Below are 57,671 nucleotides of genomic sequence, written 5' to 3'. Positions count from 1 at the left end.
GATAATCCGGCTTGGTTTCAGCATGTTTCTAGTAGGTTTTGGCTATCTTGGTTGCTGTTTGCTCGCACAGCAAAATGGTTTTTGTTCGTGGGCGATGCCCCTGTCCTATGCTTTGTCAAAGTCATCCAGCCATTCTCCCACACAAACCGGCTACGAACCGGATATTTAAAAACGTCTTCTGTCGCAGGTTGCATCCCGTTGCGACTAGTCGTGCCTGGGGCGCGCCTCGTGTCTCCAGAAAACTCAAAAAAAGCTTAGCACGGTCAACCAATATGTTTTCAGCTTCATAATCTCATGTGTGATGAGCCGACGCTCCGTTCGAAGATCTTCTTATTTGGAGTATCACTCACAATCTCAAAGCCAGCCCATTCGAGATGTTCTTGCAATCCATCAGAAGGGCAAACCATATGCTCTACTTTTGGCCAGAAACCAAACTGTCCCACTATCTGCCTCTTCAATCCCTGTTCGGCGTCTGGGCTCACTTTTTCGTTGGTGAAGCTGCCATCAAAGTCACCTAAACTCAAAATAACATAGGAGTTTGGCGTCAACGGCATCAATTGAGAAACTGGTTCCAGTCCGAGTTGTACGGAACGAAGCGCAGAATTTGTTGGAACTTTCATCGGATGAACGGGGGTGGTGCAGAGATACGTTGGTTCAGAAACTTGGCAAACAGCTATACCAGATGAGTAGAACTCATCAGTCGACCATCGAGCATTGGCTGCAGCTTCATTTACATAAGCCTCCATCAAAGTTCGATCAGAGCGAAGCAACGCATACATCTCCTTCTCTTCTTCGGAAAACTGCATTCCAGAGTTAGGTTGGCTGGCCAACTGCGCCAACTCCTGAATGGTACTGCGGTAATGCGGTGTGCGAACCTCAAAATTGCGAATTAGGCTGTAGAGAACGGATCGGTCCGATGCATCTAGGTCTGCAATGGCTCCATTAACTATCTTGTGCCAAGTTTTGCTCTTCGAAATTGGCGTCTCGATGTTTTTATTTATTGTTGTTTCTATCGAAATAGGTGCCCCATTCTCGGTGTGTACGTAAAAGTCTGTTTCGAAGGCAATCGACTTTATTGAAGTCTGTGCCCATACAGCTCTATTTCCATGTTTGCGAACCGCAGTTACTTTCTTTCGTTCCTCATCAACAGCAAAATTTCGAAGAAAAAACTGCGGCACGTAGTGATGTCTTCTGGGCTCTTCGTTTGGCATAGCTGTCACCTTTTAAATCGCTTTAGTTTCGATGAATGCCCTTGTGCCGCCTAGATCAGAAAATGCCCGAGTCCGACAACTCAGCACGATGATCTGTTGATCCTTCGCTGCGTGCGACAGCATGTCGAACATTGTTGAAATCCGCTCGTCATCTGTATGTACAAGTGCGTCATCAAGGATTAGGGGCACCTGCCTGCCCTGTTTCGCGAACAACTTTGCGAAAGCCAGCCGAGTCAAAATAGCGATCTGCTCATAGGCTCCGCCTGACAAAACGTTGATGTCGTCCTCAACACCATTGCGGATGATTTTGCCAACAAGCATCTTGTCAGGATCGAGTTCAAAATCAGCCCCGGCGTGCAACTGCGCCAGCAGCGGGCGTAGCTCGTTGCGGATCGGTTCGAAGTAGGTTTCTTGGGCATCTTTGCGTGCTTCATCAAGATGCGCGATGAGCATGTTCAAAGCCTTCGCTTGTAGCTCGTATCGCTTGGCGCGCTCCACTGCCTTCTCAAGTTGATCGGATACTTCTGCGAGTTTTTCCTCCACTGCGCCTTCAGACTGCGTCTCGATAGCCCCGTCCACGCGCGCAAGTTCGCGTTCCAGTTTGTTTACTTCATCGCGGTCTGCTTTATCAGCGCTGATCAGTCGTTCATGGGTGGATCTAGCTACGTTGAGATCGGGCGCGTTCAGCTTTAAGTCTGCAAGGGTCTGAGCAGCCTTCTCTTCCTTCGCAGCCTCATCGTCACGGGATGTTTGCAGTGAGACAAGGGCGGCATCTTCACCCTGAGGCTTTGCCAGAAATTTCTTTTCCACCAGAAGATGGTTCAGCACGCCGGTGGCTTCAGCAACATCATTTGCAGCTTGCGTGACCGCCGTCTGAAGCGCTTGGATGTTGGACCTGAGGTCCTCAAGATCATCATCAAGACCTATTATTTGTGCTTCGATCTGCTCAGCGGAAAGGTCCTCAGGTTGCGGGCTAGCTGAGTCTGGGAGCGGATCATCCTGCGAATGACCAAGCTCTTTGCAAAGCGCCTGCCATTCCTCATCCAGAGCCTCGACGCCATCAGGCGCCAACCCTCTGATTTCGGCTAAGGCGACAGTCTTGTCGTTCGCCGCGCCTTGACCCGCATTAAAAGCGTTGCGGGCATCTTGCACCGATGGAACGCCAAACGTCTGAAGAGCTGCTGCGTGTTCTGCTTCCAATGCATCTGGATCTTCGATACCCGCCCCTGCCCCAACCGCTGGGGAGAGATTGATAGCTCCAAACCCTGAGAGTTTCAGTGTGAGGGGTCGGTCAATCAGTGTTTCTTTTTTATGTTCGAGTGCGAATCCATCGCATTCGGCAGTGCCTGATTTCGACGGCTCGACTGAAAATTTGGCAAATTGCGCGCGCCGTTGCTCATGTGCGATGCTGATACGCCGCTCAAGATCAACAAGGTGATCGAGGTCAGTCTGCGTAATTTCGGTACGCTCCAAAATCACGTCCGCATCCCATAGCTTCTTCTGAGGTACTGAAAGCTGGAGGGTGAGATCAGCGAGCACACGCAACCTCTCCCACTTTTGGAGGGATTTTTCGGCCGCTCGGGCTGCGCTCAAAGATTGGACCAGATCGCGGCGCTCCGCTTCTTTTTGTGCAATGACCGCCTTTGCGTCCGCCAGCGCACTATCTGACTTACGTTGCACAGCTCGAAGATCGGACGTCTGCGCCTCTTTCAACGTGATCTCATCAACGAGCTTCTGACGGCGTTCTTGTGTGTCTGTGATGTCTTTGATTTGGCGGATGAGCTGGTTTTTTTCAGCTACGATCAATTGTAGCGCTTTATCGGCGTCCGTTACACTGCGATCGTGCTGCTGTGCCTTTTGATAGGCTTCTTCGGCCGAAGCGAGTTGGTGAACCCGTGCTTCCTGTTTTTGCGGATCATGCAATGCCTGCAAGCGCGATTTGGCCTGCCGTTTGACCGCTAAGGCCTGCGAGAGAACTTTAACATCTGCTTCCAACCGCTCCTTACGACCGAGCAATTCATCGACTTTATCCTCGATTGCTTTCCACGGGCTTCCAGCCTTTGCCTTGAGACCTTTGGTAGCCAAGGCATCCAATTCTTTGCGGCATTGTTCGACAATCTTGTCCATGCGCCGCCCGCCTGTGACCGCATCGATTTGACCTCGCACGCTGGACATCAAGTCGCGGCGCGCCGCGACGTTGCTGGCGTCCTTGTCCTTACCCTCTGGATCAACATGGGTCGCCCCTTGCCTCACCCAAAGCAACCCCGCAGGTCCTTTGTTCACCTTGTTGATGTTCTCTTCAATCCAAGCTTCAGCGTCACCTTGTTGCTTGATGACCTGCCCGCTTGAACAGTCGATGATTTTCGCTGATTTTTGGACTAAAAAAGATTTCTCAACCCGAAATTCCGTCCCATCAATCTCGACAACAGCTGCCACGGATGCGGCACCACCGGAATAGGGCTGTAGGCTCTTAACCTCTTGTGAGGATGACCCGTGCGGTACGAAGAATAATGCATGCAAAGCGTCAAAGAAGGTCGACTTTCCCGCCTCATTCTCTGCTGTGATGGTCGTCAAACCGTCGCCAAAAGGCCCAAGCTGCGCTTTCTGACCACCAAACCGACGAACATTCGTCAACTCAAGCTGGCGCAGCTTCATTGGGACGGCTCCTGTTGGGAAATGTGGAACAAATGTGTCAAAGCAATTTTGGCGATCTGGACATCCTCAGCTGTCCGGCCCTGAAGGTCAGTTGCTTCAAAAAGGCTGTCTGCGGCGGCCCGCAAAGCGCCACCTGTAGCAATCAGATCAAGATCATCGACGGCCTGCTCGATACCCAATCGGTCGAAGATGGCTTCGAAGTAATGAAAGTCATCAGCGATCTGTTTGCACGTATCTCGCAGCTGGCTTTGTTCAAGCAGTCCAAGCCTCCCAGATGCATCAAACCGAACCAATGTCTTGTCCCGATCCGAAGCTGGGAGTGCCTCGGTCAATTGCTCCACCGGATCCGCGCCCGCAAAGAATTCGAGCGCCAGTAGTCGCCACTCGAATTGTCCAATGGGGACAGGTGTCACCTGCGGGACATCACCCGGCGCTGCAATCTCGACGAGCAGCGCACCCGCTTCGGCATGCCCCTTGAAGCTGTCCGCCTCAGGACTGCCTGAATACCAAGTCCGTGATGTGATCGACTTTTGGCCGTGCCAATCGCCAAGGGCCAAATAGTCAAGATTGGATAGCTCTGCTCTATCCGGTCGAATGACCGCAACTGTCCCCTCTTCGCTGCCAAAATCCAGAATCCCGCCGTGTGCCAGGCCAAACCTGAAACGCTCGTCCGTCGATGCGTCCGTCATCCAATCCGTGAGGTCGACGCCTGGGTTCCGCACCGCTGGCGGGGCCGGTAGGATTGCTACCTGATCCCCGAGTTCGATAACGTCGGGTGTCAGCGCGAGCACAACGTTTTCTGGCTTGTCGCGCTCCATCCGCTCCCAAAGATCAACAGCTGCAAGGCTGTCGTGGTTTCCGGGCAGTAGGACCCATTGTAAGTCTGGGAATTCGCCCATGACGTCAAGCGCGCGTCGAACCACCTTAGAGGGCGGCGCTTCGGCGTCGAAGGTATCTCCGGCAATCAAGATGAACTCAGCATTGCTGGTCCGTGCCGCATCTCCAAGACGCCGCAATGCGTCAAGACGGGCCATGCGTAGCGCTGCCTGTGTATCAGCGTCGAACCGGCCGAAGGGCTTTGCAAGGTGAAGATCGGCTGTATGAATAAATCGCACCAGAAAAGCTCCCAAAATCTCTTAGTCACCACCGTAGGTCTTTGGTGATATGCCTGCAAACCAACAATCCCAATGAATAACGCAATGGGAACATGCAATTGCTGAATTTCGACGCCACACCATTCAAAGGCTGGTAGTCAAAAATGAAAGTTTCACTCACACAGCTTTAGTTGCCCGTGCGCAAACGTTTCAACAACCCGAAGCGCTTCAGTTGCAGCTTCTACGATCTCAGCCTCTTGATGAGGATGGTCGCTAAACTTGCCTCCATGGCAAAGGTCATTGAGCAATACACTTTTGATCTCAATCTGATGATCACTTATCAAGTATTTAACGAACGCCTCAAAATCTTGGATATCAGGTCGGCAAAACTTCCACATCCCCTCGATCACCGACCTGATAGAGTTAGGGGTAGTGTGATCCGGTGTTTTCTTACCTTTGCTTACTTCATAAACATCACGCAGTTGGAGAACATGTGGTGTGGCGAAAGCTTTTTGATTGCTTAACTGGTGCTTTGGTGCGCCCGCAACAAGTTGGTAGAGCCCATCCCCCCGAACCACATTATTGGAGCTGATCACGTTGTAAAAATAGTTATTGTGAGTGAGGATTATCATCTTGGGACGAGTCAGCTGAGGTTCCAGACTCATTAAGACTTCACCTTCACTTGAGATTCGAAGATACTTTAAGCACTGGGCTATGCCGTAAATGTAGTCAAACGACAAAGAAGAAACTGGATCATCTACGATAAAGAACAGCTTCTTGTAATCTTGGATGCTTTCGACCCGCAGGTGTATGCGAGCAATGTAGTAACAAAATGCTATAATAGATTTTTCGCCATCGCTTAGTGTTCTATCTGGCCCTCGCGTGATTTCATTATTTCTACGTCGAACAGAAAATGTCTCTTCATCGAACGTGTATGCGTCAGAAAAGAAGTACCTCAGCAAGAGCTGAAATGTTTCAACTACTCGTCCCTTTGCCGAAGCACCGTCACCATGTTTCTTTTGCAACGCTTCTATCTCTGACGATAGTTTGGATATTTCTGCATTCAAACGCCGAATTTCCCGAATTACCAATTCATTCTTTGTCAAAAAGTCGACCAAAAACGCGGCACAGCTACCAGTATGGATTGATAGGCGTTCGGCCTTAGAGTTCGCAACAAGCGCTGCAATTCGTTCGTAAACTTCGTTGTTTGAACCAATAGCCTCGGTGAGGTTTTTCTCAAGTTCTGCGTTGTTAGCGACCGGAAGATCGACATGAGCAGCAAGATTCTTGATCTTCGTCTCGATGAGGTTTTGAAGTTGTTCTAACCCCTCTTTGGCCAGATCTAGCGGGGCAGACAAGTCGATTGGCGATACATCCGACATGGATGGGAAGTACTTCTTTAGTTCGTCGAAGCAGACCTTTGCTTTAAGTGTTGCGAGCCGTTTTTGTTCTAAACTGTTGATCTGTTGCTGAAGTTGACTCAGCAGCCTGTTCAACAGACGGATGTGCACCGCTTCTTCGTCTTTGAAGTACTTAGTGTAAGCATCAATCGCCAGTGTAGCAGTATGGGTTAAGTGTTGGGTGCAGAAAGGGCAGTAAGAATCCTCGGTCCCCAAGAGTTGTAAACCATGTTCAAAAAACAGAGGGTCGCGTCGAATTTGATCCTTGAATTGCGCTGCGATGCTGGACGGGGACGTTATTCTTTTGAGTGCCGTTTCGATTTCTTTATAGTCAGGAAAAAGCCCAGCTACATCTACTTCTTTAGGCAAAAGTGGATCCGTGGGTAACGACTTGTAGAGGTTATATTGGCTTAAGAGCGTTGCGATGTCTTTGATATCTTCAGGTAACGAATGTTCCCCTTCGGTGAAGTAGGAGTCTGATGTTAACTGCTTAAACGCACCAAGTGAGCCAGTAATGTTAAAATCTGATTTTAGCTTTTCCTTACCGAGACGAAACGACGTATTGAGTGTCTCTCGCTTCTTTTGAGCTTCCTCACCCTTGTCGCTCAGCTCTTTGTTTTTCGCATCAATCTCGGTGTTTTCTTTCCCAACGACAATCTCATGCGTGATGTTGCCATCCAGCCCATGTAGACGGTTTCGCACGTGTGCTTCGATAAAGTCCTCAGAAAAGACGTGGTAGATGTATGACGGCGTTGAACGGTTTACTGTTCTGGCCTTTGCATTCAGACCAATGCTCCCGATGCACTGCGCACCCTCGAAGAGACCAAAAGTGCCTTGGTGGTTTGTTGCTTCTTCAGAAACCAAGATAGATGGAATGTCTTCTTCAATTTCGCTTTCGTTGGCAGCTGAATCTAGTAGGCGCAACGCTCGTGCTATGAACGATTTTCCCGTTCCATTACGTGCAAAAATGAGATGCTGAGAACGGTTGGAAAGCTCGGCTTCAAGCTCCATTATTGGGCCTATATGCTTGGCGCTTACGCGTAGCTTTGGCTTTTCGGCTTTTTGAGTGCTCATCTAATTTTCCCGATGAATTGCTTAAAATTAAATTGACCGTGATCGACTCACGTTAAGGTTGTCAATCGTCGTCAGACCGGTTTTATCAATCTCATGAATTTGTCCACCGGTTAAACAGTTCTCATTTGCTTTCGCTTCGGCCGGTGTAATTATCATGGGTTCAGCGACAGCAACCGCAGGACAGCCAAACAAGGCCGACATTTGTTTTTCAGACATAGGTCTGAAAGGTCTCCACTATTTTTACTATGCTCTGCGGTTCGAGCCTCGACGAAACAGCATCCAGTTCCAACAACTCGCGCGTCAGGTACGGATGAAACTTCTCCGTCAGCAGGTTGCCAGCGCCTGCAAATAGATCAACAACTTCGCCTTCCCCAATCCGCTTGAGAACCTCGGTTAATGACGGGGTTTCGTCCCCCTCTCCCACTTGAAGGAAGCCATCATATTGTTCGACAGCAAACCCAAAACTTCTAAGCGCTAGCGCTAGGGTCGTCGTTTTCATTGTCCCAACTCGTGTTGCGATGATTGTGGTTTCTTCGCCCAAATTGACTAGGGACGCGTCAGTAAACCCCATCCGCGAATAGTTGAGTCGCGCCTCTTCAAGCATTTCGAGCGAATGTGCATCCATGTAGAGGTGCTTGGTACTACCTTCTAACAAATCGAACATGCGCGCGATCACCCTGTCATGGATCTCACCTTGGTCCCCGCCGAACACTGGCGGCACACCTGCTTTGGCAGGTTTGACCAAAATTACCTTTTCCCGATCGTGGATTTCCTGAACTACCCAACGACGCCCGGAAAAGATGAGCATCATCCCAGGTGAGAGGATGTTGTCGATCGGCAACGTCCCAAGATCCCGCCCGTTTGAAACCAACCGGTATTCTTCGGGCGTCTTAAATACCGCGAAAAAGCTATAATGCTCGACGAGCCGCTCTCCGTTTTGGCCCAAGAGCAACAAACCCCCGTCCGTTTGCTCAATCAGGCCAGTTTCAGGATGGCCGAGCGCACGCAGCACATCAGTGAACATTGCTGTGGTGACCTGCCGAAACGGACCTTCGCGACAAAGCACGCTGTATAGAATAGTTGCGGGTGCCCCTCCGCGCTGTGCGATTACGGATAGGATCTGATGCACAAGTGTCGACAGATGCAGCGCTTGCGGTTTCGGTGGCTCGCACCAGCCCTCCAGCAACAGATCAATCATCGCAATAGACCGGATCAAGCTTAATCTCAGACGATCCACAAAGCTGCAATCCGATGAGAGCCTCGTTTCTACAGCGTATTGGCGCAGGATGGCTGGCTGGCCCTCCCTGCGTCCCGACCGTCCCAATCGCTGCCGCAGGGCTGCGACGGTGAAGGGTGCGCCAATTTGCGCGACACAGGTCACATCGCCGATGTCGATGCCAAGCTCTAGTGTGGACGTGCAGACAGCTGTGGTCGGTTTGCTGCTGTCTTTCAGGCGACGTTCAACAAAATCGCGGTGGTCGCGTGAAAGGCTGGCATGGTGCGGGTAAAACTCTTGGGGAAGATGCTCTTGCTCGCAAAGATTGCGCAATCGGTCAGCGTAAATTTCAACACGTTGTCGGGCGCCGGCAAACACTAGATTGTCGCTTCCCCTTAGATGCTCGAATAAATGCGCTGCGACAGCATCCGTGGCAGATGGGGTGTTGTCGTCTTCTCCACCGGAAAGATACCCACGCAGCTGGAGCTTCAGTTCCGCTTCTCCGCCCTCTGCTTCGATCAATGTGACGTGTTCCACATTGTCAGGCCGCAGATAAGCGCGGGCGAGATCCATATCGCCAAGCGTCGCAGATAATCCGATCCGGCGGATGGGCCTTTTGATTGCCAACTCGAGACGCGTCAGCAAAGACCGCAATTGCACTCCGCGCTCACTGTCGAGCACAGTGTGCAACTCATCGATCACCACAGCTCGGGTTGCACCGAACAGGCGCGCGATTTCCAAGCCCCGACGTACGAACAATGCCTCAAGCGACTCTGGCGTTATCAAGAGTATCCCTTTGGGCTTTTTCATCGCGCGCGTTTTGACTGATTGTGACACATCGCCGTGCCACGGTACCACTGGAAGCTCCGCCTCCTGGCAGATACCTTCCAATCGCCCCGCCTGGTCGGTGATAAGCGCCTTAAGTGGCCCAATGTAGAGCACGTCGAACCCGCCGCCCTCTGCCGGTTCGTCCAGTACCTGAGAGATCAACGGAAAAAATGCGGCCTCTGTTTTGCCACCGGCTGTCGATGCCGCGACGATGAGGTCGTTATCACTCTCGTAAATAGTCCGAATCGCCCGCGCCTGAATATCGCGCAGCTCACGCCACCCCTGCTGTCTGATCCACTTTTGGACAGGGCGTGCAAGTTGGTCAAAGGCGCTGCTCATGCTCAGGACTTAAAGTTTGAAGCTTATCAGATCATCGTCACCGCTCGGCTGTGCACCAGTCGTTTCCTCCACCTCACTCATGTCTTCGCCTAGGTCTTCTGAGACGTCGATCTGTTCAATCAGATCGCTCCACTCAACGCCTGGGTTTTGCTCCAGCACGGACAGCAAGTTCACAAAAGCCGTGACGGTATTACGCGGCGTCCTGAAATAGGCCTCCCCAATCCGGTCGGAACAATGGTTCATAAAGGCTTCCAGCGCTGTATCCGGCAAAGCCGTTTCATCGTCTTGCATCACGCGTCTGACATTGGCTAACAGAACAAACAGATCTTCCGGTGTCAGACTTGCAAGCCGCACAACCGGCCCCGACAAATCAACAAGTCCATCACGGGCGAAGGTGTTTTCTGCCAGCCGCGATTGCAAGGCCTCATAACTATAAAGCCCACGGCGGGTGTTCATCAAAAATTCTGGCGTGCCCCCCATGAGAAACCCAAGGTTCTCGGCGCTGCCCTGAAGCACGTCGTTCAAAATACGTAGGATCTGCTCATAGTTCGCATTGCGCGCTTGAGACGATGTCAGCTTGAACAGGTTCACCATTTCATCGAGGCCGACAAGCAGCCCTTTGTAACCGGCCTCGCACACAAAAGCAGACATCAGTTTGAGATGATCGTAAACGCTCGCATCATCGACAATCGTGCGCACGCCGAGGGCTTTGCGCGCATCCGTGCGGGTTGCAAATTCTCCCCTGAGCCAACGCAGAGCAGCCGACTTGAGCTCGTCATCCCCGTTCTCATGGCCTTCCCAATACCGGCGAATGACCTCCGCAAATTCAAAACCGCCAGTGAGTTCTTCGAAATGGCTCAGACGCTCGCGGATGATGGTGCCGGTAGGTACATTTTTTCCCTCGGCATCTCGGTGCGCTTGGCTGACAAACCGCTCAACCACGCTGGCCAAAGCGCCACCGTCCGGCTTTGTGCGCGTCGACAGGTTGCGCGCCATCTCGGCATAAAGTCCACGTGCCTGTCCTCCAGTCGCATGAATGCGCCTGTCAGGGGCAAGATCGGCGAACATCACCACCAGCCCTTTTTCCAATGCCACCAAGCGGATCAGGTTCATAAAGAAGGTTTTACCAGATCCATACTCGCCGATAACGAAACGGATAGCCGAGCCACCATCCGCAATGCGTTCCATGTCCTTTACAAGTTCTTCGATCTCGCGAACGCGGCCGACCTGAATGTGACGTAGGCCCAGCTTTGGCACGACCCCTGCCCGCAACGCCTGAACAATTGCATCGCGCTCACGTGGCTTCAATTTAGACATGACGCCCCTCCCCTTTTAATTTTTGTTTTACCGCGTCCGCAATCTCGGGAGACACGTCATATCCATCATACTCGTCAAGTAAGGCTTCGTCATAGGTCTCAAAAGCCCATTCGTTGACGGCTTCCAATGCACCTGACGGCATCAATCCATGCTTTCTGCAAAGCTGCTCGAATGCGTCTTCGGTCCAGTTCTCTTGACCCACCAAATCCGACAGCAGTGCCCCATGTTTTGCATCGAGCCCAGCAAACAGCGTTACATCCTTGGGGTCCTCGTCCTCTACTGTTTCTTCCTCGGCGTCAAATATCTGCCCAAGGACAGAAGACACCCGCGCCGTATCTGATCTAATGGCTGCAATCCGCGACGCATCCAGCACTGGCGCAGTGTCCTTTGGCAGTTCAGGAATGGCCTCCCCAGAATTACCAGGCTGGGCCGCACGAACAGTGCGTGGCGCGTCGGCAATCTCTCCAGCGTGAAGGTCGGAATAAGCGAGTGATGGATCAAGGCCCAATGCCTTGTACACCTTTTCGATGCTAGCGACTTCTTCGGATTGAATAACACCATCGGCGTGTGCCGCACCCACCAAGGCCGCGCGCATCGCCGTTTGGTCTTCTACACCAACATCTTTGAGTTTACGGCGCAGCAGTGTCATGTCAGGCGGCACTGCAAGGAACCATACCATATTTGCCTGAAGCCGGCGCCGCTCTTGTTCACTCAGCCCCGAAACAGATGCGATTTGAGCCTCCAGTGCTTTGCGTTCAGCATCAGCGATACGCCCGTCTGCATGGGCAACAAACGAGGCAAGAGCCAACTCCATCAAAGCTGTCTGGTAGCTTGACGAAACATCTTCCAGCTTTTCGATCTGCTCGCCGAGATCAAACAAAACTACAGGTTCTTCCGGCTTCGGGGAACGCAGTGCAAAGCGTGGGTCAGGCGCCAGCCCAAATCCAAGACGCGCCAAAGCATCTGCCGCTCCCGTTAGCTGTCGCTTGCCAATCTTAGCGCTGCGTTGTCCTTCGAGCTTTTCAATCACATCGGCCAGCGGGATAAGACCGCCGCTCTGCATGATCCCCCGCGCCCAATCTTTGAGCGCTTCCATTTCTGTCGACGGGAACATGCTCCACAGATCTAGTGGCAAGAGGGCGTGCGCTTCGATGCTTCCCCTGCCCTCGGGGTTCCGACCAAGATAGCGGCTCAGCTTATCAAGATCGTCTATGACTTCATCAGCGACTTCCTGTGCGATCTCGACCGGCTTTCGCAATCCTGAGATATCAGGAATGGGTTTGCCGTCGGCCGTCGGGTTGATAGTTCCTTCGAACTCGCTTGAGGCTGCGCGATACGTTGCTTTGAGGTGTTTGCGCGGTTTGCTGACCTTCAGCCCGTTTGGAAAGCGATCTTCAAACCGGATCTTGAAGAGTGCGAGAAATTCATCACGGCAACGCGATGCAGGCGTGCGTAAATGGCTCTCAGGATGGCACATCAACCAGCTCAGAACCCAGTCTGCACGTAGGGTTTCTCCCTTATCAAGACGAGCGCCAATCGCATATTTCAGCGAAAAAGGAAGCTCCCAACCCTGGCGTTCAAACGTCGGTTCCAGCGCCTCAGACTCAGTTTCGGCAAGTGTCGCGATATCAAGAAATTCACCCAAGTATCGCCTCACCGAATGATTCTCAGGATAGAGAGAAATCAATCGCCGAACTTCGGCGATGATATCCTTGGCATCCGCGTTGGATTGGTCGACGAAAAATCTTCGTTCCAACCCATAGAAGTACAAGAACATGTAGCCCGGATCGTAGGATGGGTCGGAACGGCCATTCGCCAACCATTCAAGATAGGTTGCCCTGCTTCGTGCTGAAATATCGGAGTACCCAGGCCAGTACGACATGCCCTCCCCTGCCCTATCGTCTCCTGTCCTAGCGACAGAAAGTGACGGGTCGATGTAGGCCCTGCATTTGTCGCGATAGCCATGATGATTGAGTAATAGCGGCGTGCCGACATAGACCATTCCACCAATGTCTCGTCCAGCAACAGTCGCAGTCTCTGCTGCAGGTATCCAGCCGCTTTTACGTGAATTCGATTGCTTCATTTGAGACGTGGGTCGCGCGTTTTCGTACCGTGTAGCAATGGCGGAAAGTGCTGGCGCGGCAGACTGACCAGCACGCACGATTTCTGCATAGTCTTGTTTAGGTGGTTTGGGCGGCGTTCTCGAAGATGATTCAATCGCATTCGCTTCACGAGTTTTCTCTCGCTCACGCTCGATGCGTTTGTCGTGTGCACTTACGCGGGCCACTGGCTCAGATTGAGGGACACTTGTGTCGGAACTTTCAGCAGAAAGCGCGATTATTTCTAACTTGCGGGATCGTCTCTTTTCTTGCCACCAGACCAGAAAGATAGGCAATCCAAAGGCAAAAAGCATCTGCCCACCAACGGCCCATCCCTCCAAGACGGTTACAACGATTACCATGCAAATCAAAAAGTATACTGCATAGAAAAAGACTACTCGAAAAAACTTTAGAATTAATGCCATTAACAAAACCCTCTTACCAACTACTCTAGTTTGCGGGATTTTCGGCGCAATCACTATCGCTAAGGTAGCAGTTAAAAAATTTGCGCTACCAATTTCAGTTCGTTCGCAAAACCTTGCTAGAGCCAGAGAAAGGGAAGCCCGATTGCCGGGCTTGAAAGGATAGAGAGAGTCTCATCCGGGCCGGTCCAAAAGGACGAAACCCATGGCAAAATCCCAAACCAAAACGAAGACTACGAAGCCGCCGGTGGCCGCGAAAACTGCTGACGCCGCCACGAACGCGATTGCAATGACGCAAGACCTCCGCATGATCCCACTCGATCAATTGGAGCTCAGCCCACTCAATGTGCGCAAGGTCGCTGCAAGCGCGGCCGATGACGCGGAACTGCTCGCCAGCATTCGCGAAAACGGCATCAAACAAAACCTGGTCGTCCATGCTTTGTCTGACGCTAAATTCGCAGTGGATGCAGGTGGTCGTCGCCTGAAGGCGCTCAAGCAACTTGCCAGTGATGGTATCATCCCGAACGATCACCCTGTCTCATGTTTGGTCGAGGATCAGCAAAACGCAACCGTCACCTCGGCGACGGAAAATCTCCAGCGCGCTGCGATGCATCCAGCTGATCAGTTCGAAGCATTTGCCCAGATGATTGCCGAGGGGCGCAAAGAAGACAATATTGCCCTCAAGTTTGGGGTCAGCGTCGATCTCGTACGCCGTCGTCTCAAACTCGCCCGCATCGCCCCCGAGCTCATAGAGCAGTTCCGCGCAGGTGAGATGACACTTGAATGCGTCATGGCGTTCACGTTGACCGATGATCACGATCGCCAGATGACCGTTTGGAACGCGGTGAAGGACAGCTATCACATCCATCCGCAGTCCATCAAACGGCAGCTGACCGAGACGGCACATTCTGCCAGTTCCAGCATCGGGCGCTTTGTCGGCATTGAGGCCTATGAAGCGGCAGGCGGTGTTCTGTTGCGCGACCTTTTCGATGACAATGCCGCAGCGCATATGGAGAATCCTGAGTTGCTGGAACGTCTTGCGGTAGAGAAGCTTCAAGACACGGCAAAGGTATTTGAGGCCGATTGGAAGTGGGTCGAAGTGCACCTTTCCGTCGACTATGGTGCCTTCCGCAGTTTTGGGCGCGTCTATCCACAAGACATCGAACCTGATGCCGACCTGTTTGCCGAAGAGAATGCGCTGATGGCACGTGAAGAAGAACTGGCAGCGGCCAATGACGGTGCAGATTGGACGGATGCCGAAGCAGACGAATATTACGCTATTGAGCCACGGCTTCGTGAAATCGAAGCGCAGCAGAAGGCGCGTCAGCCCTACGCGGCTGCGGATCAAGCGATCGCAGGGTGTGTCGTCACAATTGGTCATGATGGAGCATTGCGGGTCGAGAAAGGGCTGGTGCGTCCCGAGGACATTCCTGTCGCGGCGGAAAAACCGGAAGATCCGGCAGATGGTGAGATTGCTGTTACCCGCCCGAATGTCTCCCCTCCTACGTCTTCTGCACCCGTTCCGGTCTCTGATCCGGCGACAACGCTGCGCAAAGCAGATGGTATCTCAGCAAGCCTTGCAGATGATTTGCGTGCTTCTCGCCAGCATATTCTGCGCGCGCATTTGGCTGCAGATTATGACGTGGCCTTTGATGCGATGCTGTATGCGTTGTGTGAACAGGCTTTGTCACGTTCCTATGGCACAGAGGCGCTCAATATCTCAATCAGTCCGTTCCTGGCTCAAAATCGTGAGATCTTGCACGCCGACACGGTTGCACAAAAAATGCTTGATGCACTGGAACAGGGTCTTGCGGTAGATTGGATGGCGCTGGAAAAACCTGATGATTTTCGAGCGATGTCAGCACTCCCCCTGCCCCAGAAGCAATCCCTGTTCGCTTGGGCCGTGGGTCTTGCGATCAAGCCGCAGCTTCTCTCCGACAACCACCCTACCCCGATCATCGAAGAAATTGGATCGCGGTTGGACGTTGATGTCGCAGCCTGTTGGCGCCCGACGGCTTCAACATATTGGGGTCGCGTTAACAAAGGTCATGCAGTTTCAATGGCGCGCAAGCTTGTCGGCGATGATTATGCAGAAGAGCGCAGCAGAGAACGCAAAGGCGATATTGCGGCCGCGATGGAACGTGCATTCGCTGAGAGTGCCGCCGAAACGGAAGGCTTTGACGCAGTGGTTGCCTCCAAAACGGCTCGCTGGCTTCCAGAGGGTTTGGCATTCAAGGGTGTCGATGATCTGATGGAGACCTCCAGTTCGCCAAGTCCGTCAGACGTTGATGAAGCGGAAGATGACGGTGAAACAGACTCAGATGTTGAAGATACTGCGCCGAATGCTTTGCCAGCTTTCTTGAGCGAAACAGCAGCTTAGTCCAGCACTTTCAGACAGCAGTGTCTATTTTGGGCCGTCCTTGCAAAAAGGGCGGTCTTTTCCGTCTTGCAGGTGCCTTAAGCTGGAATTGGTTCAGCTCGCCTGCACGGAGACGAACCATGACCACAATATTGCAAAACAACCCGACGACCGAAGCAGCAACGATCGCAGCCCAAAACGACGCATTCCGTAAATCGATCATGTTCTTCAATGATGCTGAAGATACGCCCAAAGGTCAGTTTGTGATGACTTCCGGTGTCGCAGCCTTGGGTCCGGACGCGCGTCTAGCCGCCACGCGCCAAGTGGCAGCGTTTGAGGCGTTCACGCCGAACAACGACCCCCACGGTTGGCATGAGTTTGGCGCGGTTGAGGTCTTTGGCACAACGATCTGGTTCAAGGTGGACCTGTATGACGTCAATTATGAAATGGGCTCAGATGAGCCGACTGATCCGGAGCAAACGCGCCGCGTTCTGACGTTGCTTCTGCCATCAGAATACTAACGTCCCTTCCCTCCTGTTGATCGAATTCTAGGCCGCTCTCTGATTGAGGGCGGCCTTTTCCTACTGGCGGATTTCAAGGCTCGAGATTGTCTCAGCAGCCGTCACTGGAGGCCACAACATGGCACAAACACGCGACTACAAGATCACCCTCTATCCAGCGCATCGCGAAGGCGCATTTGTCGTGACCAAGTTCACGATGATGGACAGCTACCCCGAAAAGCAGCTGCAAGCCGCGGGAATGGACGACCTCATCGCTCAGGTCACCCATTTTGCGATGGAGCATGGCGAAGGCTGCCGTGCATCCGTGCGGTGTCTCGCAGCCCGAAAGCCGCCGGGCTTCAAGAAGGCGACCGAGGATCTCTATTTCAACCTCGAGGATCGCACTGCTGAAAAGTTCAGTCGTCCAGCCGCCTGACACCCTCAAACCCGCAAGTACAGGCGATCCGCATATGCTGGATCGCCTCCTTTTCCTGCTTTCAGACATTGGAGATACGACATGAATGCACATCCAAAAACGGCTGCGCTTATCGAGACCATCCCCGCAGATTTGCCCTCATCTGAGACGGTGCATCGCCTAGTTGCCGCTGCAAACAGCCTTCTGCCGCAATTTGAAGCTGGCAAACCTATCGACGCCAAAAGGCTTCGAGCAGCGATGGAGGGCGCTTTTAATGCCAGTGACACAAGCGGTGCATGGGTCTGGAAGGACGCCTATGATGCCGTCGAAATCGCCCAAATCATGATGATCTCACGATACGGCGCGTTAATGCGAAAGCAGGCCGCATCGCCTGCCCAATTTCTCAGCATGATCGAACGCCTGTCCGCGCTTGCGCCCTCACACACGCGACGCTCGGAAGACAGCGTTCGATTGCAACAGTTCTCGACCCCCCTACCCCTCGCAGCAATTGTTGCTGAGGCCGCAGGGGTTCGCGCATCTGACCTAGTTCTCGAGCCGTCGGCGGGCACAGGCATGCTTGCCATATTCGGGCAGATTGCTGGCGCAGACATCACCCTCAACGAACTGGCTGACACACGGCGTGGGGTGCTGAAGGCGCTCTTTGCGGCTGCTCCAGTTTCTGGACACGATGCTGCATCCATCGACGACAGGCTTGATCGCGCGATTACACCTTCTGTCATCGTCATGAACCCACCCTTCTCTGCCGCCCAACATGTCGACGGCAAGTTCCGCAAAGCAACCAGTCAACACGTTCTGTCAGCCTTAGCACGGCTTGCGCCTTCTGGACGTCTCGTTGTGATCACAGGCGAAAGCTTCGCACCAAAAACCAAGAGCCACCAGTCGACCTTCAGAAGTATTGGCGAGGTTGCGGACGTCGTCTTTTCGGCCGCCATTTCGGGCAAGGTTTTCGCGCGGCACGGCACAAGCATCGATACGCGCCTGACTGTCATCGACAAACGAAGCGCTGACGATAATGCGGTAAAAACCGACTTTGAAGACGTCTACCATCCTCTGTGCGAAACCACCGATGATCTGTTGGCGGCCGTTATGGCCCATTGCCCGGAACGGCCCAATGCGGTGCCCCGCTGCCCTACTGGCGCGCGTCAGACCGCTCCAAAACCAACGACACGGCTTAATCTGCATGCACTGCGCGATGCTGCCCGCCAAGAAACCCGTGACCTCGCCGCAGAGCGCGCCAAACACCCCTTCGACAGCGTTGAGGCCTGTCCGCTTGTGTATCAGCCAAAGGACTGGACCGACCCCCAAGGTGCTTTGCAGGACGCAGTCTACGAGGATTATACGCTGCAGGCCCTCGAGATCGAGGGTGCAGCCACACATCCAACATCACTGGTGCAGTCCGCAGCCATGGCGTCTGTGCCGCCGCCGCTACCCACCTATCAGCCTATTTTGCCCACTGCGCTGAAACGTGACGGCGTATTGTCGGCTCCGCAGCTTGAGAGCGTCATTTATGCTGGCCACGCCCACGCCTGTCATCTGAAGGGCTGGTTCAAGCCAAGTGAGGTTGCCGGTCAGCTAGTTGCCGCGGCAGAGACCGACGAAAGGGCCTTTCGTCTGCGCAAGGGCTGGTTCCTCGGGGATGGGACTGGATGCGGCAAAGGACGGCAAGTCGCTGGCATTATCGTCGACAACTGGCTGCACGGCCGTAAGCGTGCTGTCTGGGTTTCCAAGAGCGATAAGCTGATTGAGGACGCCAAGCGCGACTGGATGGCGTTGGGTGGGCGGGAGAGCGATATTGTCCCGCTGTCCAAGTTTCGCCAAGGCAGTGATATCCGACTGGCCGAGGGCATCTTGTTTGTCACCTATGCGACGCTGCGTTCCGCAGAGCGTGAAGGCAAGGCCTCTCGTCTTGATCAGGTTATCGCGTGGCTCGGTGACGGGTTTGACGGTGTCATCGCCTTCGATGAAAGCCACGCCATGGCGAATGCCGCCGGTGAGAAATCAGCACGCGGTGACAAGAAGGTATCACAGCAAGGTCTTGCGGGGCTGGCATTGCAGAACGCCGTTCCTGACGCGCGCATCCTCTACGTTTCAGCCACTGGTGCGACCGTTGTCGGCAATCTCGCCTATGCATCCCGTCTTGGCCTGTGGGGCACGGGCGATTTTCCCTTCGTGACCCAAGCCGAATTCGTGTCCTCCATGGAAGCAGGTGGCATTGCGGCCATGGAAATGATTTCGCGCGACCTCAAAGCCTTGGGGCTCTATCTCGCGCGGTCGCTCTCCTATGCTGGTGTGGAATACGACATGCTGGTTCATGACCTGACGCCCGCACAGGTCGCAATCTATGACAGCTATGCGGACGCGTTTCAGATTATTCACAACAATCTTGAAGCAGCGCTAGAAGCATCAGGTATTTCGTCTGAGGGCGGGACACTGAACCCGCAAGCGAAATCTGCAGCGCGGTCAGCTTTTGAGAGCAATAAGCAACGCTTTTTCAATCACTTAATCACAGCCATGAAATGTCCGTCTCTGATCAAAGCCATTGAAGGAGACCTCGCGGCGGGTCACGCCGCCGTCGTGCAGGTGGTTTCAACCAGCGAAGCACTGATGGAACGTCGTCTCGACGGGATCCCACCATCTGAGTGGCACGATTTGCAAGTCGACATCACGCCGAGGGAATATGTGATGGATTATCTGGCGCATTCTTTCCCGACACAGCTGTTTGAGCCCTACACCGATGAAAACGGGGATCTGCGATCCCGTCCCGCGGTGGATGCGAGGGGCACGCCAATCATATGCCGTGAGGCCGAACAGTGGCGGGATGATCTGATCGAGCATCTTGGCGCATTGGCACCTGTGCAAGGAGCGCTGGATCAGATCCTCTGGCATTTCAGCGGGGATGTGGTGGCTGAGGTCACGGGACGCAAGCGCCGGATTGTGCGGACGTCTGAGGGGCGCCTGAAGGTGGAGAACCGGCCCGCCTCCTCCAACCTTGGCGAAACCCAAGCCTTCATGGATGATACCAAGCGCATTTTGGTCTTCTCAGACGCGGGTGGCACGGGGCGTTCGTACCACGCGGATCTTGGCGCGAAGAACCAGCGCCTCCGGGTGCACTATCTGCTGGAGCCGGGCTGGAAGGCGGATAACGCTATTCAAGGTCTTGGACGCACCAACAGGACCAACCAAGCGCAGCCGCCGCTGTTTCGTCCCGTTGCCACCAACGTTAGAGGCGAGAAACGGTTCTTGTCCACGATCGCGCGTCGTCTGGATACGCTCGGTGCGATCACCAAGGGCCAACGCGAAACCGGCGGACAGAATATGTTCCGCGCGGAAGACAATCTTGAAAGCCCCTATGCCCGCGCAGCACTGCGCCAATTCTTCTACAAGCTGCGGGCAGGAAAGATCGATGCCTGCTCTTATGCGCGGTTTCAGGAGATGACGGGCTTGACCCTTGATGATGCCGATGGTTGCATGAAAGAGGTCCTTCCGCCCATCCAGCAATTTCTCAATCGGTGTCTTGCGTTGAAGATTGGCATGCAGGACGCAATCTTTGATGCCTTTGGCGAACTGCTCTCCGCGATCATCGAAGATGCGCGGCAGGCAGGCACGCTTGATGTCGGACTTGAGACGCTACGCGCAGAGCGGTTTAAGATCATCGACCGCAAGGTCATTTTCGAGCATGAAGCGACCGGGGCGACGGCAACAGCGCTAACGGTGGAACGGACGGACCGAAACGAGCCCCTGACGCTTGCCAAGGCGAAGTCCATTTGCGCCAGAACGCCAGATGCAAAACTCTGTTGGAACGCCGCGTCCAAGCGTGCGGGTCTGATGACCAATGCACCTGCTTATATGGACGAGGACGGTGTTCCAATTCGTCGCGTCAAACTGCTGCGTCCAATGACCTATGATTTGTTCGAGTTGGGTGAGTTCGCCAAGTCAAACTGGCAGGAAGTTGATGATGCGACGTTTGAACAGCTCTGGCAGGCCGAGGTCGATGCCGTGCCGGAGTTCACCAAATCCAAAATCACGCTGATCTGCGGCCTTCTCCTGCCGATCTGGGATCGTCTGCCTGCCGACAATATGCGGATTTACCGTCTGCAGGTCGAGGATGGTGAACGCGCAATCGGGCGATTGGTCTCGCAAGAACAGCTGATCAACGTCTATGCACGGCTTGGGCTCGACAATGATATACAGATGGATCCCGACGACGTGCTGCGCACCGTGATGGAGACCCGTGCCACGCTGAGCCTCGTAAACGGGTTTCAGCTGCGCCGCTCGCCTGTCATGGGCCAGCCCAGATTGGAAGTCATCGGTGCCACGGGCGCGATCCTGCCCGAGTTGAAAACCATGGGCTGCTTTACCGAAGTGATCCAATGGAAGACACGGGTGTTTCTGCCGTCAGAAAACATTGATGCATTGGCGGCTCTGTTGGCGCGCTTTCCTGTTGGCATCGCTGTTGCTGATACAGCGTAATGAGGGTGGGTGTCTCGGTTGCTGAGATTTCAGCAGACCTTGGGGCGCGTGCGGAGTGTTTTTGCCGCGCCTATTTTCCTCAAGGCTATCGCCAAGGCGATTATTGGCAAGTTGGTGACACATCTGGTGCGGTGGGACGCAGTCTCGTGATCCGTCTGCACGCCCAAGACGGTCGTAAGGCGGGTGGATGGACAGATTACGCCACGGGTGAGTTTGGAGACCTCATCGACCTACTACACGCCAAGCTTGGATCACAGTCTTTGCGAGAGACTCTCCATGAGGCGCAACATTTTCTGGGCACTGCACCGCTTCCCGTATCGAAGGTGCCCAAGAAGGTGTCTCGGGATGCAGGCGCGGCCAACACCAAGCGCATCGCGTCAGCGCGCCGGCTCTTTGCTGATGGCAGGCCCGTGTTGGGGACTGCGGCTGCGGCCTATCTGCACCGTCGCGGCATCGCGCGCTTCGGGCCCGCCTTGCGCTTTCATCCGAGGGTCTACCTGCGAGGTGATGACAGGACGTCAGATCATCCGCGCAACTCCCCTGCCCTTCTGGCGAAGATCACCGACAATCAGGGCAACATTACGGGATGTGCTCGGACATATCTCGACCCGACGACTGGCGGGATTGCAGATCTGCGCAATCCGAAACGGATACTGGGCCAGCTTCATGGCAACGCTGTTCGGTTTTGGTCAGGGTCTAACCCGGCTGATTTGATTGTCGGCGAAGGTCTTGAGAACACGCTGTCAGTTGGCACCGCCCTGCCCGAGTTCAATCTCGCGTCTTGTCTGACAGCTACGCATCTTGGCCTCTTTATTCCACCGTCAGGCATCAAGCGCATCTGGATTGCACGAGACAATGATGCAGCGGGTGAGCGCGCAGCGCATGGTCTTACAGGCAGACTGCCATCCCTTGGCATTGAGTGTCGGCACCTCGTCCCACAGCTTGGTGATTTCAACGAAGACCTGCCGGCATTTGGCAAAGGCGGGCTTCGCAACGTGCTTCTGGCAGCCATGAAGGGATAAGTTATTGAGAATATGAAGTAAAGCGTAGTCTTTGGGGTGTGTATTGCCAGCGGCAGGCGTTCCAAGACGTTCAATCTGATCCCGTTTGGATAAGGGGAGCGATGGGCCAACGGGTCGGAGCTGAGTGCTCCTCGCCCAAACCGCAATGCGCCCCCGTCAGAAAACCCCCCTGCCCCGCCAAAGAAAGAAGGCGGGGCATTCCTCGCGGAACAATTTTCTGCCGTGGCCGCATTCTCCGCTGCGCTGCGATCCCAAAAGGATGCGGTTCGGTCGCCGCCGGCCCTGTTATCGCCCCATCCAAATCGGGTCAGATTAAACAGAGGAACAAGACCATGCCCCTTCAAGACAAAACCAACCCCGAAGATCACGGCCTGACATCCGCAATCCTCGATCACCTCGCACTTCATGGCGCAAAGCCGGGACCAGATGAAACTGATCATCGCCCCCTGCCCCAGCCAGATCAGGTCGAACTCGCCATGGCGACACTCTTTGACACGACCATCAGTCTGCTCGATGACAGCCAGTTGGAAGACAACCTCGAAGAAATGCTCTGGTCCCTCACCTCCCTGTTTCATCGCCGTTTGACCCATCTGCAAAGACGCCTTGATGACAATGAATGCGAGGTCCGCGAAAGCATGAGCACACAGGACGGTTCCGAGGTTGCCTCCGTTGAGCTGGAGCGGCTGCAAATGATCGGGTTAAAGCTCTGGGACCACCGCGACGCCTTCGAGCAAATGCGCGATCTGGCTTGTGACCACTTCTCAGCAGCGACAGGCTCGCCTTGGATGCCCCGTACTGGCTCGAAAGTATCGCACAGAGGTCTGACATCCGCAGTCGTAGACAGTCGGGCTTTTCTGTCAGCCAAGCGACGCAAAGAAGCCGAAGTGCATTGCCCCGATGGCACCCGCATCGCGTTCTCAGGCGGGGACTATCAAGCTTATGATCTCATCTGGTCTGTTCTTGATGCCACGCATCAAAAATATCCCGACATGGTGTTGCTGCATGGTGGTACGCCCAAAGGCGCCGAGATGATCGCAGCGCGTTGGGCAGATGCACGGGGTGTGACGCAAGTGGTGTTCAAGCCGGACTGGAAAAGCCACGGCAAAGCAGCCCCCTTCAAGCGCAACGACAAGATGTTGGAAATCCTGCCTCAGGGATTGATTGCAACGCCAGGGTCAGGGATCACCGAGAATATCGTAGACAAAGCGCGCAAGCTCGGGATCCGCGTGAAGAGGGTTGGGGTGTAAGCCCCGGTTCACGCGCCGCGCAACAAGTCCTGAACGACTGACGGTTTTTTGGCGATGAGTGCTAACAGGACCTGTGCCGGTCCTGTCGGATGCCGACGTCCGTGTTCCCAATTTAGCAAAGTTCCTTTTGCCACACCGATGCTTTTGGCGAATGCGGCCTGTGATAAGCCGGTTTGCTGTCGGACTTCTGCGACATTGACGCTGGTTACAGTAACCTCATGCACCATCGCATCAGTGGCATCACCGTTGGCAAAGGCCAGAGCCTCTCCAAGGCCATTTTTTACGCTCTCAAATGCACTCATGTTCCATCTCCATATCTTGAGACAATCGCTTTGCTCATCTCGACAGCCGCAGCTTGTTCTGTCTTTGACAGATTGGCCTTCTCATTCTTGGCAAAAACCGTAATCAGAAAAATAGGCATCTGAGTTCCACCAAATACATAAATCGTCCTGAATCCACCGCTCTTACCGCTGCCGTCCCGAGGGATACACCCGCCTCAGGATTGGCCGCGACAAAGTTTATTGCAGCCTCGCGTTCATGGTCAGACATGATTGCCTTGGCGCGCCTCTGAAATTCTGGAAGCTCAACAACAGTCTGCAATCGTTTCATCATTTCAAGTCATATATGCTTCAATGACTTATATGTCAACGGCGTATGGCACCCTGCTTGCGCATGCAAGTCCCAAGATGGTTGACCTCGCCACTCTCTTGCCGGTTGTGAAAAATCGTCCTTTTTGCAGTTCGGATTCCGAGCCTTTAATCAGCAGTATTGCGATGCCCTATTTCATCCGTCACCACAAAATCGGAAAGCCACCCGATTCGAAATATGGATGCCGATGCTATTGGTTGGGCTTGGCGAGGCAAACACCACCAGATCTTGCAAAACCAGCCACTAGATGAAATATCTTAAGTATTATCAAATTGTTATGCGCAAAATCTGCCTTTTTTGGGCAATGTTCGGAAAGCTCCAGAAACAAGCAATGCGCAAAAAAATGTTGCCTGGGGATAACTTGCGTGTCATGAGTTCAATTGTCGCTAACCAACGCAAATCACGTTATTTAGCGACGAAACAGAAATGACCCGGTAAGAGGTCGTGAGGGCAACATGAATTCAGACTCTAATAACGCACAAACCAGCACAATCGCCGCATCGATTGCAGCGAATGCCGCCCGCCTGTCAGAAGCGTTGAATCATCATATGCGCAACAGCTTCCAGCCCGATAGTCGAAAAGCGCTGCGCAAGTTTCATCCTGCTGAAGTTTCTGAGCTGACAGGTATCAGCATGTCTAATCTTAGGACACGTCATCAAGAAGGCGATTTCCCTGACGTAGAGACTGATTCCAGAGGTCGCAGGCTATACACTGCACAGGAGATTGATCAAATCCGTCATGTCATGGCGAAAACTGGTCGAAATGGTGAGGCATACCTTCCTGGACGTCGTGATAACGACGCTCTTCAGATCATTTCCATCGTCAACTTCAAAGGCGGGTCCAGCAAAACGACAACTGCGATCCACTTGGCCCAACGCTACGCCTTGCGAGGCTATCGCGTTCTTGCAATCGACATGGATCCGCAAGCCAGCTTGACCACAATGTTCGGATACCGTCCTGAAATCGAGTTCGCCGAGAACGGTACGATCTATGACGCGCTTAAGTATGAAGATCCGCTACCATTGAGCCAGATCATTCGAAAGACCTACTTTCATAATCTTGATCTCGCACCTGCGGGCCTCTTATTATCCGAATACGAGACTGAGACGGCCTATGCACTTCAGCACAAGATTGATCCTCCTTTTACACAACGCCTTGCAATCGCCCTCGACGAAATTGAGGCCGAATATGATTTAGTAATCATAGATTGTCCGCCTCAGCTTGGCTTTACAACGATGACGGCCCTGTTGGCGTCAACTGGCCTTCTGATCACGGTTGTTCCCAGCATGTTGGATGTTGCCTCAATGGCGCAATTCCTTGAAATGGCTGGAGAAACTGTCCAAACTCTAGAAGAGGCCGCAGGGCCAATCGATTGGAATTTCCTAAAGTTCTTAGTCGCTCGATATGAACCGACCGACGTACCCCAATCACAAATGGCGGGCTTCTTACGGTCCATTCTTCTTGATCAGGTGTTAACCACGCCAATGCTCAAATCCACAGCGATCTCCGACGCTGGGATGACGCAGCAAACCATCTATGAGCTGGATCCCTCACAAATCGTAAAGAAGACACTAAACCGCATATTAGAGTCTGTTAACGGCGTTGCGGATGAGTTCGAGAAGACGATCCAGAAAGCTTGGGGAAGGGATACTGACTGATGGCCCGTAGAAACCTATTCCAGCCGCCTCCTCCACCTGATGCGGACAGCACGGCGGCACCATCTAGCGAGCAAAAAGCGCGTTTTCCAAATACTGGTGCAATGAGCGGCGTGAAGTCTACTTTGAAAGATGTTGCGAGCAACGCGGTGCGGGAAATCTCTGTTGATGTCATCGAAGAGAGCGGCCCCAAGGATCGACTCTCGTTCACCGATTCGGATATCTTAACGCTGGCGGAAAGCATCAAGGCGCACGGCCAGCAAGTCCCGATTATGGTGCGGCCGATCTCGGACAAACCGGGGCACTACAAGATCGTCTATGGCCGCCGCAGATTGCGGGCTTTGCGGTCGCTCGGCATTCCCGCGAAAGCACTTGTCAGGTCTCTTTCTGATGAAGAGGCTATACTTGCTCAGGGCCAAGAGAACACCCAGCGTTTAGACCCAAGCTTCATTGAAAAAGCGCTTTTCGCCACCGAACTGGCTACAAGTGGCTACGAGCAAGCAATCATTCTGGATGCCCTCGCTGTGGACAAGCCAATGTTATCGCGCATGACCAAAGTTGCACGGTCTATTCCAAAGTCAGTCATCGAGAAGATCGGCTCCGCGCACGGCATTGGACGCAGACGTTGGGAAGAGCTGGCAGACCAGTCGCGCAGCGATAGCATCGATCTTGAACAGGTCACCGCAACGCTTCAGTTTAATGCAGCCAAAAGCTCCGACGACCGCTTTGGCATGGTCAGTGATGCCATTACTCAAGCGCTAAAATCTAAAGCCCCAGACAAACCAGCTGCCCCCCCTACCCTATCGATCAAACTTAGCGATGGGACGGCTTTGGCAGAAGTAAAAGAGACGGCCCGTGCTTTGACATTCAAGCTGTCGAAGTCTGATGCCCCGGAATTTGCCCAGTGGATGCGTAACAACGCAGAAGCTGAGCTTACGCGCCTCTATGAGGCGTGGCAGTCAGAGCAAAAGCCTGACTGATGTCGACCGAGCAGTAAAACTTAAAAAAAGGAGCACGACCAACAACCCAAAAAAGAAAGAGCCCCCCAAGGTTTCCCTAGGAGAGCCCAATCTGTTCTTTGCACTTTCAGATTTACCAGCTTCTCCGCGCCAGTCAATAACAACCGATTCGGTTGCTGAAGATTTGCGGCCTTTTTTCTGATTTTCAGAGATATAGGAGCCTTTCACATCAGGTTGTCGTGAAAAAACATGGCATTTACAAAAGCAACTGCACCCACTGGGCTGCGGACCAATGAACTATTGTCCGCGGACAATTCCCTTCCAGAGCGTCACATCGTCATAGCAACGCTCCGCAACGCCGCTCCGCGTCTCGGCCTGAGCGCGTCCGTAATTTCAACATTAGATGCGATGCTTTCGTGCCTCGCACCCAAACGCAATCACCACACTGTGTTTGCATCAAACTCGACGCTCACGTTTCGACGCAATGGCATTTCAGACAGAACGATCAGACGTCATGCTGCAACATTGCAGGAAACTGGGCTACTCGTTCGCCGTGACAGCCCAAACCGGAAGCGCTTCACTAAGCACAACCGCATTGAAGGTAAAGCTCTACGGTTTGGCTTCGACCTTACACCGCTCTTTGACCGACTTCACGAAATTTCAGCTTTGGCAGCAGAAGTCCTGAGGGAACGGGAACAGATCGATTACCTGCGCGCTAAGATACGTACTGCCGCCAATGCAAGCCTCGTCGAAAACCCTGACGACGACAGGGCCCTCAACATATTCCGTATTCTTCGACGCAAGTTATCGCTCCAAGACTGCGAACAAATCCTCGCAAACCTACCAGTTACTGAAGTTGAAGCTGAGGGACCAGACGATCAAACTCCTAATTTGACGACTACTCTGACCGCCAGTAACGGTCAATTTGTCCGGCACCATCATAAGTCAAATAAAGAACATATTGATAAAGAGAATGTTGCTTTAAAAAAAGAAACTCCTCTTACAAGTTCCGATGCTCCGATCACGATCCCAGAATTGTTATCAGCTTGCCCACAGGCTGCCGAATTTTCACTGAGAAAGATTGAAACAATTCATGATGTCGTAGCTCACGCTCGAACGCTTGCACCGATGATAGGGATCACGACCCAAAACTATGATGCAGCACATGCCCGACTTGGTGCACTAAGAGCTGCAGCCACAGTATGGGCGATTATGCAGTTCCATGACAAAATCAAAGCCGTTGGTGCCTACTTTCGTTCAATTACGACGGGATCGAAGAGTGACAATTTCAGCCCAGAAAGATTGGTAAGGCGTCTTGCTAAGGCTCAGAGTTATGCCGCGTGAACCAAAAATTGTCCGCGGACAATTTTCTCAAAGTGATGTCATTGCCAAAGCCTTTGTCGTCAGGGCAGGGGACAACGACACTTAAAACAGACGGCTGCTCGCGGTAAATTCCGAACGAAGAAACGGCGTCGTTGATAGAAAGAAGGCAGGGGGCTCAAAATCAGGCACTTCACAGCTCGAATTATAAAGCTCTATCAGTTTCAGGTGTGTAAGAAGTACCTGGGATAGGACTGCCGACGCTTTTGCAAGATGATCTGTTGCAAGCGGAAAGAGGCACTACGCTCAAACGTGACAGCGTCGAGCTTCTTGCTGATGATCGAGATAGACAGCTCACGTGACCTGACCGCGCGCAGAGAGCGAGTGAATGTGAACTCTACGAAATTCCCAGCAAACCTGTGTTCTAGGCAAACTGTAGATGCACTAATGAACAAATGGTGAGGCATCTAATAGACAAATGGTGGAGCCTCTAATATGCATTCTGTGAAAAGGAAGCGGACCTCTTTTTCGGTTTGGGCTTCATCAGGCGAGGGAGAGACAAAAGGTTCATGACTGATACAGAAGAATATCTGCCAAGGCACCTCATCCCAGAGCTTGAAGATGCACTTGCATCAGCACGTGTGGTCAACCTCATTGGTCCAAGGCAAGTTGGCAAGACAACACTTGTGCGGGACTTGTTTGGCAATGGCCGTTTCATCACATTGGATGACGCAGCTGTCTTGGCGGCCATTGAAGCGGACCCGGAGGGCCAGCTTACCAGCTTAACGGAAAATCTGAATGGCGATCCGCTTATCATTGATGAGGCCCAGCGATCCAAAAAACTAGCTCTCGCGATCAAGAGGGTCGTCGATACCAATCGGCGTAAGGGGCAATTTGTACTTACCGGCTCCTCCAACGTATTCACAACCACTGATGTGGCTGACTCGCTTGCGGGTAGAATGCGAACACTTAAGCTCTGGCCCCTATCCGTCGCTGAAGTCAAAAAGGCACCCGTCAATCGCATCATGGATTGGGCGATTCAAAACGAACCGAAACTAGGGCAGGCGGGTGATCCAGAGCAGGTTAGTCGACGTGACTACATAGATCTCATCCTAGAAGGTGGTTTTCCAGAAGTGAGAGAGCTACCGATAAGATCCCGCCAGCGGCAATATCGGGATTACATCGACGCAGTGGTGGAGCGCGATGTCGCTGATATCATACCGGTTCGAAAACCGGATGCGTTGCGTATCCTGATAGATCAGATGGCGGCGCGCTCCGCGCAGGAAATCAACACGTCCGAGCTTTCTAAACTGACGAAACTGCAACGGGTTACCGTCGATCAATACCTTGATATCCTGCTACGGCTGTCGATGCTGACGAAACTGGGTGCCTGGACATCAGGCGAGGGCAGGCGGGAGATCAAGAACCCGAAATACCATTTTGCAGATACTGGCATCGCCTGTGCCCTTCGGCGTTTCACCCAAGATACCTTTACTATCGACAACAACCCGCAGGCGCTTGGCGGCCTGCTAGAGAGCTTTGTTCTGAACGAAATCCGGCGTGCCGTCCCAATGCAGGCCGCTGACTACCGGCTCTATCACTGGCGCAGCGCAGACCAGCGGGAAATTGACATCCTGATCGACGGTGGCAGCCACTTGGTCTGCGTTGAGATAAAGGCATCTGCATCAGTTAATGGAGATGATTTCAAACACCTCAAATGGTTCTCAAAAGACGGGCCTGGCCGCAATAAAACATGCACGGGGATCGTGTTCTACCTAGGCCAAGAAAAGCTCACCTTTGGCGACAGGAACTTCGCCCTTCCGGTGAGCGCGCTTTGGAGCACGATCAATTTTTGATTGTGTTTCAATTGCCCTGATCCCCGGCTTGATCTGTTGGCTTCGTGTCATCGAGATTGCAAATGATCACTGGTCTGCCGCAAAAATAGATGATGCGAAGACGCTTACGCAAAGCAAGGAGGGCAGGGGGCTCAACTTTTATGCCGACAGCTTGAGTGAAGCCTTAGTGGCGATGTGGTACGTCGACCATACCGTCGGTTTCCAGTTGCAGACACGCCCGCCACAATGGCGTTTTCCAGTAGGTGCAATCTGACAGTCTGCCACCGTCGGATGTTTCTGCCAGAAAACCAAGCCAGCTGAGTGGTTGCAGAACATGCGTGAAGATGAACCCGGCGTGGTCATAGTATTCCCGATCAATCACATGCGCACGTTTTTCGAGACCATAGAGCGTCTTGACGAGATGCGCTTCTGTGAGGCCTTGTTCTGCCTCGACGTTGATGATGTTGAGGAAGATGTCCCAGTTTCCGGGTGCCATGAACTCTGATCGGGCATTTCGCGCGTGATTATATTCAAACAGGTATGTTTCAGCGATCTTGGCGAAGAACGCACCGCGCTGGCTGGCAAGGTCTTGCGCCTTTTTTGAAATCTGAAACTTACCCTTAGTATGACGCCCGAACTTGGCGAGGATGATTAAATCATGGACGACCATGGCATGTGGCACGTCCCATTCGTTCAGAACCTTGTTGAGCCTCATTAATTCATCGGTGTGGTATCGCGGCCAAGGTGAATGATCTGCCATCCAATGGGCAAACTTGCGATTGAAGGCTTTGGTCTGCGTGAGCCCGATCCCACCATGAGCAGTGGCACACTCAAATGCGTTTTCCATCGCCTTCAGAAGGCGGGAGTGATCGAGTACTGGATCACCATCAGCAATGTCTTGGTACTTAATCATGCAGTCGCCTACCACTTTCGCCGCGGTCGCAACGAAGGGGAAGGAAGCGGACGAAGCGCCATTTCGCTGCGGCTGCGCTAATGACTGCTCTAACAACGGTATTTTCATCTCTGTGCATTCCTGCTATTCATTCAGTGAACATACGTTCACTGAATGAATATTGCGCAGACGCGTAAGACAGGGGTCAACATGGAAAAAACCAAGCTAGAACGGAGCAATCGTGACGAGACAACGCGGGTGCGGCGTGCACTTTTGGTCGAAACTGCTATCACCTGTTTTGTTGAACAGGGCATTGCACGAACAGGGATGCGCGACATTGCAACGAAAGCTGGTGTGAGCGTCGGTAACCTCTACAACCACTTTCCGGGACGTGATGACCTGATCGCCGAGATTGCACAGATCGAAACAGCCGGGTTGGCAGACGTAGTGGCGAAGGTCGCCGCCTGCGACGACCCGCGGCAGGCAGTCGATACTTTCGTCAAAAGCTATTTTGCCTACTGCGCCGACCCGGTTTCAGCAATTTTGACAGTAGAAATCACTTCGGAAGCCCTGCGCAATCCGGCTATAGAAGATCTTTTTAGCGGCAACCGGGCGTTGCTGATCGACACCCTAGCACAGGTGATTGCGGATAGCAGACAAAAGAAGAAGCACGCGATAACAACCTCCGGTCTGGTCATCGACACTATCGAGGGTTTTGCATTGCGGGTTGGCTTGGCCGGAAAGAAGCCGCGAAAGCGCGACACGGAGGCGTTGTTGTCTTTCGTGATTCGTGCCCTGACATCGGGAGGCAACTGATATGCGTCGCCTTCTTTCTATCTTCGTCGCTCTTGCCGTCTTGGTTTTGTTCGGTGCCGGGCTGATCCTCTCATTCTCGCGGATCACGGATTTCGACCTGCCGCAGGGCGCGCAGCAAATCGTGTTCATTACCGAACGTGGCGACAGGCTGGAGGGTACGCTGATAGCAGCGTCCGCCGACGGCCCTGTTGTGCTTTTGGTTCATGGCGACGGTGCGCAGGACCGTTGGTCGGACGGTGGCTACCTACCGCTGGTCAACACGCTGGTCGATGCCGGGATTTCGGTGTTCAGTTGGGATAAGCCCGGCGTGGGCGCGTCCAGTGGAAACTGGCTGCACCAGTCCATGGACAACCGCGCCGACGAGGCGGCTTCGGCCCTAGCCGCCGTGCGACAGTTGGACGGCTTCGAGAACCGCGCCATCGGACTCTTGGGTTTTTCACAGGCGGGCTGGGCCCTGCCGCGTGTGCCCGCGCTGACCGACGACGTGTCCTTTCTGGTCCTGATAGGGGCTGCCATCGATTGGCAGGCCCAAGGTCGATACTACGCCACCGTCCGACTGGAACAAGAGGGCAAGACCCCTGTCGAAATCGCGGTGGAACTGACCCGGCAGGCGGCGGCGCACCATCTCTGGTTTAGCGGCGACACGACCTACGAAGCGTATCTTGCGTCCGATCGCGCCGCTGGACGGCCCGAGGGGCAATTCATGTCAGAAGACAGGTTCCGCTTCGCGCGGGTGAACTACCGCGAGAACGCAAGCAGCGACATAGCCGGACTGACCCTGCCGGTGCTGCTCCTGTCGGGAGCCAAAGACCTCAACGTCGACGCGCAGAATACCGTGGCAGTCTATACATCTCTTCTGCAAGATGCGCATCCGCACAGCGAATTTCATCTCGTCCCGAACGCAACCCATTCGCTGCTGTCAGCCGATTATCTCAACTATCAGTTGCCGGATCAAATCCCGCTCATCGCACAGGCCAAGTTCATCCTGTCGGGGCGTGATGCCTATGAGGGGGATGTTCTCGAGGTATTGAATGACTGGATCGACCGCGTATCTCAAACATCGCCATAAGGCAGCCCGAGGGGCTGAGATTACATCTGTGTCAGAGCGTCCATTCCGCTTAAGGCCGACAAGGTTTTTCTGAATCGGCCTTTGCGCTGCTTGCACAAATATAACTTCCGCCCTATCTACTTCAGTGAACGTTCGTTCATTGAGTCGCCAATCAGTAGCTCATCGCAAGTTGTTTGGCAAAATAAGATAGGAACCATAATGTCCGATCAAACTGGGCAAAGAAATAACGCGTCCAAGTGGCGATGGGTCTGGATTTTGCTTGCTATTGGAACTTTGGTGGCTGTCGGCGGATTTCTGGCGGCGATCGAAGACACTGCAGATGTCTCTGCCACAGATGCCGGACCTGCGTTGCAACTGGTGTCCTTTCGCGCCTTGGAAGCAGGCGATGTCAATGCATCGGTCGAAGCCCTGAGTGAGGTGCGTCCGCGTTGGTCAGCGGAAATCCGGGCGGCCGTTAGTGGGCGTGTCATAGAGGTTAGCGAGGCGGCCCTTTCCGGTCAGCATGTCACAGCCGAAACTACTCTCTTTCAGATCGAACGCACCCAATACGAAACCGCAGTCGCCGCAAGCGAGTTGGCATTGCAAGAGGCGCGTTTAGCACTGTTGCGCGCCCAGAACAAAACAACCATCACCCGTCGCCAGTTTGAGCGCGATGGGATCCAACCGCCCAACGAACTTGCGTTGCATTTACCAGAACTGAGGATCGCCGAAGGGGGCATAGCGTCGGCAGAGGCACAACTTGCTGCGGCACGCCAGCAGCTCGAAGATACCACTGTGATCGCGCCGTTTTCCGGCATCGTCACGGAAAGGATGATCAGCTTGGGTCAAACTGTCAGTCCAAGTGAACCGATGGTCACGCTGGTGGACGACACGCGTTTTGAGCTTACCGTCGAAGTGTCGCGAACAGATTGGGATCTTTTGGATCACCCGATTGCTGGGCAGATCGCCGTGCTAGAGTCCACGTCAGGAACACCGCTAGGGACCGCTATCATCCGTGAGGGTGGCGGATTTCTGGACCCGACGACCCGCCAGTATCGCATTTTTCTGGAGGTATCCCGATCCGAAAACACATCGGTTCTGTCGGGAGGTTTTGTCCGAGTCATCCTGCGGGGTCGCACTGTCGAGGACACCCTCACCATCCCCAGCACCGCCCTCACCCGCACTGGCCATGTCTGGTTCATTGACCCCGACGACCAGCTTGTGCGCCAGACACCCGACATCATCTTCCGCCGAGCTGATCGCATCGTGATCCGTGTGCCGCAGGGTGAGATGACATGGCGTTTGGCCACTACGCCACTGGGCTTCTTTCTCCCCGGCCAGCAGGTCGCGCCGCACATGGTGGAGGGTAACTGATGCACTTCCTGACCGGATGGTTCATCCGCAACCCCGTCGCCGCCAACCTCGCAATGGCTCTCATCCTTTTTATGGGAGTGATGAGCGCATTGTCGATCAGGATCGAGGGGTTTCCGCGCATCCCGCCCGAAAGCATAATTATCACGACGCAATTCACCGACGCGCCCGCCGCACAAGTGGACGAGCTGGTCACACGTAAGATCGAACAGGCCCTTGAAGGGCTGGAAGGTGTCCACAGTGTTACGTCGAAGTCCGGCAATGGCGTGTCCACCGTCAACGTGCGCCGTGCGGGTGGGCAGGATTTACAACGTCTGCTGAACGCCGTGCGCCTGCGTATTGACGCGGTAACGAACCTACCCGCCAACGTCCGACGCCCTGTGATTGACGCTGCGGGATTCGATTTCCCGGCGCTCTACGTCAATTTGCACGGTGAAACCGATCCCGCGACACTTCAGACCCTTGCGCAACGTTTGAAGGAAGAGTTGCTATCGCAGCCCGAATTGTCGCGCCTGAATATCTGGGGTCTGATTCCGCAAGAATTGCGGATCGAGGTATACCCGGATCGCCTGCGCCAGCTGAACCTGACCGTGGCCGACGTGGTTGCAGCGATCCAGACAAACTCATTGAACTTTCAGGCGGGCAGCTTGCGCACGGCTGGTGGTGATATTTACCTGCGCGCCGATGATAGCGCCCGTTATGCGCCGGAATACGAGGCACTACCTGTGATCACCCGCCCAGATGGATCAACAGTTTTGCTGCGCGACGTCGCCACCGTTGATGACACGTTTTTGAAAGGTGATTTCCTGTTTCGTCTGAACGGTGACGCGACCGTAGGAATGGAGGTGTTGATTGGTCAGAAGGAGAACCTGCTCGAAATATCAGAGGTGGTGAACAGCACTGTGGCCGGGTTCATCCCGCAACTACCCTCCGGCGTGCATCCCACCGTCTGGGGCGACAGCGCGGCCTATATCTCGGACAGGCTTGCGTTGCTGCGCTCGAACGGCGTGCAGGGGCTGCTACTCGTTACGCTGATCCTTGCGGTTTTTCTCAATGTTCGCCTAGCCTTCTGGGTGGCGATGGGTATTCCCATCTCGGTCATGGGAGCGCTGGCGGCAGCGGGCACAAAATGGGTCGACTATTCGCTGAATGACGTGACCACGTTCGGGCTTATCATCGCACTCGGTATCCTCGTGGACGATGCTGTCGTGGTTGGCGAAGCTGTGTACGAAGAGCGGCGCAGGACCGACGATCCGATAAAAGGCACCGAGGATGGTGTGAACAAGGTCGCCGTTGCGACAGTCTTTGGCGTGTTGACCACAATCGCCGCCTTCTTTCCCATGCTGTTGATCGACAACCCGCTGGGCAAGGTGCTGGCGGGTTTTTCGGGCATCGTGATCCTCGCGCTGATCTTTTCGCTCATTGAGAGCAAATTCATCCTACCCGCGCATCTGGCACATACATCACTGGACGAGACGCCGAAATACATGCTGACGCGTGGTTGGGCGCATGTGCAAAGGGTCGCGCGCGCCGGATTGGCGTGGGTGCGCGACAGGGTCTACCGCCCCACGCTCGGCTTTTCGGTACATCACCGCTACGCTGTGCTGATTGCGTTTCTTGCAGCGGGCTTTCTGGGGATGGGTTTGATTGCCAAGGGCAAGATCGCGGTGGCATTCTTTCCCGAAGTGCCGGGTCAGATCATCACCGTCAAGCTGGAGATGGATGCCCGCGCTCCGTTTTCCCTTGCCCGTGACCACCTGCAGCGGATCGAAGATTTGGGCAATGCCATGAATGTGGAATTGCAAGACCGCGCCGGGCTGGATAGCCCGCCGATCCGCACCGTATTCGCGCTGGTCTCCAGCGCACAAAGCGCCCAGATATTCGCCGAGCTGTCGCCTGTCACTGAGCGACCGACTGTTGGTGTCCTAGACATCGTGTCTGAGTGGCGTGAACGAACTGGACAGCTGGAAGGGGTGACCGAGTTGCAATTCTCCGGCTCGGACGAGATCGGTGGCGGGTTTCAGGTGCGGCTGTTGTCGCGCGATGCAGACCAATTGGACCAAGCCGGCGATGAGCTGCGCGCGTTCCTCTCAGAACTTGATGGCCTCAGCAATATCCGGGGCACGTCGGTTGGCGGCCAGCCGGAGTTGAGCCTGCGCATCCGCCCCGAAGCGCGCAGCCTTGGCTTCACCGCGCAAACTCTGGCCAGCCAGATCGGCTATGCCTTTGGCGGGGCCGAAGTGCAGCGCGTCCAGCGCGGTACGAGCGAAGTGCGCGTGATTGTCCAGAACGCCAATGCCGCGCGCGACACCATCGACGATCTGATGCGCACGCAGCTGCGCAGCGACACTGGCGCATGGGTGCCTTTGCCGACGGTGGCCGAGGTGACGGACAGCTACGTATCTGGTTCTATCGACAGACTGAACGGACAGACCGTCAATACGGTTTCTGCGGCCATCGACCGGCAAGTCGCAGTGCCAGCCGAGGTCTGGCAAGCTGTGCAGGAACAACTGATGCCACGTTTGGCGCAGGATTTCCCGTCCGTAGAGGTCTCACCGGGCGGTGAGTTGGCCGAGATGGGCGAGATTCAGGGCGGACTGCTGCGTGCCCTGATGCTGGCGGCAGTCCTGATCTATGTGCTGATGGCCGTGCCGCTCAAATCCTATGCCCAGCCCTTCATCATACTCGCCATAATTCCGTTCGGGTTTGTCGGCGCGGCGATGGGGCATTTGATCATGGGATTGACGCTATCGTTGTTTTCTTTCTTCGGAATGCTGGCGCTGACCGGCGTGGTGGTGAACGACAGCCTTGTCTTGATCACCCGCTACAACCAGAACCGCGCGGCGAGAATGGATGTGACACCCGCAATCCATGATGCGGGACAGGGACGTTTTCAGGCAATATTTCTGACCACCGCAACCACAGTTATCGGCCTGTTGCCCCTTTTGGTGGAGACTTCCGAGCAAGCGCAATACCTGATCCCTGCTGCCGCCTCGCTGGCTTTTGGCGAGATTTTCGGCACGACGCTGATGTTGATCCTTGTGCCGGTGCTGATCGCGATTTTCGAGGACATCAAAGCGGCGTTCCTGCCCTCGGTGTCGGCAAAGCCCACTGCACCTGCCGCAGGGTCTGCATAATGCTGGAAGAAGATGGACCAATCACCATCCCCGCACTTTTGCGCGTGTTCTGGCGGCGCATCGGGCTGACGTGGGTACTGACATTGTTCGAAACCGCCCTCACGGCTCTCGTTCCTTTGTTTATCGGGTTCGCCATTGACGGCTTGCTGGCACAGAACACAACTGCCCTGTTCCAGCTGATTACCGTCATGGCCGTCCTGATCGCAATCAGTGTCGCACGACGCGCCTATGACACGCGCGTGTTCGGCACCGTACGGGTGGAGGTGGGCCGCGCGCAAGCCGCCCGCGCACCTGATCAACCGGTCTCGATGCTGAACGCACGCCTGAGTATGGGGCGTGAGATAGTCGACTTTCTGGAAGGCGAATTACCGCTGGTGATAGCGGCGGTTGTGCAGCTCGTGATCTCGATGATCGTGTTGTTCGCATTCGGTCCGATGCTGGCCTTGGCCGGAGCGGTAGCAGTCGTGGCAATGCTGATGATCTACGCCCTGTTTCACCGCCGTTTTTACCGGCTGAACGGACATCTGAACCAACAGACTGAGCGACAGGTCGGCATACTGGAAACCCGTAATCCGCGCGGCTTGCTGTTACACCTATCGCATCTGCGCAGAGTCGAGGTCCGCCTGTCGGACTCCGAGTCTATCCTCTATGGGGCGATCTTCATCGTCCTTCTGGGTCTCGTCGTGTTCAACCTCTGGTATGCCACCACGACCCTGCCAATCACGACCGGCACAATCTTCTCCATCGTCAGCTACTCGTGGGAGTTTATTGAATCCGCGCTCGCCCTTCCTGTCACGCTCCAAGGTTGGTCGCGCCTGTCAGAGATCACAAAGAGGATCAATTTGACCAAAAAGGAAAAATCCGCCCGTTCGAGATAGATTGCCAATCATTTCGCGGACGCTGCCGTAAATCCTATTCAGGACCGATGCAGCCTTGGCAGGTTTTGCTCCATCGGCATTGCGGCCATTCATGCATTCTGCGGCATCAGTTAGTAAGGGCTCTTCTGTAGCATTCGCTGCGCTATTTACGAACGGCTGCTTTCGCTTACCGTAAAGGCCAAATACCTATCGAAACGACCCCTGACTAAGCTAGCAATTGCCCTCGCGACCCTTCAAATTGATCAGTCAGAGTATCATGATCCGAACTCAAGCCTTCGATACAGTACGGATTCAGGAATTGTCGCCCGCCAAACAGGGCTTTGTCTGTTGCGCTGAGGTCTGCGAGCTCACAGACCGCGTCCCATTTACGGGCAATCGTGATAATCTGTTGCGTGATGACCTCGATTGCGTCGTCGTCGGTGAGTAGGAAATCTGGTGCGGCGGCAAGACAACTGGCCAAAGTGCTCATCCGGTTGTCGCCCTTGATTAGCATCGCCTGCGTCGCTTCATTCCCGGTGCGGCCTTGAGGGCAGATGTCATAAGCGGGGGAGAGCGTAAGCATTTCGCCGTCCCAAAAGGCTGCATGATTGCGGGCGTGATCGTCCGTATTGCCACACAGCACGTTAAAGCAGATCCGGCCAAACAGCTCTCGCAGCGTCTCCTTGGGCTTGGCGAAGCGGTGACGAATGATCTCGGCCAGATCCTCGTAGGAGGCATAGCGCGCCATCATCTCATCCAGCCCAAGGAGTGTAAGTGCAGACACCATCGCTTTGCGATGCCAGTCCTCACCTGCGCGGGTCCGGTCAAAGCGCTCGATCAAGAGCACGTCTTTGCCGCCAGCTTCAATCATCGAGACGGGCGCGACGTCTAGGCCGCAGGCAGCCGCGAGCTTCATCGCGATGAATTCCGCTTTGACGACGCTATAGAGGTCGCCGCTTGCCGAGAATTTGGCGATCAACTTGCGATCTCCGCGATCGATCAGCGCTTTGGGCCGCGCGCCACCGATGGACGTGCCATGGTTGAGCGCCTGATCTAGGCCAAGCGTCAGGGGCGCGCCTTTTTCAATGAGACTGGCTGCCTCGATGAGTTCCTCATATGTGGCTTCGGATTTCCGGCGCGGCGCATACTGCGTCGCCGACGCTTGGAAATCGAGGGCACCGATGCGGTCAGAACCGGATGCAAGCAGGTAGGATATTTCTGTGATGTTGCCGACCTCAGCTTCACTCGCCTTTGCGCCCACCAAACGATTGATGATGACACGCCGACCCCATGCATCCGGAGAGCCATCGCGAATGCAGCTGGCCATCGAAAGACCGGCCCGAGGTTCGATGATGCCTCGACGCAGCGGGAGTTCGGGTGCGTATATCGGTATTGCATCAGTGCGCTCGAGGTAGCTTGCACCGTAATTGAATACGAACCGGTCCGCATCTTGCGTGATGCGTCCTGCAACGACGGGGGCGGCGCTCTCGGGTAGCCAAATCCAGACGAAGGCCTCCGAGGCTTGAGCAAGTTTAGAAGTCATCGTTGACCTCCTGCTTGGACGCCCGGACGCTTTTAGGCAGGAGTGTTAGTTTTTCATCAAGGCGGGCATTGTGCATTGCCAGCGTACTGTCATCGGCATCAAACAGACGCACGCCAACAAGCGCTGCGACCTCGAAGACCGTGCCGATCTCAGGGCCGGGTGCACCTTTTTCGATGTTATACAGTGTCGTGCGGCTAATGTTTGCACGGTCCGCAAGGTCTTGCGCTGTCATGCCGCGTTCCGTGCGGGCGACGCGGATCAGCTTGCCGAAGATAGACAAAGCTTGCTTCGTAACCCGCGAGTAACTTCTTTTGCGTTTCATATCGCACCGCCATTGTCTGATTAGATGGACGTGAGAGGCCTTACGTCCAATATATTGGACAGGTACTTTTAATCTGGTGTCGAGTCAAGTTGTTGTCCAGTACTCTGAACACTAAGTCGCTTATGTACAGATAAATGAACGAAACGGGTCAATACTGCGTTTATACCAGCTACTTGGCCCCAGAGCGTTTACGGGAGCTCAAAGAGTACGAGACGTTTCACTGTCAGGTCTGGTGGGGCGGGGGCCCTTGATTGGCGCGTTGTCAGTCAAATTGGAAATGAAGATGCCTTCCCGCAGTTTCTTTTGTCAGTGTTCACTATCAGCGACGTGGCCATAGGCTTTCTCCTGATGTGTTGAGTTGCTCGATAATGCTGGTCGCAGCTGTCGCCCCGCCCACAAAGGTTGGCCCCGATCTTTTTCCCCTGTCCCTGCGGGCCATTCCTCGCGACACAAAAAGATCCGCGCCTGCCCCTCTCCGCTGACGCTTCGCCTTCGGTGTGTCCGGGCCTTGGCCAGCTGCAAGGTGACCATCATTGCAACGCAAACAAGGAGAAAAGCAATGACCACGAACTGCATCAAATTTACCAGCGACGATATCGAAACAGCAAAAGGTATCGGCTCAATTTCAACTCTGACCTTCGACCTCGACATCACGGTTGAACCAGTTGCCAGCAGCAACCCCATGGCACCAACGCATCGCGTCCTCGGCCGCTCCCCTCGCGGCAAACTGGTCGAATGCGGTGGCATCTGGAAGAAGCAGAACAAAGACACCGGTTCTGATTACTTCACCTTGACGGTCCGCGATCACGCCTTCAACGCCAATCTTGGCAAGGCCGCGAGCCAGGAGGACATGTCTTTGCAGGCCATCATCCCTTGGGGTCCGAAAGACGCCGCTTAACAGTTAAGCCAGACCGCTTCGGCGGTCTGGCTACTTTCCCCGCACGGCAGTGAGCACTGCTTAAGTGGAATAAACAGCCGATATGCGCAGTACATTTTTAGCAAAGTGCGCAGAGGTCGAATGGTCGAAGAGATGTTTGATTATTGCTCCCGATCACATTAACCAGGCAAAAAACAGGAAACTGTCGGCGACCCGTAATGCTGTGTGCAGTGCGAGCGCTGCGGTGACCCAAGCCCCCAAAGGCAAGGTTGCAAGCCGCATTTACAAGCCTATCTCGGAGCAGCTCTTTTTTACTGAGTTATCTGTATGACTGAGTGTGCTGCGGTACGAACCAATTTTACCGGTTGTGACGGCATCAAACCGATATGGATGATCTGGTTGCCAATTTGAACGCCATCGTCGTTTAAGGCGGTACATCAGCTTGAACTCGCTTCTGTCCGAATTTTGCGGTATATTTCGGACATGATCGGATTTGCACAATTGAAAACTCTGCCAGACCGCCTCCGCGCGCGAATAGACGATGCGCCGCGCCAAGTGTGGACGCCAGCTGATTTTGCCGACATCGGGGGTCGCGCAGCTGTCGATAAGGCACTGCAGCGCATGGTCACGTCCGGTCAGCTGCGCCGCATCCAGCGCGGGCTCTACGACAAACCATCCCAGAATGCGCTAACAGGCAAATCTACCGCACCAGTTTACCGCGCCGTCATCGATGCAATTGCGCGTCGTGATCAGATTCGCTGGTTGATCGATGGTATGACGGCTGCGAATATGCTTGGCCTCACGAACGCTGTGCCGGCCAAAATTGAGGTGCTGGTGGATGCGGGCCTCAACCCGTCACTCTGGGCAATCAAAAGATCGTTTTCAAACAGGCATCTCCAAGTCGGCTGTATTGGGCGGGGCGGCCTGGTATGTATCTGGTACAGGCCTTGCACTGGCTTCATGACGTTATGTCGAACGACGCAGAGAAAGCGCCTGTTCGCAAAACGGTGCGCCGCATGCTTGCCGATAAAGAAGCGGGTCCGGCTCTGTTGGATGATCTGAAGGGCGGCTTGTCAGCCATGCCAATCTGGATGCAGGACATTTTGCGTGGACCTCTGTCTGATGCGACTGCGGGTGGTCGGGTATGAGCATGGAAGGTTTGAACGCCCCGCTCGCTCCACATGATGACTTGGGTGCGCGGTTGGGCGGCGATTACAAAAGATACCGAAGCGATGATATTTGGTGAAGCCCCTACCTTTGATGCAATCCTGGCGTCAATTGGGGCTCTTGAAGAGCAATTAGACCGACCATGATTCTGCGACTTTGAGGCTGTGATCAAATGTTGCGCGGCGGTTTGGCTTCTGTGTGGCGTGCAGCACTTTGGCATTTGAGCGTGTGATACGGTCCCCTGTCGCCTGCAATAAAACTGATAGGGGATGGTTCAATTCATCACCGCGTTGCGCCCCTTCCCATTGACCTGTTGGCCCATCAGATCGCTAGCCCGGAGGCGAACGGCCTGCAACGCTTGGGCAATGTTTCTGGACGGCTGACGCCTTGCGCGCTGCGTGCATCGCGCACAACAAACATCGCCCTTCCCGTGCTCCATTTTATTGCGCCCCAAGTTGGGTGCAGCCCGCTCTGATGCCTCCAGTCTTTTTCACGATCCGTCCAACGACGATCAATGGAAAGGATCACAACATGACCTACGAACAATCCCTCGACCTCGCAGAACTGCAAGCTGACATGGCCTTTGAAACCTACCTCTCAGCCTTTGAGGAGGGTGACCATCCCGAAGTCATAGACAGCCTCGCAACCGAGGCTCTGATTGCCCAAGATCGCTGCGCAGATTTGCGCTCTCAGGATCTGGCTCATTGAGCCAGATACCCCTGCGGATTGAGTGATCCGCAGGGGAGGGCGACCTCCTGTGGGAGGCCCCAGACAGGCAGTTGCAGAAGCTGACACCGACGCGATCGGGCGTCAGCTTTCTTGCTGTTTTCATGTTGATCACTTGATGCGCCTTGGGGGCGTAGACCCTTGAGTGGTGTTTTGTAGGTGAAGGCCCGCGCTCGCTTTGTGCGAGCTGCCAATAGGGTCAGTCAGAATGTTTCTGATAGTTGGTGTGGCCTCTTGGGGCGCGGCGTGAAGCGCATAGAAATTGAATTCATACAAAAAGATAAATTGCGCAATATGTATTATTGATATATGAAGGAAAGAGAAGAGAAGGACGTTGGCAGGATATGCCACTTGTCTGCGACATTTGTCCGAGGGGTCTGAGAGCGTGCCACGCAAAAGAGAATCCACCAACACTTTGAGGCGCGCTTGCAAGCAAGCGCTGCCTCGCACGCGCCGCCGGATATTTGATTTTGGATGTAGCGAGGTACGCTTGTGATGAAGACAGGAAGACCAAAACGCCTCAAGCTGGAGCAACGCATTGAACTGGCGCGTCGCTACCATGCAGGTGAAACCCCAAAGGTCTTGGCGGAAGCCTACGGCGTTTCTCGCAGGCATGTGACGCGGCTTGCAAAGGAAGAGCAGGGCGAAGGACTGGCCGTGCGCGATCCCTCTGAGCGGGTCAGTTTCCGCGCCTCAGCGTCAGAGCTCGCAGCCTTTGATGCAGAGTGGCAGACGCGTGGTTTTGCCAACCGCTCCCAAGCCCTCAATGCAGTGCTGCGCGGACGGTGTGGGTTCCTTGATGTGCCCCGTGATTTGGTTGCTGAATTCTGTACCAGCTGGCGACAGGCCAAGGACGTCAGTGATGCGAGTTTGGTGCTGGCAAAGGCGGTGCATCGCGGCAAGGTGTCTGTGTCATCTGAGGACCGCGCATTGCTCGTTGAGCTGCTGGACCTTGCGCAGAGCATGAGCCGTGAGCTTGGTCAGATGAAGGATGCAGCGCAGGTCCGGCGCAAGCAGGATTGGCCGTTAAAGGAAGAAGGGAATGCTGCCCTGCGGGCGCATCCAGATGAGCCTGCGCGCGCGGCATCGGGGCTGCGCTTGGTGGCAGGGGATTGCGGCCGCGAAGGAGTGCGGGCGTCGGTGGGTTTGGTTTCGAATGGAGACGTTGCGCCGGAAGCGGGCGCGGCTGTGATCGATCGGAACATCTCTAATGGCTGATCCGCTTGCCCTCTACAGCTCTGTCATGGGGAAGCTCTGGGAGGATGAGCGGATCCGGGGCAAAGCGGCGGCGCGGATTGATGCGCGCATCGCGGGCCGGCGGCAGGGGCGCAGTTTTACCCGCGTGGGATCCATGTCGGCGCGCAACGTGGCCAAGGCGGCCAGTGGTCAGAGCCGGGCGGCCGTGTTCAAGCGGATCAGGGCAGGGGGATGCAAGACGCAGGCCTCTCTTGGCAATCAACTTGCCTATATCAATGATAAGGCGGTCTACACTTATTCGACCATGACCAACGCGCTGACCGATGACGCGGTGCTGTCTGAAGATCAGAAGTCAGATATCATCGGGGCCTGGTCCGAGACATGGCGCGGCTCGACCAAGCTCGGGTTCACCTCGCACATGCTCTTGTCGTTCCCGACAGACGTCACCGTCGATCAGGTGCGCGACATCGCGATGGACTGGACCGAGCATTTTTTTGAGAGCGGTGAATATGGCGATCAGTGGGATTATGTTCTCGCCGTGCACGACGACCGGGCGCACAAACATGCGCACATCATTCTGAACAATCGCGGCCTCGATCAGGGCACATGGTTTTCTTGTTGGGCCGAAGGCGTGATGTCGCCGCAGCTGATGCGCGAAAAGCAGGCCGAGATCGCAGAAGGCTACGGCGTCATGCTGGATGCCACTACGCGGCTTGAACGGGGCATCTTTGAGAAACCCGCAGGCCTCGCTGAAATCTACCGCGCCAAAGAAGAAGCGCGCCTGCCACGCGAGATCATCATGACGGCCGAGGAGTCAGCCGTCGCACAAGCCGAGGTCGTGGGCTTTGCCAAAGACTACACAGCGTTCGCCGACCTGTTGGACCGCATGGATCAGCGCCATCTGGCGCGCGCCGTGCGCGGCATGGCTGCCAACCTTGGCACAGGCACCCCGTGGAAATTCACCGAAGGAGAGATCGATATGAAAGACATCAAAACCGTCGGTGATGCCATCGACTATTCCGAGCGCACGATTGAGGCGTTGCGGTTGAAAGCCGAAGAGCTTGATGTACGCGAACGTGCCGCGTTTGAAGCAAAGGCGGCTCCCGTCATCGCCGACCTGTCGCAGATGGTGCCAGACCCAGAATTGCGGGCGCGGTTTGGCAAGCAACTTGAAGAACCCTATCCGCCCGGTGCCGGAAGCGAGGTGCTGATCGCAGCGCTGCAATCGGGCGATGACGACGCACTGAAAGAGGTCCTCGCGCAGGCTGATGAAGCGGGCATGGACGGTAATGAGCTGGTGGCGCGCATCACCGCAGGAGGCACCAAGAACTACGGCATGGCGCAAGACTGGGTTGAGCGGGACATGAATGCTGTCCTGAGCAAAGACGGGCTGACGGTCGAGAGTGCCAGCGATGAGCAGCTTGATGGGGCGTTGGAGCGCGTCGACGGCGTTATGGAGGCGCTGACCGAGCGGGCCAAAGAACTTGGCGTCGTAATTGGGTTGAGCCTTGCGGAAGAGGAAGCGGCAGACCTGCCGTTGATCGATGAGGATGATCGCAGCCCAAATACCTATTTGCAGGATTTGGCGGATATGCTGCGGGATGGTCAGCTGTCGGAAGCCCAAGAAGAAACCGTTGAGCGGACACTGCAGGCTGAGCTGTTCAAGGAACTGGGCGAAGAAGGCCTCGGCGAGCTGCGACGCGGCAATTATGAAGTCCTTAATGACGTGCTGCCGGGCAAGATCGACCAGATCACCGTCACGCAAGAGTTCCTGGAAATGACCTTTGAAGAAACCGGCGACCAAGTGTTCACCGATCGTGCATCCAGTCTGCAGCAGGACAAAGCCACGGAGGTGGCGCAGCTCAAAGGGCAGCAAGAGGCGAAGGCCTTGGGCAAGGATCTCGGGCGTGATCGAGGTCTCGACGACGAGATGGAATTCTAGAGAGGGGATGAACAGATGAACAAAGCATTTCCTCTTTGGGCCGCGCTGCCCTTTGGCGCAATCTGCGGTGCTATCCTTGGAACCATCGTGGCCAGCTTCTATCTGACACTGGCGCTGCGCACGGGGTTTGGCAATTTCGACATGCTGGCGGTTTGGAATGCCAGTGCCGGATTGCGCGCGGCACACCCTGAAGCCTTCAAAGTCGCCTATGGCGCGGTTGGTTTTGGCTCCCTTGGTCTTGGTGGGTTGGGGCTTGCTTGGACCTGGAAAAAAGAACGAGATGACTATGGCTCGGCCCATTGGCAGACCAAACCCGAGCTGATGAAAAATGATATGCTGCACAAGCCGGGGGAGGGATTTGTTTGCGGCAAGCTCGGGCTGCCAAAGTCAAAGGGTGAGTTCATTTCTTCTGCGGCAATCCCGCATGTGATGATGGTGGCGCCAACGCGCGCCGGTAAAGGTGTGGGCTTCGTCATCCCAAACCTGATGGCCTTCGCGGGCTCAGTCGTGGTGCTCGATGTCAAAGGCGAGAACTTTGAGAAAACCTCTCGTTTGCGCGCACTCAATGGCGATGAGGTCTATCGGTTCAGCCCGTTTGATTGGTCCAATGCGACGCATCGCTACAATCCTCTGTCGCGGATTGCCAAAGCGCCGACCTTTGCGCAGCGATTTACGGAAGTCAGCATCCTGGCCGATCTGTTCCTCGACAAGGACAACAAGACGCTGGATACGTTTTCTGAAGCAGGCAAGTCGATCTTTGTCGCGGCCTGTCTACTGGCGATCCAACGCGGCACGGCAAATCTTGGCGAAGTGAACAAGATCGTCGCCGGTGGTGAATACAAGAATGCCCAATATAAAACCTATGCCGATGAGGCTGAGGAAGCCATTCTGCGCGAACTCTGGACCAATGCGGCCAGCGCGTCATCGCGGCTCCTGACCTCGAATATTCAGGCGCTGATGACAGCGGGTCTGAAGCAGTGGGACAATCCTGCGGTGCGCTCAGCCACCCAAGACAGCGATTTTGATTTTGCAACCTTCCGCAAGACGCCCCAATCGCTCTACATCGCGGTGTCCGAGGATCACATTGCGACGTTGGCGCCGCTTTTACGCCTGATGTTTGCAGATTTGATCGCATCGATCAGATTGAAGGAGCCAGGACCGGATGAGCCGTGGCCCATCATGATGATGATAGATGAATTCCAGCAGATGGGCGCGATGCCATATCTGGAGCGCGCGATCCATTCGTTGGCGAGCTACGGTGGCAGGGTGGCGATGATCGCGCAGTCCCTGGCGTCGCTGGATCGGATTTATGGATCTGAAGGTCGCGAGAGCTTGGAGAACGGGGCAGGGCTGAAGCTTTACATCACGCCGCGGGATCAGCGGACGGTGAAGGAGGTGTCGGCTGCCGTGGGGAGCACGACGCGGGAAGCGGTGACGCGGATGTATGGGCGGAACAAGGGGATATTGGGTGCGACCTCGACGTCTGCGCGGTTGGAGGAGCGGCCGTTGTTGTCAGAAACTGAGGCGCGTCTGATGGATCCTGATGAGGTGATCATTCTCGCTTCACCGCAGCATCCGATCAAAGCGCAAAGGGTGAAGTATTTCGATGATCCGGTGTTTAAGGCGATGGACGCCAAACAGAAGGACAAGCCGTTTCCTTATCCGCCAAGTGTGGAAGGTGTTGGGCCATGGGGTGTCGGAAGTGACGAAGACAGAGCGCAGGGGGCGAATGATACCGCGGGCCATCCGCCGGCGCGAGAACGTGCGGAACGGCGCGAGGCGCGGGGGATGCGGGTCATGGCCGAAGGGGTTGAGATGGAGCAGCAGCCTACGCCGGAGACGTTGGAGCGCGAGGCGGATGTACCGAAGGCTTGGGAGCGAACGCTAGATATGCGGGAAGAGATGATTGAGGAGATGTTAGGGGAATAGAACCTGCCGTCGCGACCAACAGCGGACGTTGGAGCAAGCCATAGCGAATTCACAAATTGAGCCCGTTGCGGAAGTGTCAAAATCTCGCTGCGCGCGCTCGCAGCGGCCAAATCGCTGCAGCTGCAAAGTTTCCAGCGCTGCAATTCCGTGGTGAGACCAGCCATTCATGTAGTTTGCAGCAAGATTTGCTACTCGAACTCGCAAGTCGCGGAACAATGCCATCATTCGGTTTCTAGCCGGTACTTTAGGAACGTGAACCCATCGTAATCCAGCTCACCCACAAATGCTGCTCCAAGCCTACCGAGCGCACCGAGATTCCTACGCGACGGAGGCAGCAGGAACGTCACGAAGGGAATGCGCTTGTCAGCGATGGCAAAATCGATTGCCTTTCTTGAAATGCGCGCGCCAAGCCCGAAAGATTCTGGCTTCAGAACCAAGCCATAATCCCACTCGTCCCCCTCCTTCTGAAATCCACCCCACCCGACATATACATTGTTCGACAATATCGCCCAATGGCCAAGCCCGTCGCGGGTCCAGCATGCCTCTTTGGTGGCGACGAACTTGGCGACAGCCGCCTCATCCCATTCGAAATTCATCAAAGGCATGTGTTCTGCCACGCGCGGATCCGACATGTGCGCGGCAATCTCGGTTGGATCGACCCTGGGCAATCTTGTGAATGTGATTTCGTGTTTCACTTGGTTGTCCATCAAAGCTTGCGTCAAATCATTGACGGCACGACGTGAAATGTACTCAGCCAGTACCCGTGCGTGATTGTGCCTGAGATCTTTGGCGGCATAAACCAGCGTCACGGGACCTTCCCGGATACGTTCAGCCAGTCGCCGCACCGGGTCGGTGTTCCCGTCTAGTTCCTGCGTATAGGCTGTGGAAAATGCTGCCCATCGCGCCGGATCATGCCCAAACCAGCGGCGCAGATCAGGTGAAGGGGCGATATCTTTCATCCAATCCGTCAGCATCATCTGGTCGCGCCGCAGACCTCTGGGCCATATGCGGTCGACCAGGATGCGCTGCCCATCGGATGGATGGGCAGCGCAATAGGCGCGTTTCAGGTGCAGATTGGCCCAGTGCTCCGGCATTATCTGGCAGCCTTGTTCGCATGTGGAGCGCCAACCGGGGACGTGTCCTGCCGCATGGGTCAGCTCAGAACCCGACGCAAGGCGGGAATACGGCTCAGCACCAGATAGTCCGCAGCGAGGACGGTCAGCAGCGTGAGCCCGGCGAGAGGAAACATCATCGAAATTGCGAAGCCGATAAGCAGAGCCCCTTGCCAAAGCGCTGTGGCTTTGGGCTGTGGCGGTGCTGCCAGCCGCAGGGCTTTGGCCGGGCGGCGTTTCCACCAGAGCACAACACCGCTGACGCTCAGAAAGATCACACTGAGGCAGACAAGTGTGTTGAGCGCGATATTCCATATGCCAAGATCGCCCTCGTGAAATGCGATGCCCACCGCCATGGCCTGTCCGTAGACCGAATAATCCTCGAACCGGACGTCTGCCAGTGGCGCACCGGAGTATTGATCGACATGCACAGTGCGGTCACTGGTCGGGTCGGAACTGTCATTGCTCATCGAATCCCGTGAGATGGTCCAGACCCCGTCAGCACCGCTGGGAAAGCTGAGCTGGTAACGGTTCTCAAACCCCAGCGACGCGGCGATGCCGACCGCCTCGTCAAGAGAAACCGGGCGGTCCGGTCGCGCAGCACCGTCGACACCCACATCAGACAAGGGCATCCGCGTCTGCTCCAGCACCCATGGCACATCCTTGCGAGTGCCGTGGTTCATTGATGCGTGGACATCCTCCGACAGCGGTGCGTCGAACTTTTCGGCGGGAAAGGTGCTCCACGCCTGCACCAGTTTTTCACCCCAAATGCCCGACCAGGACAGGCCCGAGACCAGAAATACGACAAGCACCAGCGAAATCCAGACACCGGTTGTGATGTGCAGCGTTCGCCACAAGGCCCGTCCGCGGGCGCGCAGGTCAGGTAGAAGGACAGAGGTAACACTTCGGTCCCTCGGCCACCACAGATAAAGGCCCGTCGCGATCAGCACCATTGTCAGCGACGCCGCAATCTCGATCAGACGGTCGCCCGTTGTACCCAGCAAGAGCGTGCCGTGAATGTCATTGGCCAGATCGTACAACCCGCCCCGGCGCGACATCTGGTTGACGATCTCGGCGGTGTAGGGATTGACGGCAACCATTTTCGCCTCGCTACCCTGGTCCACCCGGAAAAGGGCCACGAGGTCATCGGCACGCGGGGCGATGTAGCTGCGCAACTCACCCTCCGGCACTGCCGCAAGGGCCGCCACCCCCAATTCGGACACGGGCAGTACCTGTGCCTGCGGCTGAACCTCGATCCATTCACCATCCCGACCCGACAGAACGCTGATCCAAAGCATCGTCAGGCCGGAAATCGCGAGGATCATGAGAAATGGAATGACGTAAAGCGCGGCATAGAAATGCCATCGCCAGGCCGTCAGGTAAAAGCTGCGTGCGTTGTGTGTGGGTTTCTCAGAGTCTTGCATGGAGGGGATGCTGGTATCGGTCATGAGGTTGGGTCCATTGGTTGAACGACGGACGGGCCGACAGACCAGATCCGGCTATGTTGGGGGCGTTAGGTTTGAACGGGGACGGTCAAAAGCGCCGAGATGTGGGATGCGCGCGCATGCAGAAATGCCTGCAATCTCTGAGGGTAGTCCACGCCTACGGCAGCCTTGACTGACGGGCGATTGGCCAGAGCCTGACGCCAGACAGTGACAGCGGGCAAATCCGTCAGAATATCGAAGTCGGCGATCGCATCGAATGTATCAAAGTAGCGGAAGACAGGTGCAAAGCTTGCATCGACCAGCGAAAACGCGACTCCATCGAAATAGGGGCCGGTTCCGATTTCGGGTTCAAGTCGGGCAAATTTTGTGCGCAACTGGGTGGCTTTTTCGGTAAATGCCTGCGCCGTTTTTGCCGAATAGAACCCGGCGATGTCATTCAGGATCGACGAGGCGAACTCGATCCACCCACGGTGCCGTGCGCGTTCCAGTGCATCTTGAGGGTGCAGCGGTGCGTTCTGGGTATCCTCAAGATATTCAAGGATCACGGCGGATTCGAAAATCGGCGTGTCCCCAACCAGCAAAACCGGCGTCTTGCCCAAAGGTGACAGGCGCAGAAACCAGTCTGGTTTATCGCCCAGGTCGATGTCCTTACGTTCGAATGCAACATTCTTTTCATGAAGGGAAATAGCGGCCCGCTGCACGTAGGGGCACAGATGGTGGCTAATCAAGGTCAAATCTACTGGCATCTCGTGGGTTTCCTCGGCGGATTATGGTGTGGGGTACTTGGTTGGCGTTAGCTCGACGCTGTGACGATCACACGCGCCTTCATGTGCGGATGGAAGGCGCAGAAATACTCATACGTGCCCGGCGCTTCGAAGCTGACCAACTGACTTGCCCCTTTCTCCAGCGTGCCGGTATCCCAATCGAAAGTGGTGCCTGTCGCCGTATGGGGCGCAAGGTCATGGTTGGTCCATTCCACGGTGTCACCTGTTGCGATCTCAATCATTTCGGGTTCGAATCTGAACGCCTTGATATCGACAGAATGGATCAGGCTTGCGTCATGCGCGCGCGAAGCGCGAAGGGTCGGGAATGCGAACAGAGTGGCACCCAAAAGGGTGCCAAACTGTCGACGTGTCTGAGGCTTCACGAGCATTGCAAGCCCTTGACCATAACTTCAGCGTGACCTTCGTGCTGTTTGAAGGTCACCAGCGCCTCTTCAAGAAGTGTCTTGAGCGGCTCAACCGTCACGGCGGGTATGAATGTTTCCGCCACCGTCTTGTTAACGACCTGATGGTAGCCCAGTTCGTTCGTCGCGTAGGCGCAGTCGAATGCCTTGCCCGACAATACAGCCAGTTCGTCGCGCTTGTCCGCCGCGCCCTGCACCAGTGCCTGGCTCAGCGCGTTGTCCTGTGGGGTCACGTTCAATTCGGTGATCAGGGCGCCGGCGGCTTCGTTCACGGCGGTGTGGTCGCGGATCATTGTTTGTGCAAATTCGCGCACCGCGTCATTTTCAGATACAGCCAGTGCAAGATGCGCATAGCGGATATCGAGTTGCCCCGCCGTGTAGGCAGTATGCGCGATTTCGAGGTCATTCATCGCTTCGCCTGCCTGTGCCACGGCGCCTGTCGTCGCCACGGCAAGGCCGATGATCAGAGTAAGAGTCTTCATCGAATATCTCCTTGGTTTAGTTTCGATGACGACAAGTGACACGAACTGATCTGAATGATGAATGCCGGGACGTTCGGAAATTCTGCCTGATCGTCCGGCGCTCTGGACGGGCCGGGAAAACCCGGTATTCTGCCTGCCATGTTGGACCTGCTTAGTGATATCCTCACCCGCCTGTCGCTTCGCGGCACGCTCTACTTCCGCACCAGCTTTACCGAACCCTGGGGCGTGCGCGTGCCGGCGTTCCGCGACGTGGCGCGGTTCCACTTCGCGCACAGGGGCGAGGCCATGGTGCGCGTCGAAGGACATCCGGCGCCTGTGCACCTGTCCCAAGGCGATCTGATCATCGTTCCGCACGGGACGGCGCATGTCCTGTCGTGCCGGCATACCGGGACCGACGAGGCGCTGCCACTCGATGACGTGCTCTCGCGTTCGGGGTTTCCCGGCCACGGCACGCTGGTCTGGGGCGGTGAGGGATCGCCCCGCGACACCCAGCTTATCTGCGGGCATTTCGCGCTGGCCGAAGGATCCAAGCATCTGCTGTTCGAGCGATTGCCGCCGTTCATTCACTTGCGCGGCTATGGTGACGAAGCCGGCCCTTGGCTCGAGGCGACGTTGCGCGTGATCGGGGCGGAAGCGGGCGGCGCGCGGTTGGGTGGCGACCTCATCGCGCTCAAGATGTCCGAGGCGATCTTTGCCCAGGCGATACGGGCCTACATCGAGCAGGCGCACGAGGTCGATTGCGGCGTGGCAGGCTTCGCGGACCCGCATCTCGGCCGGGCCCTTGCCGCCTTTCACCGCGCCCCGACTGCGGACTGGACTGTGGCGACACTTGCCCGTGAGGCGGGACTGTCACGCACCAGCTTTGCCGAGCGATTCACGGGCCGCTTGGGTGTTACCCCGATGAGTTATGTCACATCCTGGCGGATGCAGATCGCGCGCGAGGCACTTAGTTCACGAGGCCTGAGCGTGGCCGAAGCGGCGGAGGTTTCAGGCTATGCCTCGGAATCGGCATTCAGCAGGGTGTTCAAGAAAGAAATCGGCATCTCGCCCGCCGCGTTCCGACAGGGCGAATCAGGCGCGCGCGCTGCCTGACCATTCATCCGATCTGGCGGACGATCTGCAATCCATTCCGAACTTCTGGAAATTTACCGTCCTGACATCGAGGTCTAGTTAGGAGGCATGGCGGGATTTCCGCCACAAATGCACCCGTTTCGAAAGGACCTCGCATCATGCGCTTTGTCACCAAGACCATCCATGCCTGGCTCGACTATCCTGTCGCGCTTGCCCTTATCGCCTTGCCGTTTCTTCTCGGGCTCGGCGCGTCGCATCCCCTCGCGCTCACGATCTCGCCTGTCGTTGGCATCGCAGCCCTGCTGCTCACCGTCTTCACCGATCACCATCTCGGGCTTATCCGCGTGCTCCCCTACAAACTGCACCTTGCTGTCGATCTGGCTGTGGGCGTGCTGTTTCTCGTCCTGCCTTTCGCCCTCGGCTTTTCTGGCCTCGACGCAGCTTATTACTGGCTGAACGGCGCCGCGGTCGTGGCCGTCATCGCCCTGTCCAAGCCCGAAGACAACTTCGTCTCAGCCTGATCCCCCTAAAAAACCACAAAAGGACATATCCTATGGCACGTATCACTCAAGTATCTGACAACGCAGCCACGCCGGAGGCCGCCACGCTTTTCACTGCGATTCAGGGCAAGATCGGCATGGTTCCGAACCTCTACCGTGTCGCGGCGAACCAGCCTGCCGTACTCGGCGGCATGCTCGGCCTCAACGAGGCATTGGCCGGCGGCAATTTTGACGCCCACACGCGGGAGGCCATTGCCCTTGCCGTCGCTGGGGTCAACGCCTGCGACTACTGCGCATCGGCCCATGCCGCGATCTCAGCCGGGCTGAAAGTCGCGCCCGACGCCATCGACGCGCATCTGGCGGGTCGCTCTGAGGATCCGCGTACCGCGGCGATCCTGCAGCTGGCGGTGGCAGTCACGCAGGCGCGCGGCCAGGTGACGGACGCCGACCTGACCTCAGCGCGCCACTTCGGGCTGTCGGACTCCGACATTGTCGAGACGGTTGCAAACGTAGTGGCGAACATCTTCACCAACTACCTCAACCACATCGCCGATACAGATATCGACTTCCCGGCCCGAAAAGCGCGCGCCGCCTGAGCGAACCGGCCCGTCGGTTCTCCGGCGGGCCTGTCCCGAACGCCACACCATTTAAGGAACATCCTTCCATGAAACGCGATGCCGAACGCCGCACACATGTCACGATGCAATCCGACCGAATCGGCCGCGACCCCGCACTTGCTGCGTTGATTGTCCGCCAATTCGAACCGAGCGATGCAGCGGCGGTGCGCGCGCTCTTCATCAAGATAAACAGGCTGATGGTCCTGCCCCATCTCGCGGATCATTTCGAAGTGTATATGGCCACTGCGCTGCGGCAGGAGATCGACATTATCGCGCGCTATTACGCCGCGCATGGTGGGCAGTTCTTCGTCGCCACGGCCAGAGGGAGCCTCGTTGGCATGTTTGGTCTCGAACAGGCCGACGTCGGTGTGAAGGAGCTGCGCCGCATGTATGTCGACCCACAGTTCCGGCGTAGCGGCATTGGACGCAGATTGCTGGCCCGTGCTGAGATCGAGGCGAGAATGGCCGACTGCACACGGATGATCCTCAGCACGTCGGAGCTGCAGTCGGCTGCGCTCGAGCTCTATCGGCAAGCCGGATACCGCGAGGTCCGGCAGGAGATCGCGACGCAGAAAACCAACAAGACGATCGGCGGGGCCATACGCCGCTTTCACTTCGAAAAGATGCTCACCGATGACTGTGAGAACCCGATTGGAGAGTCTTTCGTCAGGCTTACGCCGTCGCCAGGAAACGTAAGGAGACCAGCATGAACCCGAAATTCCCGCCAAAATGTTCCCCGATCAAACTCTATCGCCAAGCAAAATCCGGCCACTGCCATCGTGCCGAACTGATGCTGGCCCTGCTCGATCTCCCTTATGAGTCGATCGACGTCGACCTGGCCGGTGGCGCGCACAAATTGCCGGAGTTCCTGCGACTGAACCCCTTCGCCAAGGTGCCTGTCATTGACGATAACGGCGTCGTGCTTTCTGATTCCAATGCCATCCTCGTCTATCTGGCGCACAGGTATTCTGCAGATCATACTTGGCTTCCCGACGCGCCTGTTGCGGCCGCGGAAGTGCAAAGATGGCTCAGCGTCGCCGCAGGAGAAATTGCCCATGGCCCTTGCGCGGCACGTCTCGTAACGGTTTTCGGTGTCCCGCTCGACCAAGTCGCCGCGATCGCAAATTCGCATGCACTCTTTCGCGTGATCGAGCCCGTCCTCTCCGACCGTCGGTTCCTGGCAGACCACGAGATTACAATCGCCGACATCGCAGGCTACAGCTATATCGCGCACGCGCCCGAAGGTGGCGTCGATCTTGAGCCTTACCCCGCGATACGCGCATGGCTGGCCCGGATCGAGGCCTTGCCGGATTTCGTCGGCATGGCGCGCTCGCCGCTGCCCGAAGCCGTCTGAAATCGCTAACGGAGTGAAACGTGACTTATCCTATCCCATTCCACGCTGGTGAGATCGCTGTGCAGGTCCGCGCCGGCGTTACAGCCCGGACGCGGGAGATGGCAGCGCGCGCAATACGCGGCGCCATGCCATTGCAGCATCAGGAATTCTTCGAGAGCCTGCCACTCATGTTTCTTTCCCTTCTCGACGGGCGGGGCCGTCCCTGGGCGGTGCCGGTCTCCGGTGTGCCGGGATTTGCGAAGGCGATTTCCCCTCAACGATTATCGCTGAGCCGCATGCCTGACCTCGTGGCGGATTTCGAGCTCGACACCGGACCAGGCGCGGGGATCGGGCTGATCGGCATCGATCTTGCGACGCGCCGCCGCAACAGAATGAACGGCTACGTCGCCTCTTGTGATGTGGGCCTGGAGATCGCCGTGGGACAGAGTTTCGGCAACTGCCCGAAATACATCCAGACCCGCGCGTTTGAGCCGTCGCGCGCCGATCCACCGCCGCCTGTGCGACAGCAATTGCCACTGGAGAGCGATGCAGTCCGAAACATAATTGCAGGCGCGGATACGTTCTTCATCGCGTCGCGTGGCGCGAGACTTGTCGAAAACGCGAATGAAGGGCTCGATGTTTCCCATCGCGGCGGGCGCCCCGGCTTTTTGGGCATCAACGAGAACGGCACTCTTTCCTTTCCCGATTTTTCGGGCAACAACTACTTCAACACGCTCGGCAATATCGTGGCCGATGGCAGGGCGGGCCTGTTGGTGCCAGATTTCGCCAGCGGCGCGGCACTTTACCTGACCGGGCGGGCAGCGGTAGACTGGACTTCTGACCGCGCCGATGCTTTCGCGGGCGCCGAACGCATTGTGGATTTCGTCCCGGAAGAGATATGGTTTGTGGATCATGCCTTTCCGACCGTCGCCCGTCTGCTCGAGGTCTGGCCGGACCTGAACCAAACCGGGAGTTGGCATGATGCACATCCGACCCGCGCTTGAGATTGATGTCCCCGCTATCGCGCGGCTTGCTCGCGACCTGGCTAGCCATGTGGCCGATCCCGATCCGGGGACCGAAACCGACGCGTTGCTTCAGTACGGGTTCGGGGACAACAGGTGGTTCGATTGCACCGTCGCTGAAATCGATGCGGAGGTTGTGGGCTTCGCTTCCTATGGTAAGCGCTATGAGATCCACACCCGATCCCGAAGGTTGTGGCTCGGTGATCTGGTGGTTACCCGTGAGCGCCGCAATCGCGGGGTTGGCAAAGCGCTCGTTGCGGCGCTGCGCCAGAAAGCCGTGGAAATGGGATGCGATGCAATCGTCCTCGATCTGTGGACCGAAAATGGGTCGGCGCGATCCTTCTATCGCGACGTGGGCGCGGTGCGGCAAGCGGAACTGGAAGTACTTCTACTGCCTGTGGAAGAGAAGTGATAGCCAGCGACATCGGCGGTTTGATGGATTGGGACTCAATGCTCACCAAAAACGTTAGGCTTCGCGCTCCATCGGGATGCACAGCAAATCTACCGCTGAATGTACGATAGAAATGCTCCGGGGCGACCTCATCAATACCGCCGATCACGTGTTCTATATGCAAGATCTCAGATGACTTAGAGGACGATCGCTGCGTAGCGAGATGCTGATGAGCTGGTTGATCAAAGGTCAAAAAGTACTCTGGTCGGTCGCCGGTGCTACGTGAAAGACGGTTTCGCGCGCGATTCGAAGCTCTCTACACCATGCAGCGAAGAGGTGGTTTGGATTTACCGTCTTAAGACGATGACGAGCGGCTGCTTTGGTGAAACGGGTTGCATCAAAGCGATTGACGCGCCGCACAGGCGAGGGTTTTCTGCGTGAGCGAAAGCTGCATCAGCAAAGGGCGGCTCTGTCCGCATCTTACCAGTTCGGTCGACGCGCAGCGAAAGTCAGCTTTTCTATGACCAGCCGTTCCTACACTGCGCAGTGAATGGCTGGTGAGAGCCCAGAGTGACCAATGCT

Annotated in this window: 47 protein-coding genes and 1 pseudogene (1 of these 48 running past the window's edge); 29 read left to right on the top strand and 19 right to left on the bottom strand. The window is 55.5% G+C overall.

Annotated features, from left to right (window positions below; all coding sequences use genetic code 11):
• The 8 genes from ACRBB0_RS25435 to ACRBB0_RS25400 form a co-directional block, all read right to left on the bottom strand.
• Positions 1-24: the beginning of a hypothetical protein gene (locus ACRBB0_RS25435; protein ID WP_431377278.1), read on the bottom strand. 1,269 nt of this gene lie to the left of the window's left edge; 24 of the gene's 1,293 nt are visible here — the first part of the coding sequence; its start codon is at positions 22-24; the stop codon falls past the left edge of the window.
• Between the two features lie 260 nt (positions 25-284).
• Entirely contained in the window at positions 285-1,211 is a 927-nt protein-coding gene (locus ACRBB0_RS25430; RefSeq protein WP_431377277.1) for a DUF4238 domain-containing protein, read from the bottom strand.
• A 12-nt stretch (positions 1,212-1,223) separates the two neighbouring features.
• Positions 1,224-3,866, bottom strand: coding sequence for an AAA family ATPase (locus ACRBB0_RS25425; RefSeq protein WP_431377276.1), 2,643 nt, complete (start codon positions 3,864-3,866; stop codon positions 1,224-1,226).
• Positions 3,863-4,981, bottom strand: coding sequence for a metallophosphoesterase family protein (locus tag ACRBB0_RS25420; RefSeq protein WP_431377275.1), 1,119 nt, complete (start codon positions 4,979-4,981; stop codon positions 3,863-3,865). The genes ACRBB0_RS25425 and ACRBB0_RS25420 overlap by 4 nt, the downstream gene beginning before the upstream one ends.
• Before the next feature lie 152 nt (positions 4,982-5,133).
• Positions 5,134-7,434 carry an AAA family ATPase gene (locus tag ACRBB0_RS25415; RefSeq protein WP_431377274.1) on the bottom strand — a complete coding sequence of 767 codons (2,301 nt, stop codon included), beginning with the start codon at positions 7,432-7,434 and terminating at the stop codon, positions 5,134-5,136.
• Between the two features lie 208 nt (positions 7,435-7,642).
• Positions 7,643-9,817 (bottom strand): DEAD/DEAH box helicase, encoded by a 2,175-nt coding sequence (locus ACRBB0_RS25410; RefSeq protein WP_431377273.1) that lies wholly within the window; start codon positions 9,815-9,817, stop codon positions 7,643-7,645.
• Between the two features lie 9 nt (positions 9,818-9,826).
• Positions 9,827-11,134: an ATP-binding protein gene (locus ACRBB0_RS25405; RefSeq protein WP_431377272.1), complete on the bottom strand. Its 1,308-nt coding sequence runs from the start codon at positions 11,132-11,134 to the stop codon at positions 9,827-9,829.
• The gene (locus ACRBB0_RS25400) at positions 11,127-13,658 is read right to left on the bottom strand and encodes a TerB N-terminal domain-containing protein (protein ID WP_431377271.1); all 2,532 of its coding nucleotides are present in this window, start codon (positions 13,656-13,658) and stop codon (positions 11,127-11,129) included. Before ACRBB0_RS25400 ends, ACRBB0_RS25405 begins: the two co-directional genes overlap by 8 nt.
• Before the next feature lie 202 nt (positions 13,659-13,860).
• Here ACRBB0_RS25400 and ACRBB0_RS25395 point away from each other — a divergent pair, with 202 nt between their 5' ends.
• From ACRBB0_RS25395 to ACRBB0_RS25370, 6 genes are all read left to right on the top strand, one after another.
• Complete coding sequence (locus ACRBB0_RS25395; protein WP_431377270.1) at positions 13,861-16,035, top strand: ParB/RepB/Spo0J family partition protein; 2,175 nt, start codon at positions 13,861-13,863, stop codon at positions 16,033-16,035.
• Between the two features lie 119 nt (positions 16,036-16,154).
• Entirely contained in the window at positions 16,155-16,535 is a 381-nt protein-coding gene (locus tag ACRBB0_RS25390) for a DUF3768 domain-containing protein (RefSeq protein WP_431377269.1), read from the top strand.
• A 118-nt stretch (positions 16,536-16,653) separates the two neighbouring features.
• Positions 16,654-16,950, top strand: a complete 297-nt coding sequence (locus ACRBB0_RS25385) for a hypothetical protein (RefSeq protein WP_317388844.1) — start codon at positions 16,654-16,656, stop codon at positions 16,948-16,950.
• Between the two features lie 81 nt (positions 16,951-17,031).
• The gene (locus ACRBB0_RS25380; protein ID WP_431377268.1) at positions 17,032-21,420 is read left to right on the top strand and encodes a strawberry notch-like NTP hydrolase domain-containing protein; all 4,389 of its coding nucleotides are present in this window, start codon (positions 17,032-17,034) and stop codon (positions 21,418-21,420) included.
• Entirely contained in the window at positions 21,420-22,442 is a 1,023-nt protein-coding gene (locus tag ACRBB0_RS25375) for a DUF7146 domain-containing protein (RefSeq protein ID WP_431377267.1), read from the top strand. Before ACRBB0_RS25380 ends, ACRBB0_RS25375 begins: the two co-directional genes overlap by 1 nt.
• Positions 22,443-22,774: 332 nt before the next feature.
• Entirely contained in the window at positions 22,775-23,689 is a 915-nt protein-coding gene (locus ACRBB0_RS25370) for a DUF2493 domain-containing protein (RefSeq protein WP_431377266.1), read from the top strand.
• Between the two features lie 8 nt (positions 23,690-23,697).
• Here the strand turns inward: ACRBB0_RS25370 and ACRBB0_RS25365 are convergent, their stop codons facing one another.
• Both ACRBB0_RS25365 and ACRBB0_RS25360 read right to left on the bottom strand, forming a co-directional pair.
• Positions 23,698-23,991 carry a helix-turn-helix domain-containing protein gene (locus ACRBB0_RS25365; protein WP_317388840.1) on the bottom strand — a complete coding sequence of 98 codons (294 nt, stop codon included), beginning with the start codon at positions 23,989-23,991 and terminating at the stop codon, positions 23,698-23,700.
• Positions 23,988-24,134, bottom strand: a complete 147-nt coding sequence (locus tag ACRBB0_RS25360; RefSeq protein WP_431377279.1) for an addiction module toxin RelE — start codon at positions 24,132-24,134, stop codon at positions 23,988-23,990. Before ACRBB0_RS25360 ends, ACRBB0_RS25365 begins: the two co-directional genes overlap by 4 nt.
• Before the next feature lie 658 nt (positions 24,135-24,792).
• Between ACRBB0_RS25360 and repA the strand changes: the two genes are divergently transcribed.
• From repA to ACRBB0_RS25340, 4 genes are all read left to right on the top strand, one after another.
• On the top strand, positions 24,793-25,995 hold the full coding sequence (repA, locus tag ACRBB0_RS25355; protein ID WP_431377265.1) for a plasmid partitioning protein RepA: 1,203 nt from the start codon (positions 24,793-24,795) through the stop codon (positions 25,993-25,995).
• Positions 25,995-26,972 carry a plasmid partitioning protein RepB gene (repB, locus tag ACRBB0_RS25350; protein WP_317388838.1) on the top strand — a complete coding sequence of 326 codons (978 nt, stop codon included), beginning with the start codon at positions 25,995-25,997 and terminating at the stop codon, positions 26,970-26,972. Before repA ends, repB begins: the two co-directional genes overlap by 1 nt.
• A gap of 228 nt (positions 26,973-27,200) precedes the next feature.
• Positions 27,201-28,295 carry a plasmid replication protein RepC gene (gene repC / locus ACRBB0_RS25345; RefSeq protein WP_431377264.1) on the top strand — a complete coding sequence of 365 codons (1,095 nt, stop codon included), beginning with the start codon at positions 27,201-27,203 and terminating at the stop codon, positions 28,293-28,295.
• A 545-nt stretch (positions 28,296-28,840) separates the two neighbouring features.
• Positions 28,841-30,127 carry an ATP-binding protein gene (locus ACRBB0_RS25340; RefSeq protein WP_431377263.1) on the top strand — a complete coding sequence of 429 codons (1,287 nt, stop codon included), beginning with the start codon at positions 28,841-28,843 and terminating at the stop codon, positions 30,125-30,127.
• A gap of 163 nt (positions 30,128-30,290) precedes the next feature.
• Here ACRBB0_RS25340 and ACRBB0_RS25335 read toward each other — a convergent pair whose 3' ends face one another.
• Complete coding sequence (locus ACRBB0_RS25335; RefSeq protein WP_431377262.1) at positions 30,291-31,127, bottom strand: hypothetical protein; 837 nt, start codon at positions 31,125-31,127, stop codon at positions 30,291-30,293.
• Between the two features lie 81 nt (positions 31,128-31,208).
• Here ACRBB0_RS25335 and ACRBB0_RS25330 point away from each other — a divergent pair, with 81 nt between their 5' ends.
• The 5 genes from ACRBB0_RS25330 to ACRBB0_RS25310 all read left to right on the top strand — a co-directional run bounded on the left by ACRBB0_RS25330 (position 31,209) and on the right by ACRBB0_RS25310 (position 38,248).
• Positions 31,209-31,814 carry a TetR/AcrR family transcriptional regulator gene (locus tag ACRBB0_RS25330; protein ID WP_431377261.1) on the top strand — a complete coding sequence of 202 codons (606 nt, stop codon included), beginning with the start codon at positions 31,209-31,211 and terminating at the stop codon, positions 31,812-31,814.
• A gap of 1 nt (position 31,815) precedes the next feature.
• Positions 31,816-32,883, top strand: coding sequence for an alpha/beta hydrolase family protein (locus tag ACRBB0_RS25325; RefSeq protein ID WP_431377260.1), 1,068 nt, complete (start codon positions 31,816-31,818; stop codon positions 32,881-32,883).
• A gap of 198 nt (positions 32,884-33,081) precedes the next feature.
• A complete protein-coding gene (locus ACRBB0_RS25320; protein ID WP_431377259.1) occupies positions 33,082-34,236 on the top strand; it encodes an efflux RND transporter periplasmic adaptor subunit in 1,155 nt (384 codons plus the stop codon).
• Positions 34,236-37,370, top strand: a complete 3,135-nt coding sequence (locus tag ACRBB0_RS25315; RefSeq protein ID WP_431377258.1) for an efflux RND transporter permease subunit — start codon at positions 34,236-34,238, stop codon at positions 37,368-37,370. The genes ACRBB0_RS25320 and ACRBB0_RS25315 overlap by 1 nt, the downstream gene beginning before the upstream one ends.
• A complete protein-coding gene (locus ACRBB0_RS25310; protein ID WP_431377257.1) occupies positions 37,370-38,248 on the top strand; it encodes an ABC transporter six-transmembrane domain-containing protein in 879 nt (292 codons plus the stop codon). Before ACRBB0_RS25315 ends, ACRBB0_RS25310 begins: the two co-directional genes overlap by 1 nt.
• A 205-nt stretch (positions 38,249-38,453) precedes the next feature.
• On the opposite strand, the gene ACRBB0_RS25305 is transcribed toward ACRBB0_RS25310, so the two are convergent.
• Together ACRBB0_RS25305 and ACRBB0_RS25300 are read right to left on the bottom strand one after the other, a co-directional pair.
• A complete protein-coding gene (locus ACRBB0_RS25305) occupies positions 38,454-39,770 on the bottom strand; it encodes a type II toxin-antitoxin system HipA family toxin (protein WP_431377256.1) in 1,317 nt (438 codons plus the stop codon).
• The gene (locus ACRBB0_RS25300; RefSeq protein WP_009827310.1) at positions 39,760-40,092 is read right to left on the bottom strand and encodes a helix-turn-helix transcriptional regulator; all 333 of its coding nucleotides are present in this window, start codon (positions 40,090-40,092) and stop codon (positions 39,760-39,762) included. Before ACRBB0_RS25300 ends, ACRBB0_RS25305 begins: the two co-directional genes overlap by 11 nt.
• A gap of 559 nt (positions 40,093-40,651) precedes the next feature.
• Here ACRBB0_RS25300 and ACRBB0_RS25295 point away from each other — a divergent pair.
• The 7 genes and pseudogenes from ACRBB0_RS25295 to ACRBB0_RS25265 all read left to right on the top strand — a co-directional run bounded on the left by ACRBB0_RS25295 (position 40,652) and on the right by ACRBB0_RS25265 (position 47,930).
• Positions 40,652-40,990 carry a DUF736 family protein gene (locus ACRBB0_RS25295; protein ID WP_009827309.1) on the top strand — a complete coding sequence of 113 codons (339 nt, stop codon included), beginning with the start codon at positions 40,652-40,654 and terminating at the stop codon, positions 40,988-40,990.
• Between the two features lie 462 nt (positions 40,991-41,452).
• Positions 41,453-41,752 (top strand): annotated as a pseudogene (locus ACRBB0_RS25290) (DUF6088 family protein); the annotation flags it as partial.
• 146 nt (positions 41,753-41,898) lie between these two features.
• On the top strand, positions 41,899-42,117 hold the full coding sequence (locus ACRBB0_RS25285) for a hypothetical protein (RefSeq protein ID WP_431377280.1): 219 nt from the start codon (positions 41,899-41,901) through the stop codon (positions 42,115-42,117).
• A 550-nt stretch (positions 42,118-42,667) separates the two neighbouring features.
• The gene (locus tag ACRBB0_RS25280; protein ID WP_245766416.1) at positions 42,668-42,844 is read left to right on the top strand and encodes a hypothetical protein; all 177 of its coding nucleotides are present in this window, start codon (positions 42,668-42,670) and stop codon (positions 42,842-42,844) included.
• Between the two features lie 513 nt (positions 42,845-43,357).
• A complete protein-coding gene (locus tag ACRBB0_RS25275; RefSeq protein WP_431377255.1) occupies positions 43,358-44,080 on the top strand; it encodes a helix-turn-helix domain-containing protein in 723 nt (240 codons plus the stop codon).
• Positions 44,073-46,001: a relaxase/mobilization nuclease domain-containing protein gene (locus tag ACRBB0_RS25270; protein WP_431377254.1), complete on the top strand. Its 1,929-nt coding sequence runs from the start codon at positions 44,073-44,075 to the stop codon at positions 45,999-46,001. Before ACRBB0_RS25275 ends, ACRBB0_RS25270 begins: the two co-directional genes overlap by 8 nt.
• A 15-nt stretch (positions 46,002-46,016) precedes the next feature.
• On the top strand, positions 46,017-47,930 hold the full coding sequence (locus tag ACRBB0_RS25265; RefSeq protein WP_431377253.1) for a type IV secretory system conjugative DNA transfer family protein: 1,914 nt from the start codon (positions 46,017-46,019) through the stop codon (positions 47,928-47,930).
• Between the two features lie 221 nt (positions 47,931-48,151).
• Here the strand turns inward: ACRBB0_RS25265 and ACRBB0_RS25260 are convergent, their stop codons facing one another.
• The 5 genes from ACRBB0_RS25260 to ACRBB0_RS25240 all read right to left on the bottom strand — a co-directional run bounded on the left by ACRBB0_RS25260 (position 48,152) and on the right by ACRBB0_RS25240 (position 52,155).
• Positions 48,152-49,024, bottom strand: coding sequence for a DUF488 domain-containing protein (locus ACRBB0_RS25260; RefSeq protein WP_431377252.1), 873 nt, complete (start codon positions 49,022-49,024; stop codon positions 48,152-48,154).
• A gap of 59 nt (positions 49,025-49,083) precedes the next feature.
• Positions 49,084-50,490: a PepSY-associated TM helix domain-containing protein gene (locus ACRBB0_RS25255; protein WP_431377251.1), complete on the bottom strand. Its 1,407-nt coding sequence runs from the start codon at positions 50,488-50,490 to the stop codon at positions 49,084-49,086.
• A 65-nt stretch (positions 50,491-50,555) separates the two neighbouring features.
• Complete coding sequence (locus tag ACRBB0_RS25250) at positions 50,556-51,233, bottom strand: glutathione S-transferase family protein (protein WP_431377250.1); 678 nt, start codon at positions 51,231-51,233, stop codon at positions 50,556-50,558.
• A gap of 47 nt (positions 51,234-51,280) precedes the next feature.
• On the bottom strand, positions 51,281-51,640 hold the full coding sequence (locus ACRBB0_RS25245) for a cupredoxin domain-containing protein (RefSeq protein WP_431377249.1): 360 nt from the start codon (positions 51,638-51,640) through the stop codon (positions 51,281-51,283).
• Entirely contained in the window at positions 51,631-52,155 is a 525-nt protein-coding gene (locus ACRBB0_RS25240; protein WP_431377248.1) for a DUF4142 domain-containing protein, read from the bottom strand. Before ACRBB0_RS25240 ends, ACRBB0_RS25245 begins: the two co-directional genes overlap by 10 nt.
• A gap of 138 nt (positions 52,156-52,293) precedes the next feature.
• On the opposite strand from ACRBB0_RS25240, the gene ACRBB0_RS25235 reads away from it, so the two are divergent.
• The 7 genes from ACRBB0_RS25235 to ACRBB0_RS25205 all read left to right on the top strand — a co-directional run bounded on the left by ACRBB0_RS25235 (position 52,294) and on the right by ACRBB0_RS25205 (position 57,110).
• Positions 52,294-53,247: an AraC family transcriptional regulator gene (locus ACRBB0_RS25235; RefSeq protein WP_431377247.1), complete on the top strand. Its 954-nt coding sequence runs from the start codon at positions 52,294-52,296 to the stop codon at positions 53,245-53,247.
• 137 nt (positions 53,248-53,384) lie between these two features.
• Positions 53,385-53,747 (top strand): SPW repeat domain-containing protein, encoded by a 363-nt coding sequence (locus ACRBB0_RS25230; RefSeq protein WP_431377246.1) that lies wholly within the window; start codon positions 53,385-53,387, stop codon positions 53,745-53,747.
• 32 nt (positions 53,748-53,779) lie between these two features.
• Positions 53,780-54,322, top strand: a complete 543-nt coding sequence (locus ACRBB0_RS25225) for a carboxymuconolactone decarboxylase family protein (RefSeq protein ID WP_431377245.1) — start codon at positions 53,780-53,782, stop codon at positions 54,320-54,322.
• A gap of 68 nt (positions 54,323-54,390) precedes the next feature.
• A complete protein-coding gene (locus tag ACRBB0_RS25220) occupies positions 54,391-55,053 on the top strand; it encodes a GNAT family N-acetyltransferase (protein WP_431377244.1) in 663 nt (220 codons plus the stop codon).
• Positions 55,050-55,697: a glutathione S-transferase family protein gene (locus tag ACRBB0_RS25215; RefSeq protein WP_431377243.1), complete on the top strand. Its 648-nt coding sequence runs from the start codon at positions 55,050-55,052 to the stop codon at positions 55,695-55,697. Before ACRBB0_RS25220 ends, ACRBB0_RS25215 begins: the two co-directional genes overlap by 4 nt.
• A 98-nt stretch (positions 55,698-55,795) precedes the next feature.
• Positions 55,796-56,680 carry a pyridoxamine 5'-phosphate oxidase family protein gene (locus ACRBB0_RS25210; protein WP_431377242.1) on the top strand — a complete coding sequence of 295 codons (885 nt, stop codon included), beginning with the start codon at positions 55,796-55,798 and terminating at the stop codon, positions 56,678-56,680.
• Positions 56,655-57,110, top strand: coding sequence for an N-acetyltransferase family protein (locus ACRBB0_RS25205; protein ID WP_431377241.1), 456 nt, complete (start codon positions 56,655-56,657; stop codon positions 57,108-57,110). The genes ACRBB0_RS25210 and ACRBB0_RS25205 overlap by 26 nt, the downstream gene beginning before the upstream one ends.
• Before the next feature lie 376 nt (positions 57,111-57,486).
• On the opposite strand, the gene ACRBB0_RS25200 is transcribed toward ACRBB0_RS25205, so the two are convergent.
• The coding region (locus ACRBB0_RS25200) for a hypothetical protein (protein WP_431377240.1) at positions 57,487-57,671 on the bottom strand (185 nt) is incomplete at its 5' end.

Origin of the sequence: Pelagimonas sp., assembly GCF_050633425.1 — a bacterium.
Lineage (GTDB): Bacteria > Pseudomonadota > Alphaproteobacteria > Rhodobacterales > Rhodobacteraceae > Pelagimonas.
The sequence above is the reverse complement of the archived record's forward strand: the minus strand, read 5'-3'. Positions and strand labels throughout refer to the sequence as shown.

Bases quoted from the DNA above. Each gene is read 5' to 3' on its own strand.
- ACRBB0_RS25430 (WP_431377277.1), bottom strand. From the start codon at position 1,211: ATGCCAAACGAAGAGCCCAGAAGACATCACTACGTGCCGCAGTTTTTT.
- ACRBB0_RS25425 (WP_431377276.1), bottom strand. From the start codon at position 3,866: ATGAAGCTGCGCCAGCTTGAGTTGACGAATGTTCGTCGGTTTGGTGGT.
- ACRBB0_RS25415 (WP_431377274.1), bottom strand. From the start codon at position 7,434: ATGAGCACTCAAAAAGCCGAAAAGCCAAAGCTACGCGTAAGCGCCAAG.
- ACRBB0_RS25410 (WP_431377273.1), bottom strand. From the start codon at position 9,817: ATGAGCAGCGCCTTTGACCAACTTGCACGCCCTGTCCAAAAGTGGATC.
- ACRBB0_RS25405 (WP_431377272.1), bottom strand. From the start codon at position 11,134: ATGTCTAAATTGAAGCCACGTGAGCGCGATGCAATTGTTCAGGCGTTG.
- ACRBB0_RS25400 (WP_431377271.1), bottom strand. From the start codon at position 13,658: ATGGCATTAATTCTAAAGTTTTTTCGAGTAGTCTTTTTCTATGCAGTA.
- ACRBB0_RS25395 (WP_431377270.1), top strand. From the start codon at position 13,861: ATGGCAAAATCCCAAACCAAAACGAAGACTACGAAGCCGCCGGTGGCC.
- ACRBB0_RS25390 (WP_431377269.1), top strand. From the start codon at position 16,155: ATGACCACAATATTGCAAAACAACCCGACGACCGAAGCAGCAACGATC.
- ACRBB0_RS25385 (WP_317388844.1), top strand. From the start codon at position 16,654: ATGGCACAAACACGCGACTACAAGATCACCCTCTATCCAGCGCATCGC.
- ACRBB0_RS25380 (WP_431377268.1), top strand. From the start codon at position 17,032: ATGAATGCACATCCAAAAACGGCTGCGCTTATCGAGACCATCCCCGCA.
- ACRBB0_RS25375 (WP_431377267.1), top strand. From the start codon at position 21,420: ATGAGGGTGGGTGTCTCGGTTGCTGAGATTTCAGCAGACCTTGGGGCG.
- ACRBB0_RS25370 (WP_431377266.1), top strand. From the start codon at position 22,775: ATGCCCCTTCAAGACAAAACCAACCCCGAAGATCACGGCCTGACATCC.
- ACRBB0_RS25365 (WP_317388840.1), bottom strand. From the start codon at position 23,991: ATGAGTGCATTTGAGAGCGTAAAAAATGGCCTTGGAGAGGCTCTGGCC.
- repA (WP_431377265.1), top strand. From the start codon at position 24,793: ATGAATTCAGACTCTAATAACGCACAAACCAGCACAATCGCCGCATCG.
- repB (WP_317388838.1), top strand. From the start codon at position 25,995: ATGGCCCGTAGAAACCTATTCCAGCCGCCTCCTCCACCTGATGCGGAC.
- repC (WP_431377264.1), top strand. From the start codon at position 27,201: ATGGCATTTACAAAAGCAACTGCACCCACTGGGCTGCGGACCAATGAA.
- ACRBB0_RS25340 (WP_431377263.1), top strand. From the start codon at position 28,841: ATGACTGATACAGAAGAATATCTGCCAAGGCACCTCATCCCAGAGCTT.
- ACRBB0_RS25335 (WP_431377262.1), bottom strand. From the start codon at position 31,127: ATGAAAATACCGTTGTTAGAGCAGTCATTAGCGCAGCCGCAGCGAAAT.
- ACRBB0_RS25330 (WP_431377261.1), top strand. From the start codon at position 31,209: ATGGAAAAAACCAAGCTAGAACGGAGCAATCGTGACGAGACAACGCGG.
- ACRBB0_RS25325 (WP_431377260.1), top strand. From the start codon at position 31,816: ATGCGTCGCCTTCTTTCTATCTTCGTCGCTCTTGCCGTCTTGGTTTTG.
- ACRBB0_RS25320 (WP_431377259.1), top strand. From the start codon at position 33,082: ATGTCCGATCAAACTGGGCAAAGAAATAACGCGTCCAAGTGGCGATGG.
- ACRBB0_RS25315 (WP_431377258.1), top strand. From the start codon at position 34,236: ATGCACTTCCTGACCGGATGGTTCATCCGCAACCCCGTCGCCGCCAAC.
- ACRBB0_RS25310 (WP_431377257.1), top strand. From the start codon at position 37,370: ATGCTGGAAGAAGATGGACCAATCACCATCCCCGCACTTTTGCGCGTG.
- ACRBB0_RS25305 (WP_431377256.1), bottom strand. From the start codon at position 39,770: ATGACTTCTAAACTTGCTCAAGCCTCGGAGGCCTTCGTCTGGATTTGG.
- ACRBB0_RS25300 (WP_009827310.1), bottom strand. From the start codon at position 40,092: ATGAAACGCAAAAGAAGTTACTCGCGGGTTACGAAGCAAGCTTTGTCT.
- ACRBB0_RS25295 (WP_009827309.1), top strand. From the start codon at position 40,652: ATGACCACGAACTGCATCAAATTTACCAGCGACGATATCGAAACAGCA.
- ACRBB0_RS25285 (WP_431377280.1), top strand. From the start codon at position 41,899: ATGTATCTGGTACAGGCCTTGCACTGGCTTCATGACGTTATGTCGAAC.
- ACRBB0_RS25280 (WP_245766416.1), top strand. From the start codon at position 42,668: ATGACCTACGAACAATCCCTCGACCTCGCAGAACTGCAAGCTGACATG.
- ACRBB0_RS25275 (WP_431377255.1), top strand. From the start codon at position 43,358: ATGAAGACAGGAAGACCAAAACGCCTCAAGCTGGAGCAACGCATTGAA.
- ACRBB0_RS25270 (WP_431377254.1), top strand. From the start codon at position 44,073: ATGGCTGATCCGCTTGCCCTCTACAGCTCTGTCATGGGGAAGCTCTGG.
- ACRBB0_RS25265 (WP_431377253.1), top strand. From the start codon at position 46,017: ATGAACAAAGCATTTCCTCTTTGGGCCGCGCTGCCCTTTGGCGCAATC.
- ACRBB0_RS25260 (WP_431377252.1), bottom strand. From the start codon at position 49,024: ATGCCGGAGCACTGGGCCAATCTGCACCTGAAACGCGCCTATTGCGCT.
- ACRBB0_RS25255 (WP_431377251.1), bottom strand. From the start codon at position 50,490: ATGACCGATACCAGCATCCCCTCCATGCAAGACTCTGAGAAACCCACA.
- ACRBB0_RS25250 (WP_431377250.1), bottom strand. From the start codon at position 51,233: ATGCCAGTAGATTTGACCTTGATTAGCCACCATCTGTGCCCCTACGTG.
- ACRBB0_RS25245 (WP_431377249.1), bottom strand. From the start codon at position 51,640: ATGCTCGTGAAGCCTCAGACACGTCGACAGTTTGGCACCCTTTTGGGT.
- ACRBB0_RS25240 (WP_431377248.1), bottom strand. From the start codon at position 52,155: ATGAAGACTCTTACTCTGATCATCGGCCTTGCCGTGGCGACGACAGGC.
- ACRBB0_RS25235 (WP_431377247.1), top strand. From the start codon at position 52,294: ATGTTGGACCTGCTTAGTGATATCCTCACCCGCCTGTCGCTTCGCGGC.
- ACRBB0_RS25230 (WP_431377246.1), top strand. From the start codon at position 53,385: ATGCGCTTTGTCACCAAGACCATCCATGCCTGGCTCGACTATCCTGTC.
- ACRBB0_RS25225 (WP_431377245.1), top strand. From the start codon at position 53,780: ATGGCACGTATCACTCAAGTATCTGACAACGCAGCCACGCCGGAGGCC.
- ACRBB0_RS25220 (WP_431377244.1), top strand. From the start codon at position 54,391: ATGAAACGCGATGCCGAACGCCGCACACATGTCACGATGCAATCCGAC.
- ACRBB0_RS25215 (WP_431377243.1), top strand. From the start codon at position 55,050: ATGAACCCGAAATTCCCGCCAAAATGTTCCCCGATCAAACTCTATCGC.
- ACRBB0_RS25210 (WP_431377242.1), top strand. From the start codon at position 55,796: ATGGCAGCGCGCGCAATACGCGGCGCCATGCCATTGCAGCATCAGGAA.
- ACRBB0_RS25205 (WP_431377241.1), top strand. From the start codon at position 56,655: ATGATGCACATCCGACCCGCGCTTGAGATTGATGTCCCCGCTATCGCG.